39 protein-coding genes and 1 riboswitch are annotated in these 44,891 nt (G+C 33.4%); of the genes, 22 read left to right on the forward strand and 17 right to left on the reverse strand.

The features are described from left to right. Window positions 1-141 precede the first annotated feature (141 nt). Window positions 142-1,086: an amidohydrolase family protein gene (locus tag AST02_RS13050; protein ID WP_069818141.1), complete on the reverse strand. Its 945-nt coding sequence runs from the start codon at window positions 1,084-1,086 to the stop codon at window positions 142-144. A gap of 458 nt (window positions 1,087-1,544) precedes the next feature. On the opposite strand from AST02_RS13050, the gene AST02_RS13055 reads away from it, so the two are divergent. Further along, window positions 1,545-2,483, forward strand: coding sequence for a nucleoside hydrolase (locus AST02_RS13055; RefSeq protein ID WP_069818142.1), 939 nt, complete (start codon window positions 1,545-1,547; stop codon window positions 2,481-2,483). Between the two features lie 208 nt (window positions 2,484-2,691). Beyond that, complete coding sequence (locus tag AST02_RS13060) at window positions 2,692-3,273, forward strand: M23 family metallopeptidase (protein WP_069818143.1); 582 nt, start codon at window positions 2,692-2,694, stop codon at window positions 3,271-3,273. A 408-nt stretch (window positions 3,274-3,681) separates the two neighbouring features. Here AST02_RS13060 and AST02_RS13065 read toward each other — a convergent pair whose 3' ends face one another. Continuing rightward, entirely contained in the window at window positions 3,682-4,335 is a 654-nt protein-coding gene (locus tag AST02_RS13065; protein ID WP_069818144.1) for a DNA-3-methyladenine glycosylase family protein, read from the reverse strand. A 13-nt stretch (window positions 4,336-4,348) separates the two neighbouring features. After that, on the reverse strand, window positions 4,349-4,702 hold the full coding sequence (locus tag AST02_RS13070) for a DUF488 domain-containing protein (protein ID WP_069818145.1): 354 nt from the start codon (window positions 4,700-4,702) through the stop codon (window positions 4,349-4,351). Window positions 4,703-4,841: 139 nt separating this feature from the next. Between AST02_RS13070 and AST02_RS13075 the strand changes: the two genes are divergently transcribed. The 5 genes from AST02_RS13075 to AST02_RS13095 all read left to right on the forward strand — a co-directional run bounded on the left by AST02_RS13075 (window position 4,842) and on the right by AST02_RS13095 (window position 10,298). Further along, entirely contained in the window at window positions 4,842-5,270 is a 429-nt protein-coding gene (locus AST02_RS13075; RefSeq protein ID WP_069818146.1) for a 6-pyruvoyl trahydropterin synthase family protein, read from the forward strand. Between the two features lie 202 nt (window positions 5,271-5,472). Beyond that, window positions 5,473-6,516, forward strand: a complete 1,044-nt coding sequence (locus tag AST02_RS13080; RefSeq protein ID WP_069818147.1) for a PTS transporter subunit IIC — start codon at window positions 5,473-5,475, stop codon at window positions 6,514-6,516. A 528-nt stretch (window positions 6,517-7,044) separates the two neighbouring features. Beyond that, window positions 7,045-7,803, forward strand: coding sequence for a transglycosylase (locus tag AST02_RS13085; RefSeq protein WP_069818148.1), 759 nt, complete (start codon window positions 7,045-7,047; stop codon window positions 7,801-7,803). Between the two features lie 140 nt (window positions 7,804-7,943). Further along, a riboswitch (SAM riboswitch) is annotated at window positions 7,944-8,052 on the forward strand. Window positions 8,053-8,115: 63 nt separating this feature from the next. Beyond that, window positions 8,116-9,273 carry an aminotransferase class I/II-fold pyridoxal phosphate-dependent enzyme gene (locus AST02_RS13090; RefSeq protein ID WP_069818149.1) on the forward strand — a complete coding sequence of 386 codons (1,158 nt, stop codon included), beginning with the start codon at window positions 8,116-8,118 and terminating at the stop codon, window positions 9,271-9,273. A gap of 20 nt (window positions 9,274-9,293) precedes the next feature. Continuing rightward, window positions 9,294-10,298, forward strand: a complete 1,005-nt coding sequence (locus AST02_RS13095) for a D-lactate dehydrogenase (RefSeq protein WP_069818150.1) — start codon at window positions 9,294-9,296, stop codon at window positions 10,296-10,298. Between the two features lie 92 nt (window positions 10,299-10,390). Here AST02_RS13095 and copZ read toward each other — a convergent pair whose 3' ends face one another. The 3 genes from copZ to AST02_RS13110 all read right to left on the reverse strand — a co-directional run bounded on the left by copZ (window position 10,391) and on the right by AST02_RS13110 (window position 14,671). Further along, window positions 10,391-10,597 carry a copper chaperone CopZ gene (copZ, locus tag AST02_RS13100; protein ID WP_069818151.1) on the reverse strand — a complete coding sequence of 69 codons (207 nt, stop codon included), beginning with the start codon at window positions 10,595-10,597 and terminating at the stop codon, window positions 10,391-10,393. A gap of 56 nt (window positions 10,598-10,653) precedes the next feature. After that, on the reverse strand, window positions 10,654-13,038 hold the full coding sequence (locus AST02_RS13105) for a heavy metal translocating P-type ATPase (protein ID WP_069818152.1): 2,385 nt from the start codon (window positions 13,036-13,038) through the stop codon (window positions 10,654-10,656). Between the two features lie 181 nt (window positions 13,039-13,219). Beyond that, complete coding sequence (locus AST02_RS13110) at window positions 13,220-14,671, reverse strand: SulP family inorganic anion transporter (protein ID WP_069818153.1); 1,452 nt, start codon at window positions 14,669-14,671, stop codon at window positions 13,220-13,222. 208 nt (window positions 14,672-14,879) lie between these two features. Between AST02_RS13110 and AST02_RS13115 the strand changes: the two genes are divergently transcribed. The 3 genes from AST02_RS13115 to AST02_RS13125 all read left to right on the forward strand — a co-directional run bounded on the left by AST02_RS13115 (window position 14,880) and on the right by AST02_RS13125 (window position 18,571). Continuing rightward, window positions 14,880-15,641: an ABC transporter ATP-binding protein gene (locus tag AST02_RS13115; RefSeq protein WP_069818154.1), complete on the forward strand. Its 762-nt coding sequence runs from the start codon at window positions 14,880-14,882 to the stop codon at window positions 15,639-15,641. Beyond that, on the forward strand, window positions 15,631-17,520 hold the full coding sequence (locus tag AST02_RS13120; RefSeq protein ID WP_069818155.1) for an FtsX-like permease family protein: 1,890 nt from the start codon (window positions 15,631-15,633) through the stop codon (window positions 17,518-17,520). The genes AST02_RS13115 and AST02_RS13120 overlap by 11 nt, the downstream gene beginning before the upstream one ends. 181 nt (window positions 17,521-17,701) lie before the next feature. After that, window positions 17,702-18,571: an SDR family oxidoreductase gene (locus AST02_RS13125; RefSeq protein WP_069818179.1), complete on the forward strand. Its 870-nt coding sequence runs from the start codon at window positions 17,702-17,704 to the stop codon at window positions 18,569-18,571. A gap of 74 nt (window positions 18,572-18,645) precedes the next feature. Here the strand turns inward: AST02_RS13125 and AST02_RS13130 are convergent, their stop codons facing one another. From AST02_RS13130 to AST02_RS13155, 6 genes are all read right to left on the reverse strand, one after another. Then, a complete protein-coding gene (locus AST02_RS13130) occupies window positions 18,646-19,302 on the reverse strand; it encodes an ATP-binding cassette domain-containing protein (RefSeq protein WP_069818156.1) in 657 nt (218 codons plus the stop codon). A 5-nt stretch (window positions 19,303-19,307) separates the two neighbouring features. Further along, entirely contained in the window at window positions 19,308-19,619 is a 312-nt protein-coding gene (locus AST02_RS13135) for a YxeA family protein (protein ID WP_069818157.1), read from the reverse strand. Next, on the reverse strand, window positions 19,619-21,568 hold the full coding sequence (locus AST02_RS13140) for a DUF1430 domain-containing protein (RefSeq protein WP_069818158.1): 1,950 nt from the start codon (window positions 21,566-21,568) through the stop codon (window positions 19,619-19,621). Before AST02_RS13140 ends, AST02_RS13135 begins: the two co-directional genes overlap by 1 nt. A gap of 57 nt (window positions 21,569-21,625) precedes the next feature. Further along, window positions 21,626-21,907 carry a lactococcin 972 family bacteriocin gene (locus AST02_RS13145; RefSeq protein WP_069818159.1) on the reverse strand — a complete coding sequence of 94 codons (282 nt, stop codon included), beginning with the start codon at window positions 21,905-21,907 and terminating at the stop codon, window positions 21,626-21,628. Between the two features lie 305 nt (window positions 21,908-22,212). Continuing rightward, window positions 22,213-22,419 carry a hypothetical protein gene (locus AST02_RS13150; protein ID WP_069818160.1) on the reverse strand — a complete coding sequence of 69 codons (207 nt, stop codon included), beginning with the start codon at window positions 22,417-22,419 and terminating at the stop codon, window positions 22,213-22,215. Window positions 22,420-22,553: 134 nt separating this feature from the next. Further along, window positions 22,554-23,975, reverse strand: a complete 1,422-nt coding sequence (locus AST02_RS13155; protein WP_069818161.1) for an SLC13 family permease — start codon at window positions 23,973-23,975, stop codon at window positions 22,554-22,556. Between the two features lie 161 nt (window positions 23,976-24,136). Here AST02_RS13155 and AST02_RS13160 point away from each other — a divergent pair, with 161 nt between their 5' ends. The 3 genes from AST02_RS13160 to AST02_RS13170 all read left to right on the forward strand — a co-directional run bounded on the left by AST02_RS13160 (window position 24,137) and on the right by AST02_RS13170 (window position 27,370). After that, the gene (locus AST02_RS13160) at window positions 24,137-25,333 is read left to right on the forward strand and encodes a DUF819 family protein (protein WP_069818162.1); all 1,197 of its coding nucleotides are present in this window, start codon (window positions 24,137-24,139) and stop codon (window positions 25,331-25,333) included. A gap of 64 nt (window positions 25,334-25,397) precedes the next feature. Continuing rightward, window positions 25,398-25,958: a sugar O-acetyltransferase gene (locus AST02_RS13165; protein ID WP_069818163.1), complete on the forward strand. Its 561-nt coding sequence runs from the start codon at window positions 25,398-25,400 to the stop codon at window positions 25,956-25,958. 395 nt (window positions 25,959-26,353) lie between these two features. After that, on the forward strand, window positions 26,354-27,370 hold the full coding sequence (locus tag AST02_RS13170; protein ID WP_069818164.1) for a PTS sugar transporter subunit IIC: 1,017 nt from the start codon (window positions 26,354-26,356) through the stop codon (window positions 27,368-27,370). A 124-nt stretch (window positions 27,371-27,494) separates the two neighbouring features. Here the strand turns inward: AST02_RS13170 and AST02_RS13175 are convergent, their stop codons facing one another. Both AST02_RS13175 and AST02_RS13180 read right to left on the reverse strand, forming a co-directional pair. Then, window positions 27,495-28,280: a putative hydro-lyase gene (locus AST02_RS13175; protein ID WP_069818165.1), complete on the reverse strand. Its 786-nt coding sequence runs from the start codon at window positions 28,278-28,280 to the stop codon at window positions 27,495-27,497. 126 nt (window positions 28,281-28,406) lie between these two features. After that, window positions 28,407-30,113: a BCCT family transporter gene (locus tag AST02_RS13180; RefSeq protein ID WP_069818166.1), complete on the reverse strand. Its 1,707-nt coding sequence runs from the start codon at window positions 30,111-30,113 to the stop codon at window positions 28,407-28,409. Between the two features lie 201 nt (window positions 30,114-30,314). On the opposite strand from AST02_RS13180, the gene AST02_RS13185 reads away from it, so the two are divergent. Then, the gene (locus AST02_RS13185) at window positions 30,315-30,932 is read left to right on the forward strand and encodes a DUF4064 domain-containing protein (RefSeq protein ID WP_069818167.1); all 618 of its coding nucleotides are present in this window, start codon (window positions 30,315-30,317) and stop codon (window positions 30,930-30,932) included. Window positions 30,933-31,115: 183 nt separating this feature from the next. Here the strand turns inward: AST02_RS13185 and AST02_RS13190 are convergent, their stop codons facing one another. Beyond that, window positions 31,116-32,186 carry an acyltransferase family protein gene (locus tag AST02_RS13190; protein ID WP_069818168.1) on the reverse strand — a complete coding sequence of 357 codons (1,071 nt, stop codon included), beginning with the start codon at window positions 32,184-32,186 and terminating at the stop codon, window positions 31,116-31,118. Between the two features lie 338 nt (window positions 32,187-32,524). On the opposite strand from AST02_RS13190, the gene pruA reads away from it, so the two are divergent. Beyond that, the gene (pruA, locus tag AST02_RS13195; protein WP_069818169.1) at window positions 32,525-34,069 is read left to right on the forward strand and encodes an L-glutamate gamma-semialdehyde dehydrogenase; all 1,545 of its coding nucleotides are present in this window, start codon (window positions 32,525-32,527) and stop codon (window positions 34,067-34,069) included. 73 nt (window positions 34,070-34,142) lie between these two features. On the opposite strand, the gene AST02_RS13200 is transcribed toward pruA, so the two are convergent. Then, window positions 34,143-34,694: a TetR/AcrR family transcriptional regulator gene (locus tag AST02_RS13200; RefSeq protein WP_069818170.1), complete on the reverse strand. Its 552-nt coding sequence runs from the start codon at window positions 34,692-34,694 to the stop codon at window positions 34,143-34,145. A 147-nt stretch (window positions 34,695-34,841) separates the two neighbouring features. On the opposite strand from AST02_RS13200, the gene AST02_RS13205 reads away from it, so the two are divergent. From AST02_RS13205 to AST02_RS13225, 5 genes are all read left to right on the forward strand, one after another. Continuing rightward, window positions 34,842-37,370, forward strand: a complete 2,529-nt coding sequence (locus tag AST02_RS13205) for an MMPL family transporter (protein WP_069818171.1) — start codon at window positions 34,842-34,844, stop codon at window positions 37,368-37,370. A 406-nt stretch (window positions 37,371-37,776) separates the two neighbouring features. Then, window positions 37,777-38,952, forward strand: a complete 1,176-nt coding sequence (locus AST02_RS13210) for a M20 family metallopeptidase (protein ID WP_069818172.1) — start codon at window positions 37,777-37,779, stop codon at window positions 38,950-38,952. Window positions 38,953-39,109: 157 nt separating this feature from the next. Further along, window positions 39,110-39,574, forward strand: a complete 465-nt coding sequence (locus AST02_RS13215; RefSeq protein WP_069818173.1) for a hypothetical protein — start codon at window positions 39,110-39,112, stop codon at window positions 39,572-39,574. 45 nt (window positions 39,575-39,619) lie between these two features. Next, window positions 39,620-40,312 (forward strand): alpha/beta hydrolase, encoded by a 693-nt coding sequence (locus AST02_RS13220; RefSeq protein WP_069818174.1) that lies wholly within the window; start codon window positions 39,620-39,622, stop codon window positions 40,310-40,312. Between the two features lie 235 nt (window positions 40,313-40,547). Further along, complete coding sequence (locus AST02_RS13225; RefSeq protein WP_069818175.1) at window positions 40,548-41,933, forward strand: MFS transporter; 1,386 nt, start codon at window positions 40,548-40,550, stop codon at window positions 41,931-41,933. A gap of 70 nt (window positions 41,934-42,003) precedes the next feature. On the opposite strand, the gene AST02_RS13230 is transcribed toward AST02_RS13225, so the two are convergent. After that, on the reverse strand, window positions 42,004-42,303 hold the full coding sequence (locus AST02_RS13230; RefSeq protein ID WP_069818176.1) for a YrhK family protein: 300 nt from the start codon (window positions 42,301-42,303) through the stop codon (window positions 42,004-42,006). Between the two features lie 116 nt (window positions 42,304-42,419). On the opposite strand from AST02_RS13230, the gene AST02_RS13235 reads away from it, so the two are divergent. Together AST02_RS13235 and AST02_RS13240 are read left to right on the forward strand one after the other, a co-directional pair. After that, a complete protein-coding gene (locus AST02_RS13235) occupies window positions 42,420-42,953 on the forward strand; it encodes a methylated-DNA--[protein]-cysteine S-methyltransferase (RefSeq protein WP_069818177.1) in 534 nt (177 codons plus the stop codon). Window positions 42,954-43,092: 139 nt separating this feature from the next. Then, window positions 43,093-44,691: a BCCT family transporter gene (locus AST02_RS13240; RefSeq protein WP_176721559.1), complete on the forward strand. Its 1,599-nt coding sequence runs from the start codon at window positions 43,093-43,095 to the stop codon at window positions 44,689-44,691. Window positions 44,692-44,891 lie beyond the last annotated feature (200 nt).

The following is a 44,891-nucleotide window of genomic DNA, read 5'->3' on the forward strand; positions in this document are numbered from 1 at the left end:
AGCTGACTAGAATTGAAAAAAGCTTGATATAAGCGCATTTTCAATTCAGTCAGCCACTGCCAATATAAAAAACTGAGGCTAAGACATGTGATATGTCCCAGCCTCTTATTTATGGCTAGATAAAGTATATATCTAAATATATTATTTTTTATATTTATTGAGCAAATCTTTCCCATTTTGGTATAACATGGCTTCTAAAGTTGAACTTGAGACAATGTCATTTTCTTCTAGTTGCTCTGAAAGTACATGAACTGCTTTATGTGGCGTGTATGGCGAATCAGAGCCATATATAATTTTGTTTTCATCGGCCCAAGGTAAAAGGTTAGCCAACTGATAAGGAATCACAATACCAGCCAAATCGAAATAAAGGTGTTTCATTACTTGCTCCAAATCATCAGTGTTGTTGCTATGATTAAACGTTTCATTACCTATCTTCACACGTTGCGCTATGATTGGTAATACAGCCCCACCATGAGGGACAATCCATTGAATATGAGGATACTTACTAAAAACGTTTTGCTGACTCATATAAATAATTGTACGGGTCGTATCAAAAATAAATTCCATTAAAGGTGGCAAGATCACATCTTTCATGACCGCTACACTTGGCTTTGGTTCATTTGGATGGATTGCAACAATCGCATGTCTAGCATTTAATTTAGCTAGTACATCGTCAATCACTGGCTCACCTAGATAAATGCCTCTCGCATTTGTAGGTAATGTGAAACCTAAAGCGTTGTGTTTATCTAGTGCATGGTCAATGATTTCAATACTTTCTTCCACAAATGGTAACGGTAATGTTGCGAGAAATCCTAACTTATCAGGATGTTCTGCCACAATTTGAGCGCCATATTGGTTCACTTCTTCTGTGAGTGGCAAGATATCTTCATCAAGTGCAGCACTAATATGTGGGCTAGAAATAGATAACACGCCAAATTCAATATCTAAAGCACGCGTTAGTTCCAGATATGCATCCAATGAAAAAGTGGGCGTGGATATGCCGTCGCCTTTACCTTTAAAACATTCATCTAAATAATCATTGTAACCAGGTGAAATATAATGCGCATGCCAATCTATTTTTTTCATTGATAACACTTCCTTTAATTTTTGTAATTAGCACATGTTCTATAAATTTAATTACAGGTTTTTAGTAACACGTTAGTAAATTCATTAGTTTTTTAAACGTAGCCTAAATGATCAAGTTTATATTTGTATCATTTAAATAAAAATTTTCATAAAAACTTTTCAAATTTTTAATTACTATTGTAATTGTTCCCTGTTTTTTATTATTTTAAATATTTCATATTTGAATTATTAATATGGTTTTTGGTGTGAATATGGGTTAGTTATTGTTATTAATACCATGTTAAAAAGTAGTATGATAGTAATGTAGCAAGATTTCGAAATAAAGAATTGGAAATATCGCAAAGTTTAAGAGGAATATTTTGTTATAGCAAATTTTCAAATGAAATTTTAGTATTAGTTATAATTTTAAGGTTTGAAATGAGCAGCACGTCTAAAATATTTTGATTGGAGTGAAGCATATGAGTAAAAAGATTATTATGGATTGTGATCCAGGACACGATGACGCAATTGCTTTAATTTTAGCTGGTGCAAAAAACAGCTCACTTGATGTCTTAGCAGTAACTACAGTGGCAGGTAATCAATCTGTTGAAAAAAACACAAAGAACGCATTGAATGTGCTCGAAGTTATGGGGAGAGGGGATATCAATGTCTCAGTTGGTGCAACACGTCCGTTAATTAAGCCAGCTTCATTTGCCTCGCAAATTCATGGCAACACTGGTTTGGATGGTCCAAAATTACCTGAAGTGCCGTCCCTTAAACCTACGGCTGATCATGCTGCTGATGTCATTATTAAAACGTTAAAGCAAAGTGAAGCACCAGTTACCATTGTTGCGACAGGCCCATTAACTAACATAGCAACTGCATTAATTAAAGATCCAAGTATCACGCAATATATCGATTCTATAACAATCATGGGAGGCGGTACATTTGGTAATTGGACGCCTAACGCGGAATTTAATATTTGGGTAGATGCTGAAGCGGCTAAACGTGTCTTTGATAGTGGAGTGACGATTAATGTATTTGGACTAGATGTTACACACCAAGTATTGGCAACGGATGAAGTGATTAATCGATTTAAGCGAATCGACAATCAAATTGCTAAATTTGTCGTTGAACTTCTGGAGTTTTTCAAAGCAACTTACAAAACACATTTTAATATGGATGGCGGTCCAATACATGATGCTTGTACTATCTTGTATTTATTACAACCAGATTTGTTTACGATGCAACATACACACATAGATATTGAACATCAAAGTCCGCTTACATATGGGACGATGGCAGTCGATTTAAATGATATTACACATAAAGAAAAAAATGCTTATTTTGCTACTGCAGTGGATGTCGAAAGCGTATGGAAACTGATGGAAAATATGCTTGGAAGTTATAGTTCTTAATGCAATGTATAATTTTAAAATTGAAGAAGTGTAATCTAAAATAAGATTAGATTAGTGAAAAAAGTCATTGTATAAACGATATACGATGACTTTTTAGTTACGTCAAACTAAAGTATGAGCCGTGTCCAAGCTTTATGATTAGCGTATCAAAACTATAAAAAGTATACTAATATATCACAACTTAAATATATTAAAGGTGATTTGAATAGTGAAAAATACGATAAAAACAATTGTCTTACTTATTATTATTATAGTTCCGTTAACACTACTCATTATTAACATAGACGACATTCAAGACAGTATGAATAAAACTTTTACTGAAGAAAGTAGTAACGAGGCTGATGAAGATAGTGACAACTCATTTAGCATGTTATTTGATGGAAGTAGAGAAACAGAAACATTTGGTGAATACGAGAGAAGTAATTTTGATGGCAAACATTACGGTATAGATTATCATTTACCAGAAGATACGCCTATAAAAGCTGCCTCAGATGGTACGGTAACACGTATATTTAATAACGACTTAGGTGGGAAAGTCTTACAAATTTCGGAATCAAATGGTCAGTATCATCAGTGGTATATGCATTTAAATGATTTTAAGGTTGAAGTGGGTGACAAAGTGCAAGCTGGCGATGTCGTTGCACTTTCAGGAAATACTGGTGAACAAACTACAGGCGCTCATCTTCATTTCCAAAGAATGAATGGTGGCGTTGGTAATACGTATGCTGAAGATCCTAAATCATTTGTAGAAAAACTGCCTGATGGCGAAAAAAGTTTATATAAAAAATAATAAAAAGCTTTGGTAATATGTTGCCAAAGCTCAGAACGTAGACAAATCAAATGCTGTAAAGGCATTTGGTTTTTTTTATAGATATTTTTCCTTGAGACAATCTTTGTTCATTAATTTCAATGGCTAATTATGATTGGAAATGTAGGGAATATCTTTTCTCTAATTTAGTTATAAATTCAATTTTATTTTCGTTTGTCTTTACATAATTTCAACCAATGATTGATTATATTATTATTATTATTTTAAAAAGTGGCAGTGATTTGGGCCGACTCCTGCGGGAAAAGCACTATCCGAAGACTACAGGCTGAGGCTGTGCCCGCGGAAAGCGTGCACAAAAAATGCCAACAAAGTCGTAGACTTTGTCGACATTATGAAGCTTTGCAGTTGGCAAAGCTTTCTGTATACATATTAGTCATTGATGTCATGTATGGAATCGTAAGCTAAATAATCTTGATGTATAGCTTCCCATAAATAGAACGCACCAATAGAAGCGCAATGCTCCCAACGTTCCGAACATAAAGAAAGCTGTGCTTTTCGTTGCGCTTTAGTTGTATCGTACAACCATTGCGCTGACCTTTGTAGGCCAACATCATGTACAGGGACAACATCTGGACGCTGTAATGTAAATAATAAAAAAACTTCGGCAGTCCATTGTCCAATACCTTTCACTTCAGTTAACGTACGAATAACTTCATCGTTGCTTAACTTGTGTAAATTTTCTAAATCTAGTTTTCCATGTTGTATATGTGTTACTAAATTATGAATGTAATTAATTTTAGATTTAGATAAACCAAAAGATCTCATTTGCGTATCTTCGATTTCAGACAGTTTATCAACTGTCCATTCATCATTGAGAGCATCCGTTAGCTGCTTGAAAATAGATGCGGCCACTTTTACTGTAATTTGTTGTCCTATTATAGAGCGAATTAAAGATTTTAATGGATCAGGACGAATATTGATTTGGATATTCCCAATTTTTTTAATAAGTAGTGCTAATGTTTCATCTTTTTTTATTAATTGTTGAACACAGTCATCTTGTACATGAATATCCCATGTGGTCATTTCTAACACCACCTTATTTTAACAAGTCTTGAAGTACGACAGCTTGGTTATGCGCTTCATCTTTAGCTGCAAATAATAAAATAATATCTTTTTTAGTATTAGCTATGATTTCTTTAAGTTCGTTAAATGCTGCTTGCTGATCGTCATTTTCACGTAATTCTTTTTCATATTTTTCTTTGAAAGCGGCGTACAATTTAGGATCATGATCGAACCATTTTCTTAAATCAGATGTAGGCGCAAGTTCTTTTAACCAATGATCTAAATTTGCATCTTCCTTAGATACACCTCTTGGCCAAACTCGGTCTACAAGTATACGTACACCATCTTTTTGTTCTTTATCATAAATTCTTTGAATGTGAATAGTCATACCATTCATCCTTTCTATAAATAAAAACTTCTTACAATACTTAATTACCTATAATGAATAGAGAAAAACATAGTTATTTTAATTATAGAAGAATGAGAAAGGGTATATAGATACAAAGCGTAGAATAGGAGTGAGTTTAATGACAAATTTCGATAATGTGCAACCACCTCAACAATTCAAATATCGAGATAACGATGTATGTATAAAAAACTATTATGAATTCACATGTGACAATCGTATTTATTTCACTGAAAAATTCCACAAAGATTTAGAGCATCATTTATATAAATTTAATATTGAAATTTTATCTGCAATTGATGATTACGGTCTAGCAATGGATTTTAATGAAGTTGATAAGTTATATAAAAAAGAAATTGCACCTTATCTAGATGGAAAATTAGTGAATGAAACGTTGCCGGATATGAATACAACTGCTGAAAATATCGCTTTTTGGATTTGGGAACAATTCGATCGTTTATTACCAGAAAATAATAAATTGCAAAAGCTGGAATTTTTTGAAACTGAAACACAAGGTCTTGTTATAACTTCTGAATTAATGGAAAAATAAAAGCTATTATGGAAGAAACTAAAAATCATAAGATGCCAACTAAATATATAATGAATAGTCAACAGATTACTTAATCGTTATCTGTTGGCTTTTTATTTGCTGTTTTACCAGCTTATTTTAAAAAATTAAATACAAAAGTAATATTCTGAAAATTAAGATAATATGATATATTAGTAATTATTACAACTTAGGAGGAACTGCTATGATGAAAATCAGTCCGAAACAATTTATAAATAATGTATTATCAGGTGTAGCAATAGCGATTGTTGCAGGTCTGATTCCAAATGCAATTTTAGGTGAACTATTTAAATTTCTTTCACCAACGCATCCAATATTCGAAACCATGTTACAAGTAGTAGAAAGTATACAATTTACAGTACCACTTCTTGTAGGAGCATTGATTGCAATGCGCTTCAATCTAACGCCGTTAGCTACAGCAGTAGTTGCAAGTTCGGCATTTGTTGGTAGTGGCGTTGCACAATTCAATGATGGTGTATGGACCCTTGTAGGCGTTGGGGATTTAATCAATACAATGATTACTGCAGCAATTGCAGTGTTTTTTATATTAATAGTAGGAGAACGTTTTGGTAGTTTAACGCTAATTATTTTACCAACAATTGTTGGAGTCTTGGCTGCATTTATAGGCGTACTCATACTGCCATACGTACAAATGATTACTACAGGTATAGGTAATCTGGTAAATTCATTTACAGAATTACAACCTATATTAATGTCTATGCTTATTGCACTGGCATTCAGTTTCATAATTATTTCACCGATATCCACCGTGGCTACAGCCCTAGCCATAGGTATAAGTGGTTTAGCAGCTGGTTCTGCTTCGCTTGGTATCGTAGCGTGTGAAGGTGCACTTGTTGCAGGAACAATGAAAATGAATAGACCAGGCGTGCCGATTACAATTTTTCTAGGTGGCGTTAAAATGATGATACCGAATATGGTAAGACATCCTATTATTTTATTACCGATTTTTACAAATGCACTTATCACAGGGTTTGTAGGTGGACTTATTGGTATAGAAGGTACAAAAGAATCTGCCGGATTTGGTATTATCGGACTTGTAGGACCCATTAGTGCCTTTAAATTTATGGAAGACTCGATATTAATGAATTTATTACTTGTATTTATCACATTCTTTGTAGTTCCATTTATTATGGGGTACTTAATTAATCTATTCTATATGAAAGTATTAAAACTATATGATAGTAATATTTATAAATTCTTAGCATAAGATGTTATATATTTTGAATATGAAGAGAGTAATGATTTGTAATAAACTAACATTCAAATTGATTTTTAAAAATGTATTTAGATAATCTAAAAGGCCACATAACAGTGGTCTTTTTTATATTTCGACAAAATTAATTGCAAGTTTCTCCCCAAATTATAATTTTTATGTCGAATTTTAATTTTACAGTTTGATAACAGTAGATGGATTTGTAATATTTCAGACTATATGAAAAACTCGTAAGAAAATTGATATAAAGCGCAATATAATAACATTTAGAGGTATATGAAAAGTATATTTTATTTGTTTAGAGCGTAACAAAACAAAACGATTATATTTCAATGTTACAAAGAGAAGCTTTATCTGTAACGTTTTGTTATCTTAGTGTAATATAATTGACCGAAATTTATGGTATATTATTTGTGGCGAAAAAATAATACATAAAAATTAATTGCTTGAAGCACATAGGATAATTTAATTAACGAAAATATAATTTTACTTAAAAAGATTTAAATGGAGGATTTTTTAATTATGAAGAAGACAATTTTAGCATCATCATTAGCAGTAGCATTAGGTGTAACAGGATACGCAGCAACAGCAGACAACAATCAAGCTCACGCTTCAGAAGAAAACATCGACAAAGCGCATTTAGCTGAATTAGCACAAAGTGGTGCTGCAGAATTAAACGAAAAACCATTACACGCTGGTGCGTACAACTATGATTTCGTATTAGACGGTTATGAATATACTTTCACTTCAGACGGTCAATCATGGTCATGGGATTATGATGTAGCAGGTGCTCAAACTGCATCTTCTAACGTTTCTACAAATACAACTCAAGACGTTAGCACACAAGCAACTACTAACACGAACGAAAAATCAGCAAGCGAAGTAAGTACGCAACAACAATCAAGTAATGTTGACGTAAAACCAGTTGCAGCTCCTAAAGCTTCAACTACTACAAAAGTTGAAACTACACAAACAAGTACAACAACTACAACTTACGAAGCTGCAAAAACTTCAGCTGCTGCAACAGGTGGATCAGTTAAAGCTCAATTCTTAGCTGCTGGTGGTACAGAAGCTATGTGGAATACTATCGTATTACCTGAATCAAGCGGTAACCCAAATGCTGTTAACCCAGCTGGTTACAGTGGTTTAGGTCAAACTAAAGAAGCATGGGGTACTGGTTCAGTATCTACTCAAACTAAAGGTATGTTAAATTACGCTAAAGAACGTTACGGTTCAGTTGATAATGCAATAGCTAAACGTCAACAACAAGGTTGGTGGTAGGATTTATATCGCTAAATCATAAAATTTAGTGATATAAATCAAGAGAGTGACTCACAAGAGTCGCTCTTTTTTTATATACTTTAAAGTTTATTGACAAGAGTGAATATTCTGATAAAATTAAAGCTAATTAAATAAATGAAAACTTATCCAGAGAAGTTGAGGGATTTGGCCCTATGAGACTTCAGCAGCAGACTTATGTCGTAAGTACTGTGCTACTTCCAACAAGTGACATAACTTGATAGATAGGTGACATGTGAAAACTATATGCCACTTCATTGGGTATATAGTTTTTTTATATAGGAGGACTTTTTAATGTCAATTTCAGATAGATTAGCACAAATTCCCGATAGCTACTTTGGTAAAACGATGGGGCAAAAGGTTGAACATGGGCCTTTACCATTAATCAATATGGCAGTCGGTATCCCTGATGGCGAAACGCCAAAAGGTATTATTGATTGTTTCGCTGATGCGATACGTCTTCCTGAGAATCAGAAGTATGTAGCATTTCATGGTAAAGATAGCTTGAAACAAGCAATTGTAGATTTTTATGAAAGACAGTACCAAGTAGAATTAGATAAAGAAGATGAGGTTTGTATTTTATATGGAACGAAGAATGGTTTAGTAGCACTCCCAACATGTATTGTTAATCCGGGAGAAAATGTATTACTACCAGATCCTGGTTATACGGATTATTTGGCAGGTGTGATGTTGGCTGATGCGCAGCCTGAGCGACTGGTGCTTAAAGCGCCGTATTATTTACCTGAATGGGATAAAGTAGATAAAGATGTGTTAGCTAATACACGTCTAGTTTATTTAACATATCCTAATAATCCAACGGGTTCAGTAGCTACAAAGGCTGTATTTGATGAAGCTGTCGCAAAATTTAAAAATACAAAAACTAAAATTGTTCATGATTTTGCATATAGTGCATTTGGTTTTGATGGTAAGAACCCAAGTTTGCTTCAATCTGAAGGTGCGAAAGATTTAGGCGTAGAAATTTTTTCACTATCTAAAGGTTACAACATGTCAGGATTCAGAGTGGGTTTTGCAGTAGGGAATAAAGACATGATTCAATCATTGAAGAAATATCAATCGCATACACACGCTGGTATGTTCGGTGCGTTACAAGATGCAGCTACTTACGCGCTGAATCATTATGATGATTTTTTAGAAGAACAAAACGAAACATTTAAAAGACGTAGAAACCAATTTGAAGCAAAACTCAAAGCAGTAGATATACCTTTTGAACCGATGAAGGGCGGTATTTTCTTATGGTTGAAAACACCATCTGAATACGATGGCGAAGCGTTTGTTGAATATTTATTACAAGAACAATCTATACTTGTTGCACCTGGCATACCTTTTGGTGAACATGGGCGTGACTATGTACGTATTTCATTGGCAGTTGATGATCAAATATTGATGGAAGCAGCAGAACGTATTCAATCGCTTAAATATCTTTATCAATAATAAAATAGGAGTGAATTTAGATGACAAGAATCAAACTTTTTGGCGTGCGTGAAGAAGATATTCCTTACATAGAAGCATGGGCAACAACAAACAAAGTAGAGGTGGATTTAGATAAAGATTTACTTACTTTAGATACAGTAGATCGTGTAGAAGGATTTGATGGTTTATCTTTATCACAGCAAATTTCATTAGATGAAGCAGTATACAAAAAATTACATGATTTTGGTATTAAACAAATTGCGCAACGAAGTGCAGGTTTTGATAGCTATGATTTAGATTTAGCTCAAAAATATAATTTGATTATTTCAAATGTACCCTCATATTCACCACATTCAATTGCAGAATATACAGTGTCTCAAGCACTTAACTTAATTCGTAATTATAATGATATTCAACAAAAAACAGCATCTTATGATTTTAGATGGCAACCTGCGATATTATCACGTTCTATCAGAGATTTAAAAGTCGCCATAATCGGCACAGGACGTATTGGTTCTATTGTAGGTAAAATTTTTGCTCAAGGGTTTGACGCTGAAGTTGTGGCATATGATATTGAACCGAATGAGCAATGCGAAACATATTTAACTTATAAAGATAGTGTGACTGAAGCTGTAAAAGATGCAGACATTGTCACTGTACATATTCCAGCTAGTAAAGAAAATGATTATTTATTTGATGAAGATTTATTTAATATGTTTAAGAAGGGGGCTGTATTTATCAACTGTGCACGTGGCACGATTGTAAAGACAAGTGCACTTATAGCAGCCTTGGATAATGGAAAGTTAAAAGGTGCAGCGCTTGATACTTATGAGGGAGAGAAAGGATTGTTCCCTAGTGATCAAAGAGGCACAGAACTTAAAGATGATATTTTAACTCAATTAATTGAAAGACAAGATGTTATAGTGTCTCCTCATATTGCATTTTATACAGATGCAGCAGTCGAAAATTTAATTGTGGATGCACTAGATGCAACACTAGAAGTATTGAACACGGGTGATACAGGACTGCGTGTCAATACTTTATAAAGTGGTTTTAACATAATATTAAAAGTAATATAAGCAATAAAAAAGTGGGCGCATCAGAGATGAGGCGTCCACTATATTTGTGTACTATTCATTTATTTTACATCATAACCTTGGTCTTCGATTGCTTCTTTCATATGAGACATTTCGACTTTGCTGTCATCATAATCTACTTTAACATTATTTTCTTCAAGGCTAACATCTGCTGTGTTAACACCATCAAGGTTAGTAAGCGCTGACTCTACTGCTTGTTTACAGTGATCACAACTCATGCCTTCTACTTTAATTGTTTCTGCAGTCATACAAATCACCTCCTTAAAATAATGAATGTCTTTATTATGATTATTTTAAAATTGAATTATAATTTCATGCGTTTAAGTCGCAATGCATTAGTGACGACACTCACAGAGCTTAACGCCATTGCAGCACCGGCGACCCATGGTGCGAGTAACCCTAATGCTGCAATCGGTATACCAGCTACATTGTAACCAAATGCCCAAAATAAGTTTTGACGAATATTGCGTATCGTTGCTTTACTGGCTTTCATGGCTTTTGGAATTAATAATAAGTCTCCACCAAGAATTGTAACGTCAGCAGCTTCTATGGCAACTTCTGTACCTGTACCAATTGCAATACCAATGTCTGCTTGTACAAGTGCTGGTGCATCATTGACACCATCACCAACCATGGCTACTGTCTTGCCTTGATCTTGTAGCGCTACAATTTTTGAGGCTTTTTCTTCAGGTAGTACGTCGGCAATTACTGTATCGATGCCTACCTGTTTTGCAATGGCTTGTGCAGTACATTCGTTATCTCCAGTGAGCATCACGACTTCAATATTTAAATCATGAAGTTGTTGAATTGCTTCACTTGTTGAAGCTTTAACAGTGTCTGCAACAGCGATTTTTCCTTTTAATTCGCTATCTATGGCAATCATCATTGCTGTTTTTCCATCTTGTTCAAAACGTGATAATTGTGTTTCTGCACTGTTTATTGCAATATCTTGTTCTATCATGAATTTGCGATTACCAACGTGTAATGATTTACCATCAATTGTTGCTTTTATACCGTGACCTGGTATTGCTTCGAAATGTGCTACTTCTAAAAATGGTATATGGTTCTTTTTAGCGTAATTCACAATAGATTCCGCTAAAGGATGTTCAGAACCTTTTTCTGCACTTGCGAGTAGTTGTAACACGTCATCATCACCATCGAAATCAGTGACTACGGGTTTACCATTTGTAATTGTACCTGTCTTATCTAATACAACAGTATTGACTTGGTGTGTACGTTCAATATGCTCGCCACCTTTAAAAAGAATACCATTCTCCGCAGCTTTTCCAGTACCTACCATAATAGAAGTAGGTGTAGCTAACCCAAGTGCACAAGGGCAGGCGATTACGAGCACTGCGATGGCAGCAACTAATGCAGGTTCGAATTGTCCTGTTTGTACGAGTGTAATCCATATAATAAATGTGAGTAAAGCAATGCCAACTACAATCGGCACAAAATAGCCAGAAATAATGTCAGCAAGGCGTTGAATAGGTGCTTTAGATCCTTGTGCTTCTTCTACAACTTTAATAATTGAAGCGAGCGCTGTATCTTTCCCAACTTTAGTTGCTTCTACTGTAATAGAACCATTTTTATTCATTGTGGAACCGATGACATTATCATTTTGAACTTTCTCAATGGGTATAGATTCACCAGTTAACATAGATTCATCTATAGAAGTGGTTCCTTTAATGACTTTACCGTCTACAGGTATTTTCTCACCAGGTTTAATGACAAGGTAATCACCTTGTACAACTTCACTTAATGGAATCATTAGTTCTTCTTGATTACGTAACACACGTGCTTCTTTTGCTTGAAGGTTGAGCAATTCACTTAAAGCGTTTGTAGTTTGTGTTTTTGCGCGCGTTTCTAAATATTTTCCGAAGAGAATCAATGTAATTAGCACTGCACTCGTTTCAAAATATAAATGCGGTGTATAATTCGCAAAGCTTAACCATTTAATCATTTCATATAAACTATAGAAGTATGCGGCACTTGTACCTAAGGTGACAAGCACATCCATGTTGGCAGAGCCATTGCGTAAATTTTTATAGGCACCTACGTAAAATTGCCAACCGATAATAAATTGGATGGGTGTAGCTAATGCAAATTGAAACCATGGGTTCATAAAAATATGCGGAATTTGCATACCAAAAAGATGCACGAACATTGTAAGCAATAAGGGTGCTGCTAAAATTGCTGAAATAATAAGTTTAGTACGTTTGTGTTGTAACTCTTGTTCTTTTTGCGAACTTTTTTCACTGGCAGCTTGTTTCGGTTTTGCATCATAACCTATTTTTTGAATTTTTTTAATCAAATCATCAATAGAAGTCATTTCTGGATTATAAGCAATCGTTGCATTTTCAGTAGTTAAATTGACATTAGCATGTGCAACGCCAGTGTCACGGTTTAATACTTTTTCAATTCTATTCGAACATGCGGCACAAGTCATGCCGATAACATCGAGTTCCGCTTTTTCGGTTAAGATACCATAACCTGTTTTTTCAATGGAATGCGTAAGATCTTCTATGGTTGTTGATTCAGGATTATAAGCAACCGTTGCTTTTTCAGTTGTAACGTTCACAGTGGCATCTACATCATTTATTTTATTTAAGTTTTTCTCTATACGATTTGCACATGCGGCACAAGTCATACCGGTGATACCTAAAGTCGTTTTTTTCTTTTCGGTCATGAAGACAACCTCCTTTCATATATATAATTAAATATTAGTGACAGAGTCGTTTTTTAAATTGCTATATTTTTAATATACCCCCACTAGGTATAAATGTCAATTTTTGTGTTTAAAAAAAGAGATTGAAATAAGGGCTTAGTTTTAAAAACTTACCGATATTTCAATCTCATAGATTCATATTTTATAAAAGATGTTGTTTGTTTACTTTGCTTAATTCTGAAACAATTTTACGACTGTCTTTGTTGAGGTGTTGTACATAAATTGTATTTTTTTTCTTATGATAGTTTTCTATTAAAGTATCAATCGCATTCACTGCGGAATCATCCCATAAGTGAGCTTGACTAAAATCTAAGTAAATTATTTTATTACGTAATTCTAAATCAAGTTGATTCATCATAGAATCTATAGAGACAAAGAAAATCTGTCCTTTGATTTTGTAGTGAATAGTTTCATCGACTTCTTCATAATCTACAGTAACATTTGAAATTTTTGTAGCAAAACAAAGGGCACTTACAATGACACCAACGATAACACCTAAGGCAAGGTTACTCGTGAATAGCACAATAGCTACAGTAAGTACCATGACTAATGCATCAGTGCGTGGTGCTTTTTTCATAAATTGGAATGAATGCCAATCAAACGTCCCTACGGATACCATAATCATGATACCAGCTAATATAGGCATAGGAATTTGAACGACCCAATCACCAAATACGATAATTAAAACAATCAAAAATACACCAGCTGTAAAAGTAGAAAGGCGCGTTGTTGCACCAGAGCGAACATTAATTACGGATTGACCAATCATAGCACAGCCACCCATTGCACCAAAGAATCCTGTAATGAAGTTGGCAATACCTTGTCCACGTGATTCTCTATTTTTACTACTATACGTATCAGTTGCTTGGTCTACGATACGTGCAGTTAATAAACTTTCCACAAGTCCAACAATTGCCATAGATAACGAATAAGGCAAAATAATTTGTAATGTTTCTAAGTTAAATGGCACATCAGGAATGAAAAATTGTGGCAATGAACGTGTGATTTGTCCTAAATCACCAACAGTTTCGACTTTTGCGCCAGTTGCTAAGTAAACAATAGTAAGCAAAACAATTGCGATAAGTGGCGCGGGAATTTTTTTGAATACTCGTGGCAATAAGTAAATAATGAGTAGTGTAGCAATAACAAATAAATATGTAGGTATCGATATACCAAATATATGTTTAATCTGTGTCATAAAAATAAGAATCGCTAAAGCATTAACGAAGCCAATCATGACAGAGTTTGGGATGAACTTCATTAAACGACCAACTTTTAATACACCAAAAATAATTTGTATAATACCCATTAAGATTGTTGCTGCCAGTAAATATTGAACGCCATGGTCCTTTACTAATGGCACAATGACTAAGGCAACAGACCCTGTAGCTGCTGAAATCATTGCTGGTCTACCGCCAACAAAAGAAATAACAACTGCTATAATAAATGAAGAATATAGACCGACCATAGGATCTACGCCGGCAATGATAGAGAATGAGAGGGCTTCAGGAATGAGTGCGAGCGCCACAAGGATACCAGCTAGGATATTGGTGCCCGGAGCAGTGAGCCATTCTCGTTTAAGTTTATTTAACATCTTCTTGTACTCCTTATTTAAAATTCAATTAGACTATTATATCATATGACAGAAGTGTAGATTTAAAAAATTAGAATCAAAACAATTTCATATAAGTGACAAAGTTGTCATTTTAAAATAGCTTTTTGTTAGTTATAACAAACGAAAAGAAAAAAATAATTAGCTATGATAGTTATATAGAGAAAAAGATGACAAGGAGTGAATAAACATGTCGATATTAAAAGTAGAAGGACTAACAAAAAAGTACGGTAACAGACATCAGCAACAAGAAGTGTTAAAAGGGATAGATTTTTCAATTGAAAAAGGTGAATTTGTTACCATAATGGGGCCTTCAGGCTCTGGTAAAACAACACTTTTAAACGTCCTAAGTTCTATTGATTATATAACGAGTGGCACAGTTGAAATTAATGGCAATAAAATAAATAACATGAGCAACAAAGCGTTAGCAGATTTTCGTAAAAAAGAGATAGGTTTTATTTTCCAAAACTATAGTGTCTTACACACATTAACAGTAAAAGAAAATATCATGCTTCCTTTATCAATTCAAAAAATGTCTAAAGCAGAAAAAGAAAAAAATTATAATGAAGTAACAAAAGCGCTAGGTATTCATGAACTGGGTCATAAATATCCGAATGAAATTTCTGGAGGACAGCAACAGCGTACTGCAGCAGCACGTGCCTCGGTACATAAACCTGCTATTATTTTTGCTGATGAGCCTACAGGCGCATTAGATTCAAAAAGCGCACAAGATCTTCTTAATAGACTTGAAGATTTGAATGAAAGCATAGATGCAACGATTGTAATGGTCACACATGATCCAGTGGCAGCAAGCTATTCTAATCGTGTCATTATGTTGAAAGATGGTAGTGTTCATTCTGAAATATACCAAGGTGATGACTCGAATCAAGCATTTTACAAAAATATCATTCATATGCAAACTGCCTTGGGTGGTGTAGCGAATGAGTTTTAATCAAATCGTAATTAAGAACTTCAGACAAAATATACGGCATTATGCGATGTATATATTTTCGTTGATTGTCAGTATCGTATTATATTTTAGTTTCGTTACATTAAAGTATACAGAGAGTATAAACAATGTAAATTCAATGTCTATTATTAGAAAAGGGTCTGAAGTAGGGTCATATTTCTTATTTGCGATCATACTTATATTTTTAATGTACGCAAATCAATTATTTATAAAACGACGGACACGCGAATTTGCTTTATATCAATTGATAGGTTTAACACGAAGAAATATTATGCGCATATTATTAATTGAACAGGCCGCAATGTTTTTAATAACAGGATTGATGGGCATCATTATTGGTGTCTTTGGTTCGAAGATTCTCTTAATGATTGTACTCAAGGTATTAACTATAGACACGAGTGTATCATTAACGTTCCAATTACCTGCTGTTATACAAACCATTTTATTAATTATCGTGTCTTTCCTATTGATTATGGCACAAAGTTTCATCTTTTTACGTAAGCGCAGTATATTATCAATGATGAATGATAGTACAAAATCTGAAGCAACTCAATCTAAGATGACAGTTATTGAAGTTATCTCGGGTATCTTAGGCATAGCCATGATTGTTTTGGGTTACTACATGTCTACTGAACTGTTTGGCAAATTCGCGGAGCAATTAATGTTCGCACCATTCGCTATTCTGTTTTTAACTATTGTAGGTGCATATCTGTTCTTTAGAAGTTCAGTGTCGTTAATTTTTAAAACAGTAAAACGTTCAAAAAATGGTAACGTGTCTATAACAGATGTTGTATTTACGTCTTCAATTATGCATAGAATGAAGAAAAATGCATTGTCACTCACAATAATAGCGACGATATCTGCTGTTACTGTAACCGTGCTGTGTTTTGGTGCAATCAGTAAGTCAACGATTGACGATACAGTGAAACAATCCTCACCACAAGATTTCAATTTTCTAAAAAATAAACAAGCACAACAATTTGAAGATGAATTAAAACAAAAGGATATAGGTTATAACAAAGTATATAAAGAAGTTACTCAATTAAAAGTAACTAAAGAGAATTTTTATGATTACAGTAGTAATTTTGGTGAAACTGATAAAATGTTTATAACAAGTAATAAATATTTTAATGATAAAGGTATTACGGATCATAAAGCTAAAATGATAAATATGGCTTCATCTGCAGGTATAATGAAATTCAATTTAAATACAAAAATTCAATTTGACACTAAACCAGCGCAAACATTTAAAGTAATTGATGCTAAAAAAGAAGTGGATTTTAAAAATGATGTCAGCTTTGCTTCACCAGTATTACTCATAAGTGAACAGCAATATAATCAATTAAAACCACAGGGCGAAGAAACACGTGCGCAATATGGTTATGATTTGAAGAATCAAAATAATTGGAAAGAAGCTAATAAAATCGCTCATTCCGTTCATTCTGATATCTATCCTCAAAAATTAGTACGTCAAGAATTGAATGACTCTGCAGGTATTTTATTATTTGTCACATCATTCTTAGGATTAGCATTTTTAGTTGCATCAGGTTGTATCATCTATATTAAACAGATGGATGAAACAGAAGATGAGATACCGAGTTTTCGTATATTACGCAAAATTGGATATACGCATAGTGATATGCTCAAAGGGTTAGGACTTAAAGTAATGTTTAATTTTGGACTCCCACTTGTTGTGTCATTATTACATGCATATTTTGCAGCTAAAGCATTTATGTTGATCCTCAGTACTACAAATATGTTACCTGTCTATATTGTTATGGGTGCATATTCAATCGTTTATTGCATATTTGCAGTTATGTCATTTATCCATTCAAGTAGAATCGTTAAACATTCTATCTAAATCCGAATAATAAAATTAATAATTTAAAAGTTTAGTCAACACACTATAACGGAGCAGTTATAGTGTGTTGTTAGTGCATTCGTTTTATATTGTTCAAAACTAATTAAAAATTCAAAATGTTTGTATATGTTCTGAAGTGGTATCTAGCAAGTAATAGGGGTAAAAAATGGAGGTATTACAAATGAACTTAACTGAATTTCATAAACAAATTAAAGGTTATACGCAAGATAGACAGCCAGGAATTGAAAAAGATATGAATCCACAGCCACTTTCAGAAATGAAAGATTACAAGAGTGGTGGTAAATTGAAAGGAAAAGTTGCTTTGATTACCGGTGGAGATTCAGGTATTGGACGTTCAGTGGCAACACTATATGCTAAAGAGGGCGCAGACGTTGCGATTGGATATTATGATGAACATGAAGATGCTGAAGCAGTAGTACATCGTTTGGAAGCTTTAGGTGTAAAAGTAAAAGCCTATGCACATGATTTGAAAGATGTAACATCATCACAAAACTTAATTGAAAAAGTCGTAACTGACTTTGGTGGATTGAATATATTAGTTAATAATGGTGGCGTTCAATTTCCAAAAGACAATTTTGAAGATATCACACCAGAACAGGTAAAAGAAACATTTGAAACAAATATTTTTGGAATGATGTTTTTATCTCAAGCCGCAGTGCCACATTTAAGTGATGGTGACGCGATTGTTAATACTACAAGTGTGACAGCTTATAGAGGTTCGGGGCATCTTATAGATTACTCAGCGACAAAAGGCGCGATTGTTGCATTCACACGCTCGTTGGCAACTACGTTGATTGAAAAAGGCATTCGTGTCAATGCAGTGGCACCTGGCCCGATTTATACACCTTTAATTCCAGCAACATTCACAGAAGACAAAGTTGAAGATCAAGGTTCTGACACACCAATGGGACGTAGAGGGCAACCAGCTGAACTGGCACCATCTTATGTATTTTTAGCAACATACGCAGATAGTTCGTATATTACTGGGCAAGTCATACACGTCAATGGTGGAGATTATATGACGTCATAAATTTATAGATGAGGATTAAGAGAGTAAAACAGCGAGACTCCTATTGAAAAGAGGTCTCGCTGTTTTTGTTTTCCTTAAAATGTATCGAGATTGTTGAATAACGAATCATTTAAATCTTCCATGTTTACGACAACATTGCACTTTTTAGCAACATCAATGTCATGTGTTGCTATTATGATAATTTTATTGTCATTTAAACATGCTAATAACTTATCTAGAATTTTTTCTCCATTTATTCTGTCTAATGATCCTGTTGGTTCATCGGCTAGTATAATATTAGGTTTTTTTAACAACAATCTAATTAAAGCGATGCGTTGTTGTTCTCCACCGCTTAATGTTGATATTTTTCGTTTTAAATCAACATTTACATTTAATTCCTTTAATAATATATTTTTACGTTTTCGTTTTTCTGCTTTCGAATGTTTTTGGAAGGCTAGTCCAATATCTAAATTGTCATCAACTGATAAATTATCTATTAATCCATAGTTTTGAAATAGATAACCTAATTGCGTTTTATAGAAATGGTTATCAGCAATTAATTTTTTTCCATTAAGATATATATGACCTGAATCTATTTTTTCAAATCCAGCAATACTATTTAATAATGTGGATTTACCGGATCCGCTATACCCCATTAAGGCATATGACTTACCATTTTTAAATGAGTAATTTAAATCTTTAAATATAGTATTTTCTTCTTTTGTAATTGTTAATCCTTGTATTTTTATCATTATCATCACCTAATATTTTTGGGAAGCGCTTGTTTCTCAATATAGTGTATTTCTTTCACGTATGTCCCTTTATGAATGATTTCTACAAACTTTTTACTTGGATCATAACCACCGAATGTTAATTTATAGTTCAATTTTTCCCCATTCTTGGAATACGCTGTGACATCGTTATATTGCTGTGTGTGTTGTTTAACTATGGCATACGATTTTTCTTCTTGTAGAAAAGGGTTAAATCTATCAAAGTTATCATTTGTTAGGAATGTAGTAACAGCAAGTATTATGATAACAATAATAACGATAGTTAATTTTTTACTCATTATTCTAACTCCTTTAAATTGATTAGGTTATTTTTTTCTAACTTATTTATATATATACTTTGTATTAATATTTGAATAATTATAATAAAGATAAATAAAAGGAGGATTGTGCTATTATTCATAACTGCTATAGATATAACACCAACTAAAATGACTAAACCATTACTCAATAGTAAGTATTCACTATGATTTTTAATCAAATTGAAACCATGTATTTTTCTTATCATTAAAAATTTCATGTTTTTTTCAAAGTATTGTTGGATATCAAAAAGTATTGTTAATACCAGTGTGATAAAAGATAAAAGTATTGAAATAGATATAATAAGCATTTTTATGTTAAGTGATTTAAAATCCTTTAATACGATGTCTTTGTAATTTGTAATGCCACTTACAACATCTTCTAATCCATATTCCTTCAAATGTTTATTGGTATTTTTAAAATCTTTAAACAAGTAACTACCTTGTGTGACTGATGAATAATAAAAGTTATCTCCTAGGTCTGTTGCATCTATTAATACAACTAGAGGGTTTTTACTAAAGTTATTTTTTAAACTAGATCTGGTATCAAAAGTATATATTTCAAAGTTATCATTTGTTTGTTTCATGTTAATTTCTTTATTTCGATTATTATCCTGTTGGAAGTTAATCCAATCTTTGAAATCTTTTTTAATTTCTTTTTTAAAGTTATGTGCTTTAGTTGGTAATAATAAGTCAATTGTATTTTTAGAATTGGAAAGCTCCAATCGTTTATTAAATGCACTATTATAGAAATCTACGAAATTGCTATTTAAAAAAACGACATTACCATTTTCGGGAGTGTAATTCGTAGGGTGGGGATGATATAAATTATTGTGTCTAATAAGTAATGATTCATGTTTTGCTTCAGTATTTAAGATTAATTTATGAAATTTTTTGGATATATCACTTTCTTCTGAATGAGTGTACTTAAGTGGTGCAACTTCAATAACGTAATAATCATCTAACTTTGTCCAGTACTTTTCAGTGTTTTTAATATTTTTCAATTCATGATATGAACTTAAATTTTGTACTAACAAAATTGCTAATACAATTAGAATAATTATCTTGAACGATACAGTTATCATTCGTAATAATGTATAGGGTTTTTTGCCTTTGATAATTAGTGGTATATCTGTTTTTATAAATAGTGTATAAGAGCAAAGTGAAATTAAAAAAAGTACGCTGAATAAAATGATTATGCCTAAGAAAACACGTACTATAAAAATAAAAGTATTGTCTGAAATGTCCAATGCTAGTGATAAAATTATTATAGAAATTAAAAAGAAACTTAATAAGAAAATGTAGTATAAACATTTCTTACGTATATCTTCAGACATTATTTTTGAAATTGAATAACCATGTAATTTTTTAATACCATATTCTTTAAATTTTATATTGGCTATTTGTAAAAAATAAAAAATATAAAGTATTAATATTGAAACCATAGGGAATAGCAGCCCCTTATCATTTATGACAGATAAAAATAAGACGAATTTATTTAAACTAAGTATTTCTGAATCTACGCCTTTTTCCTGTAGTAGCTGTTTAATATTATGGGAATCAAATGAATCTCCTATTACAAAATAATTCCCTCGGACATCTTTACTAAGAAGGGTATCGTAGTTGATATATTTATACTTAATATGATTTTGGAATTTTGGTTTTTCTTCGTTAAATGAGTATATATATTTGTATGTGTCTTGATTCGTATTTGAGATAGATTTATATATTGTTATATCTTCCTTTTGGGAAATGGATTCAATTGTTTTATAAATTTCTTGCTTATTGTGACTATAATTCCAAGCAGAAATGTTTAATATGGTATGAGTACCAGGTAATAATTCTTCCTCTTCTCTTAATGTGAATATCAGGACTAATATAGTAATGATACAAAGCGTTATAATATCTAAGGTCAATTTTATTATTTTCATACAGTACCTCATCAATTAAGGGAATGAATGCAATTTGTATTCATTTCCTTGCTATTATTAGTAAACGTTGTAATATGTTCTATTTACGAAGAATGATTTTGGAGCAGATGCTCTAGCTTGGATGCCTGCTCTTGTTTTTCCGCTATAGGATTTATATTTACCCACTGCTGTAGAGCCATGTGCTTTATAATTATTACTGTAATATGACCAAACATATTTGCTTCCTACTCCATAATTCCAAATTCCACCTTGTGCATAGATAGTTGCTGCATTTGCTATTGTTCCAGAGCCTAATACTATTGCTAAATACAATAAAATACTTATAATAGTCTTTTTAATTTACATAGCCTATTTTTGTATTAATTTATATTATTATATAATTTTTATCAAAATATGTCATTATGCTTTTTTTACACTTACCCTTTAAAAATTTATATTTTTCCACAAAAAAAGCGCATATCCTTTAAATATTAGGAGATGCGCTTAATTTATTCGTTTCAAGGTCGTCTTGGAAAATCTATTTGTTGAAATTTATGTTAATAAGGTAAAACAATTACACTATCGATACGAAATTGGACAAGATTGACACCCAGCATATCAGATAACGTTTGTTCTGTAATTATCTAGAAGAAAGTTGATAAACTTTAAAAGAAATCAGAAGGGATAAGATCATCTAATTGTAAGTGCTTTAATGAATCGAAATTCACACTTTCTATACTTTGAAGTAATTCACCATTTTTAGCTTGGTTATAATAATTAACTACTTCTGCTTGTACGTCATGGTCTTGGAATGTTTTAACTACGCCTAATATCAGTAATACTGCGATGGCCCCTTTAATGATTGTCTTCATAATAAATGACTCCTTCTATAAGTTTATATACTTATTCTATACCATTTTGTACTTTGTGACATGCGTCCCTAGTATCGAAATTATATCATACCTTAGATGTATCACGACGTTACAAGCTATTAAGTAACGTCTATTTATAAACCAAAAACAATAGGTAACCAGAAATATACGAATAGTGAGATGATAACAATTGCACACATGTTTAAAATAAATCCAGCTTTAACCATATCTTGCATTTCTAATTCATCAGAACTAAATACAGCAGCATTTGGTGGTGTTGAAATTGGCAACATAAATGCGCAGGTTGAGGATACTGCGACAATTCCCATAATAATAAATGGGTCTTGGCTAATTGCTGCGGCTAAACCAATACTGATTGGCATTAACATATTAGAAACAGCTGTATTAGACATCACTTCTGTTAAGAATAAAATAGCCGTCGATAATACGATGACGACAAGGATTAATGGTAGTGGTTCGACGAAACCTAACATACCACCAAACCATTTTGTCAGTCCTGAATCTTCAAATGCAGCAGCTAAGGATAAGCCACCACCGAATAATAACAATATACCCCATGGTAGTTTACTCATGTCATTCCATACGAGTAACGCGCCGTTAGATGACTTAGCAGGAATAAGGAAGAGTAACACAGCACCTAACATTGCTATAACTGTGTCTGATAAGTTTAAGGAAGCAGGCAAGAGACCGCCACCAATCCACAAGATACTAACGAAAAGGAAAACAATACCTGTTAACTTTTCCTCTAAACTCATTGGACCTAAATCATGTAAAGCTTTCTTTGCAAAATCTGAAGATATTTTATCGGAGTCTTCAATTTTAAATAACCATTTTGTCATTAATAAGTATAAAATGATTAACAATATAATTGTTAATGGTAAGGCGAATAACATCCATTGCGCAAAGGACACTTCTCTATTTAAAGTAGAGGAAGCGATGGCTGCGAAAACTGCATTTGGTACTGAACCAATAAGCGTTGCTAAGCCACCGATAGATGCAGAATAAGCGACAGTTAATAATAATGCTTTCCCGAATTTGTGCGCTGATTCTGGTTTGAGGAATTGTGCATCTTTAATTTCTTTTATTAATGCTAAAGCAATTGGCAACATCATGAGTGCAGTTGCTGCATTGGAAATCCACATTGAAATAAATGCAGTTGCAATCATCGTACCTAAAATAATACGATTACTATTTGAACCCATCAAAGAAATGATGGTCATAGCAATTCGTTTATGTAAATTCCATTTTTCAATTGCCAGTGCGATAATAAAGCCGCCCATATACATAAATACGATTGGATCAGCATAAGCACTCGCAGCTACTTGTTCATTTGTACCACCACTCAAAGGTAGTAATATCAGTGGAATGAGTGAGGTAGCAGGTATGGGAATTGCTTCTGTAATCCACCATGTAGCCACAAAAAGTGTGACTGCAAGAACAGCACGTGGTTCATCCGCTAAACCTGTAATACTAGGTATAAAATAAAAAATGATGAAAAGTGATGGTCCTAAGATTAAACCAATTTTTTCTTTCATATGCAAAAATCCCCCCTTGTTATTGTCTACAGTTGCAAGAATATCAATTTAAAAAGAGCAAAACAATGTATTTTTTCAGAAAATTATAAAAATTAATGAAAAATGCTGTTAAAATGTATTTAATATCTTAAAATAAAAATTTATTTCAAGGGGGGAAGTTCATGGTATTAGGTGCACTTATAGCTAAAGATGACACGTGGACGTTATGGGCTATTATTATAGTTTGGGCAACAGTTAGTTTATTCCTAGAACAGCGATACAAGTGGGCAAGTACAATTTCAGGAGCAATTATAGCACTGGTGGGGGCAATGCTCTTATCAAACTTTAAAGTGATACCAACGAGTTCACCAGTGTATGACACGGTATGGGATTTTATCGTGCCACTTTCTATTCCATTATTATTATTCAGTTCAAATATTTTAAAGATATGGAAAGAAAGTAGACGATTATTATTCATTTTCATGATTGCTTCAGTAGGGACAATGATAGGTACAGTGGTCGCATTTCTTACTTTAAATCAATGGATACCTTATCTTTCTAAAATAGGTGCCATGATGACTGGAAGTTACATTGGTGGTGGCGTGAATTTTGCAGCTTTGAGTTCTAAATTTCAAACACCTGGAGACATGGTTTCTTCGACAGTAGTTGCTGATAACAGTGTTATGGCACTGTATTTCATATTACTTATAGCCCTTCCATCAATGCCTTGGATAAAAAAACATTTTACTACTAATTATAAAACTGAAACGACACCTGAGACACATCAGTCATTTTGGCAACCGAAAAAAATTCAATTATTAGATATTGCATTTTCAATGGCAAGTGCGATTGCGCTTGTGGCAGTTAGTTTCAAAATAGCAGAATTGATACAACTATGGGTACCTAAAAGTAATCTCATATTAACAATTATTGTATCTTTCTTTGGTGATTCATATTTATTATTAACAACATTGACATTAATCGTTGTTGCTGTCTGGGGAGATTTCTTTGAGAAGTTAGCAGGTGCATCAGAAATCGGCACTTTCCTTATTTATATATTCTTTGTAGTCATTGGTACACCGGCTTCATTTGCTACAATTATTACAACTGCACCATTGTTGTTTGTTTTTGTCATTATTATTTTGATTTTCAATTTAGGTTTAAGTCTTATTTTAGGTAAGCTCTTTAAATTTAAAATTGAAGAAATATTGTTAGCAAGTAATGCAACTGCGGGAGGACCTACTACTGCAGCAGCATTAGCTATTGGAAAAGGCTGGTCTGGTTTAGTGGGACCGATACTTATTATTGGTACATTGGGTTATGTAATAGGTAATTATGCCGGAACAATAATGTATCAATTACTTATCCAACTAGGATAAATTGTAAAAGGTGCTAGAATACGTAGTTGTATTTGACGAAATTTAGTGAGGGAGGGGTAAATGTATGAGTGAAAAAGAAAAGATGTTAGCAGGTGAATGGTATGACGCTAACTTTGATGAAGCTTTGGATGTTGAAAGAAATAAAGCGAAAGATCTTTGCTTTGAATTAAACCACACAAAGCCGAGCAATTCAGAAAAACGCAATGCAATTTTAACTGACTTACTCAATAACAAGCCAGATAATTTAGAAATATTAAGTCCATTCCAAGTAGATTATGGCTATAATGTTTTTTTAGGAAATAACGTATTTGTAAATCATGACTGTTATTTTATGGATGGCGGAAAGATTTTCATTGGAAATCATGTCTTTATAGGTCCTAAATGCGGACTTTACACGGCTGTTCATCCTCTTCAATATCAACAAAGAAATTCAGGATTAGAGCAAGCATTGCCAATTACTATTGGAAATCATGTGTGGCTAGGGGCCAATGTTGTAGTTTTACCCGGTGTTACGATTGGTGATGGAGCAGTCATTGGGGCAGGTAGCCTTGTGGCGAAAAATATTCCAGCAAATGTAGTAGCAGTCGGGATGCCAGCAAAACCTATCAGTAAAATAGATAATTAATAGATAAAAAGCGATGATAGCATTCATTACGTAATGGATGTTACCACCGCTTTTTTCTTGTACATAGTGTAAATAATCATGAAATATAAAAATAATCTACAATAGTCATTATCATTAAATCGTGTAATATTAAAAAACAAATTAAAACAATGTAGAAAAATATTCCGCGGAGCTTAAATTTAAAATAATAAAATTGTTCGGAATATAATAGTGAAATGTGTTAAGATATAAAAATGTGAGTGAAAAGGTAAGTAGTATAATTGTAGATTAATATATAAGATAGATGAATCTGATTTTTAGAAAGGAATCGATAAATCCGCTTATAGTTAGAATTGAAACAATTATTTCCACAGAAAACATAACTACTTCAAGAAAAGGAAAGAGGCATTTCAAAGATGGATATATTAATTGGAACTTTGTTTTTAGTTGTAGTATTAGCGTTATTTACACTGTTTACATATCGAGCACCTATGGGTATGCGTGCAATGGGTGCTTTAGCAAATGCTGCAATAGCAACATTCTTAGTTGAGGCATTTCATAAATACGTAGGTGGCGACCTATTAGGTATTAAATTTTTAGGTGAACTTGGTGATGCTGCTGGAGGTCTTGGCGGTGTAGCTGCAGCTGGACTTGTAGCATTAGCTATCGGTGTTTCACCTGTATATGCTTTAGTTATAGCTGCGTCATGTGGAGGGCTAGATTTAATACCTGGTTTCGTAGCTGGGTATGTTGTTGGTTATCTAATGAAATATGCGGAAAGAAAAGTACCAGATGGTATAGATTTGATCGTAGGTATTTTAATTATTGCACCATTAGCAAGATTAGTTGCGACGGGTATTACCCCATTAGTAAATAATTCATTGTTAAAAATAGGTGATATCATTCAAAGTTCTACAGAAATCAACCCAATTATTATGGGTATTATTCTTGGTGGTGTTATTACAGTAGTAGGAACAGCACCGTTAAGTTCTATGGCTTTAACGGCATTACTTGGTCTGACTGGTATGCCAATGGCAATTGCTGCTATGGTTTCTTTCTCATCATCATTTATTAACGGCACAATGTTTAATAAATTGAAATTAGGTGATCGTAAATCAAGAATTGCTGTTTGTATTGAACCGCTATCTCAAGCAGATATTGTATCGGCGAATCCCGTTCCAATATATACTGCGAATTTTATAGGTGGTGCATTGGCAGGTGCGGTTATCGCTTCTTCTGGAATGGTAAATGATGCAACTGGTACGGCAACACCACTAGCTGGTTTCTTAGTCATGTTTGGATTTAATGATCCATTGAAAATTTTCATTTATGGCGCAATTATCGCTGTTATTGGTCTAATTGTAGGCTATGTATGTTCTAAAATTTTCAAAAATTATCCAATTGTAACGCAAGAGGATATAGAATCCCGTTAAAACATACGCTGTAATGCGTTGAACTATAAAATATTGATGAATAAAGGACGTTTAGATTTTTCAAATGAAATCTAAACGTCCTTTTATTTTTGAGATAGTTGAAACAGTAATAGCTAACTAGTTATTAATCACTGATTTGACTATTAAGTATATCTGTAATAAACATATGTCCTGGTGCGTGGGTTATCATCAATTCTGGCTTCGCATTTAGAGCGATAGATTGTGGTGTCACACCACATCCCCAAAAGACAGGAACTTCATTTTCTTTTATTGTGGCAGGTTCTCCAAAATCAGGTTTTGTAATATTATCAATACCTATTTTAGACGGGTCGCCAATATGTAGTGGAGTCCCATGCATATTTTTAAAACGCGAAGTAATTTCAGTTGCTTTAATGGCTTGCTGCATTGTCATAGGGCGCATGCTTACGGTGATATTACCTGTGAATTCGCCACTTGGTTCTGCAGGTATATCAGTGATGAACATAGGTACGTTGTGCTCTTCTTCAATATGTCGAATCGGAATGCCGGCTTCTAATAGCGCATGTTCAAAGGTGAAACTACAACCGATTAAAAAGCTAACCATATCATCATTAAATAGATGTGTGACATTTGTTGGTGATTCAACAAGCTCTCCATAACGATAGACGCGATATTCTGCCACTTCTGTGCTAATATCTGCATATTTTCCGTAGAAAGGAAATGTGGTAGAACCTTTTTCTGATACATCTAAAAGTGGACATGTTTTCGGATTTCTAAAACAAAACCTTAAAAAATCATATGCATAGCTTGAAGGTAGAATAACGACATTAGCTTGTACGTAACCTTTAGCCATACCACTTGTAGGATCAGTAAGCTCGCCATTACTAATCATTTCTCTTAATTTATGTGGTTGTATATTATCTAAATTCATAAAACCATCCCCTTAATTTAAGACTTAGCGTTAGTTTAGCAAAAATAAGTCATAACAGTTAAATATATGTATATTCCAAGTTTATAAAAATCCCCTCCATTAGTTAGAGAATGGAGGGGGATTATTTTATTTGTCGTTATTATTTTCGTTTTCTTTATCATTTCTATGTTCTTTGTTTGATTCAGTTTCTTTATCATTACTAATAGTGCTTTGTTTATCATTTGCTGAATCATCTTTTGAATCGCTAGTATCCTCATCTTCACGCTGTTCAAGTGGAATTGAATAATCTTTGTCATCATCTATATGTGTCATTTTAAAATGTTTCGTTGGTTCTCTACGTAGCGCACGCATTAGTGACACAATCATTAAGAGTAAGATAATAGAGAACGGGAGCCCAGTGACGACAGAAGCGGTTTGTAAACTTGTTAATCCACCAGCAATTGTCATAGATACTGAAATTGCCCCGATTAAAACGCCCCAAATTATTTTGTGCTTCGTCTTAGGATTTGCTATGCCACCTGTTGCCATGCCCGAGACAATATGTGTTGTTGAATCAGCACTTGTGACAATAAATATAAATATCAGTGCGATTGCTAAAGCACTCGTAATGTCAGCAAGAGGGAATTTAGACAATAATTCAAACAGGGCTACGGTATAGTCTTGATCTACAACATTAGCAATATTATCATTCTCGTTGAGTGCAATTTTAACTGCAGTGCCCCCAAAACCAGCAATCCAAGTAAATGAAATTAGTGGTGGAATAATGAGTACGCCAACGATAAATTCTCTTATCGTACGTCCGCGTGAAACGCGCGCAACGAATCCACCGATAAATGGCGACCACGAAATCACCCATGCCCAATAGAAGACTGTCCATTGTTGAATCCAGCCATTGTCTCCAGTGTATGGGCTAATACGTAAACTATACTCAATAAAATGGCGCAAATAATCACCAATTGCTAAAGTGTATGATTCGAAAATAAATTTTAAATCACCAAAAATGAACATAAAGATAAGGAGCAAGGCACCTAATCCTATATTTATGTTGCTTAGCCATTTCACGCCTCTATTTAAACCAGTTGCTGCTGAAGTTAAGAAAATAGCTACCATTAATACAGTAATAGTGATTTTAGTAATATTATTATTAGGTACGTTGAAGACGTGTTCTAACCCGCCGCTAATTTGCATAATACCTAATCCTATTGAAGTTGCGATACCCATCACTGTCGCAATAATAGCTAAAATATCGATGATGTTTCTGTAAGGACGCTTATATGCTTCGCCAAATACAGGCTCCATCGCTGTTGAAATGAGTCCGTCACGATTTTTTCTGAATTGGAAATAAGCAACCGTGAGTCCGGCAATTGCGAATATAGACCATTGTGAAATACCCCAATGGAAGAATGTATAACCCATTGCTACTCTTGCAGATTCAGCGGACTCATCTGCGACCGTGCCTGGGAAGGGAGAATGTAAATAATGACTTAATGGTTCAGCCACACCCCAAAAGACAATCCCTACACCTAAGCCTGCTGAAAATAACATCCCAATCCAAGAATGCATAGAGAACTCAGGCTCTTCATCATCTCTACCTAATTTAAAGCGTCCGTAACGCGATACAGCTAGCGCTATTAAAAAGATATCTAAAATAAAAATAATAACTAAGAATAACCATCCGAAAGAATTTGATATGTAGTCATAAACTTGTTGTGCGTATGTTCCAAACCCCTTTGGGAAAATACCAGCAACTAAAGTGATGAGTAAAATGATAGCTACTGAGATAATATAGACCAAATTACGATTTTTTCTTTTTCTTTTATGTTTATTATTCATGGCGTTTTTTAATCATTCCTTTGTTTATTTAGGTAATAATTAGATACCCTTATTATTATCTTGATATTCATTGGGCTAAATTTGTTTGTTTTAAGGTTTAAATACAATAGAATAGATTGAGTAGTCATAAGATTGCATAACGTTATTTGTGTGGGGTATATAATCAATGAAGCAAGAAGTAAATTCCTGAGGAGGAAAATTATGAAAAGAACTGTGGAAAAAATATTAACCTGGGTAGGCATTATCTTACAGTTTATCTTAATATTTTTAATGGCTATCGTAACGCCATTTTTAAATGATGCGAGTGTGAAAGACTCACTCATACAATCAATGAATAATAGTCAAGAATTTAACCAGTTATCAAGTCAAATGACACCGTCACAATTATTAGAGATGGCGAGTAGTTTGTTTATTATAGCTTTAGGAGCGGTTATCGTATGTACAATTATTGCGATTATATTTGCATTATTAATCAATAAAATTCCTAAGGTATCAGGTGTAGTACTGATATTAATTGCAATTGTTACAGTATTTACATTTAATTGGATTACCGCATTATTGTGGTTAGTAGCTGGTATTTTATTATTAGTAAGAAAAGCCGATAAACCAAACTATGAAGGCGTTAATCATTCAAATAACAGAAGCAATACAGACAATCATTATCAAGAGAGAAATGCTGAATTAAAAGATGAATCACCTGAACAACATTCTGATGACAGAGACTTTACAGAGCAAGGGGAACTAGGCGATGATAAAGAAGAAGCATCGACTTCTGGTGAACATACGTATCAACGTCGCCAAGATCGTAAAGATAAATAAAAATGGAACAAAGTCATTTTAAGAAATTAAATGGGAGACTTTCATGGTGAACGTAAGTTGATGAACGGTAACACTATGAATAATAAAATAAAGAAAGAGGACTAGCTGTATTTTACAATTAGCTAGTCCTCTTTTAATTATTGCATTTTTATATATAATTTTTCATTATAATTTGTTAGTTTACTAATCCATTTTGCCGTGTTTATAACTTTCGTATACTTTGTCATAATTGATGTGTCCAATACCACCTACCATAAATTTTCCGAGTTTGAATAAGTTGAATACATATGCTAAACAAACTGATATTGTAACTGTGAGGATGAAAGTGAAAGCAATATTTCTTAATGAACTATCTGCTCTCAATAAACCTAAATCATGGACAAAGAAGTAATGAACTAAATATATACAGAATGAGTAGTTACTTATAAATAATACGAATTTTGGTACATATTTTACATAGGATGAGAATAAGAAAAATAGCAAGATCACCATTGTGACATAAAATGGTATATCAAAGCGTTTAGATTCTACCCAAGTACTAACACCGAATAAATAGTTACTAATTAATATACCCGCTGACAAGATTGTGCCAAAAACAATAAGCCAAGTATATTTTTTAATATTCTTCATGAGAGACTCATAATATATGCCTGTGTAAAAACCAAGTAAGAAATAACTAATCCAACCTAAAAAGAGCATCCAACCTTCTCTTCCCCAAAACAATCCTAAAATTGGATTTTCTGATGGGGGTACAAATTCTCTAAATGCCCAATACAATGTAGCGAATATTGTTGCACCAATAATTACAGGAATAGGTTTCCATTTGATGATGTATTTAGCAAAGAGAATGTGTAGTATATAGAATTGGAAAATAATTACAATAAAGTATGTCACAGCGCCACCGTGAAACATCGTATTTGAAACATGTCCAAAGTAATCTTCTAATGTCTCAGGTTCAAAATAGAAATATGAGATAGCTAGATTAACCACGATATAAGGGATACCTAAATAAATCAATTTGTTTTTAAAGAAACCAGGTTTTGTTTTAACATGATAATTTTTCGCTAATAAAAATTCTGAAATGAATACAAATAACGGCGTACTAAACATTAGCAATAATTGAAATATTCTAATGCCAGTGCCATGTCCCACAAAATCCATTTTGGAAAACGTGGTTGTAATCGAATGAATGAGAACAATACTTAAACAAGCTATGGTACGCATCCAAAAAATAACAGACGTATATGTTTTCATAAATAGCTTAACCTCTCGATTGTTCTTTTATTTTTGAAATAAATATTGATATGATTATATTTAAGTTTAAATAGTAACATACGTAATGAGAATTCAGTGTAAATATTAGAATAAAATTTATTAAATTAACATTTACTATTTATACAATAACAACAATAAATATCAATGCATATAATAGCAAATTATAAGGAATAATGCGAAATAGGTTAGATACGATTTAATTAAAAAAAAGTGATTGTAAGCGATTGCATTTGTGGTGTGATACATATACAATAAAATCAAGAATGGAATAATTCCATTTGTGTTTTCTATTTACAAACTTACATGGGGGTAGAAAAATGGTAGTTAATTATCAGAATGAACCAGGTATCGATTTTACAGACAGTAAAAATGTAGAATCATTTAAAGAGGCTTTAAAGAAAGTTAAAGGTGAATTAAATCAAAAAATCCCTTTAGTAATTAATGGGGAAGAAATATTCACAAAAGATACGTATCAATCTATCAACCCTGCCAATACTACTGAAGTTATTGCAGAAGTTTCAAGAGCAACTCAATCAGATGTAGATAAAGCATTTGAGTCTGCAAATGAAGCTTATAAATCATGGAAGAAATGGTCACACAAAGATCGTGCTGAATTTTTACTTAGAGTATCGGCAATTATTAGACGTCGTAAAGAAGAAATCTCAGCAGTGATGGTTTACGAAGCAGGTAAACCATGGGATGAAGCTGTAGGTGACGCAGCAGAAGGTATTGATTTCATTGAATACTATGCGAGATCAATGATGGAATTAGCGGACGGTAAACCAACATTGGATAGAGAAGGAGAACATAATAAATACTTCTATAAACCAATTGGTACTGGCGTTACAATTCCACCATGGAACTTCCCGTTTGCAATTATGGCTGGTACGACATTAGCGCCAGTAGTTGCAGGAAACACCGTACTTTTAAAACCAGCAGAAGATACACCATTAACTGCATATAAATTAATTGAAATTTTAGAAGAAGCTGGATTACCAAAAGGTGTTGTTAACTTTGTACCAGGCGATCCAAAAGAAATCGGTGACTATCTTGTAGATAGTGTACACACGCATTTTGTAACTTTCACAGGTTCACTTGCTACAGGTACTCGAATTTTTGAAAGAGCTGCAAAAGTACAAAAAGGACAAAAGTTCTTAAAACGTGTTATTGCTGAAATGGGCGGTAAAGATGCAATCGTAGTTGATAAAGATATTGACACTGATTTAGCAGCAGAATCTATTGTAAGTTCTGCATTTGGTTTCTCAGGACAGAAGTGTTCAGCATGTTCTCGTGCAATCGTACACAAAGATGTATATGATGAAGTATTGAAAAAATCAGTTGAATTAACTAAGAATTTAACATTAGGCAATACTGAGAATAACACGAACATGGGACCAGTTATTAATAAAAAACAATTCGACAAAATTAAAAATTATATTGAAATTGGCAGTAAAGAAGGTAAATTAGAGTTCGGTGGTGGTACGGATGGTACTACTGGATACTTTATTGAACCTACAATCATCTCAGACTTAAAATCAAGAGACCAAATCATGCAAGAAGAAATCTTTGGCCCAGTTGTTGGCTTTGTTAAAGGTAATGACTTTGAAGAACTATTAGACATTGCTAACGATACAGATTATGGCTTAACAGGTGCTGTAATTACTAATAATCGTGAAAACTGGATTCATGCAGTTGAAGAATACGATGTAGGTAATTTGTACCTTAACCGTGGATGTACTGCAGCAGTTGTTGGCTATCACCCGTTCGGTGGTTTCAAAATGTCAGGTACTGACGCTAAGACAGGTAGCCCAGACTACCTATTAAACTTCTTAGAACAAAAAGTCGCTTCAGAAATGTTCTAATTAAAATTATAAAATAATTTAAAAGCCTCTCATTGCTTTGCAGTGAGAGGCTTTTTGGTGTGAATTTATTGTTTTACGTCTTTACTTTGATATTAATCATTTTATGAAAGATTTCATCTATTTCGTGTGCGGGACGTTTGATATTGTGGTCGCGCATCCACTCCATAAAACCAAATAAACTTGCGCCATATACATAAAAAATCAGTTCGATTGGAACACTCGGATCTACAGAAATACGTGACATATTATCTTTAATGTCATTTTGTAATACACGGATGAAATAATTTGTAATCGTTCGTTCAAAATCTTTGTCTTCTATTTGCTTTTCTTTAACTTTGTTAAGTTCATCGATATCTGTTATTGTTTTTTCCATAATAGTAAATGGATTGTTAATACGTTCTTTAAAATCAATTGAAAAATAATCTTTCATTAAATAAGTAATTAAATAAATGAGTAAGTCATATTTATCGTAAAAATGTTTATAAAAAGTTGTTCGATGTACCAAAGCTTCATTGCAAATTTGGTTTACAGTAATTGTTGAAAAGGGTTGTTTTTCTAAGAGATCATAAAAGCTCTTAGACAGCGCGCGTTTGGTTTTAATAACACGAAGATCTTTTTCATTCATTCTACACTTCTCCTTTTTTGTAGTTTAAATAGACACATTCGCATAATTAGTTCTTTTTATAATGCGGCTGAGCTTGTAAAATGTTAATATAAATAATCTACACTATATGTATAAACTATAACGTTGATTAAATTAGGAGGCAATAGTTTGGCAAAGTTTTTGTATAAATTAGGTTCGTTTATTGCAAAACATAAATGGTGGAGTGTAGTTGCATGGGTCGTTTTACTCGTAGCAATTATTATACCGCTTACAATAAGTTCACCTAAATTTGATAATGACATCACTATGAATGGTTTAGAGTCACTCGATACTAACAAAAAAATTGAAGATGAATTTAACCAGGATAGTGAAAAAGCTCAAATAAGGATTGTATTTAAAAGCGATTCTGAGAACGGCATAGTTAAGGAAGACATGACTAAAGATATCAAAGACACATTGAATGACATCAAAGACAATGATGATGATATCAAGAATGTTTCAGATCCTTATGATAATAAACAAATAAGTAAAGATAAAACAACTGCTTTTGCAGATGTCAATTATGATGTGTCTGCTACAGCTTTAAAAGCAGATTCTAAAGATAACGTGAAAGATGAAGTTGAAAAATTAGAAGACAAACATAACGTACAAGCTGAATTAATGGGTACAGGCATGGAATCTACTGAAATTGGTGGTGCTTCAGAAGTAATAGGCATTATCGTAGCATTCGTCGTACTATTAATTACTTTTGGCTCATTTATTGCTGCAGGTATGCCAATCATTAGTGCATTACTTGGCTTAGGCACAGGTGTAGGAATTATTTCATTACTTACTTACGCCTTTGATATTCCAAACGTTACATTGACGTTAGCCGTTATGATTGGACTTGCAGTTGGTATAGATTACGCACTGTTTATACTATTTAGATATCGTCAAATAGTGAAGACAGAACCAGATCATATTAAAGCTATCGGTTTAGCTGTAGGTACAGCAGGTAGTGCTGTTATCTTTGCTGGTGTAACTGTAATTATTGCAGTTTGTGGGTTAGCACTCGTTGGCATAGACTTCTTAGCAGTCATGGGTTATGCATCAGCTATTAGCGTATTAGTAGCGGTAATTAGTGCATTAACATTATTACCTGCAATAATCAGTATTTTCCATAAGAGTATTAAGCCTAAACAAAGTAAATCAGAATTTGAAGGCGATGTTGATACAGCTTGGTCAAAATTTGTTGTAGGTAAACCTTTAGCAGCAGTCTTAATTGGTCTTATTATTTTAGTAGTAGCAGCAATTCCAATTAGTGATATGCGCTTAGGCATTCCAGACGATGGTATGAAATCGGAAGATACAACACAGAAAAAAGCATATGATATTATTTCTGACAAATTTGGCGAAGGCTATAATGGTCAAATTGCTATGCTTGTGAATGTTAAAGATAAGAAAGATGATCCTCAAGCATTACAAAAAGATTTACAAGATATGACAAAAGATATTAATGATATGGATAACGTGGATATGGCGACGCCTCCACAACTAAGTGATAGTAAAGATTATGCCTTAGTTGCTGTAATTCCTGAAAAAGGACCTAACGCGCAATCTACCAATGATTTAGTCCATGATTTAAGAGATTATAATGATGATGCAAAAGATAAATATGATTTCAAAACAGAAGTCTCTGGTCAAAGTGTAATCAACATTGATATGTCTCAAAAATTAAATGAAGCAATTCCATTATTTGCGAGTGTCATTGTAGCGTTGGCATTTATTCTATTAATGGTAGTATTCCGCTCAATCATTATTCCATTGAAAGCAGTGCTAGGGTTTGTATTATCATTAGTAGCAACACTTGGCTTTACGACATTAATCATGCAAGAAGGATTTATGTCTGGTCTATTTGGTGTTGACACTACAGGACCATTACTCGCATTCTTACCAGTGATAACAATCGGTTTATTATTTGGTCTCGCAATGGATTATGAAGTGTTCTTAATGTCACGTATTCATGAAGAATACAGTAAGACACGTAACAACGAACATGCTATCAAAGTAGGTATTAAAGAAAGTGGCCCAGTTGTGGTAGCTGCAGCATTGATTATGTTCAGTGTGTTCATCGCATTTGTCTTCCAAGATGACGTGATGATTAAATCAATGGGTATAGCACTCGGTTTCGGTGTGTTATTCGATGCATTTATCGTACGTTTACTATTGATACCTGCACTTACACAGTTGTTTGGTAAAGCATCGTGGTATATGCCAGCATGGTTAAACAGAATTTTACCAAGTGTAGATATTGAAGGTCATGAATTACAAAGTATGATGCCTGCTCAAAAATTCAGCGCATCAAAAGAAAGTTATGATCGTACATTCAACATTCACCAACAATCAACTACAACAACTAAAAATAACAATGAAATTCCAGTTGATAGAAAAACTAAAATGTTATATGACGAGATTGCGCAACAAACGGCGCAGACAGATTTCTTATATCAAGCATTAGAAGACTATCAAGCAGGTAAAAAACAACCGCATTATTACAGCGATAATAATGATGCTAACAATGTAGATAACAGTACAGAACGTCATACAACATCAAGTACAGAAAACAAAGATGAAGACGTTATGTCGCTGTTAGCACAACAAAGTAAAAACATTAACAAGTTGAATGAATTAATCGAGAAAACGATAAATAAAAAATAAGTTTAATTATATTAAGATGCTTAATTATTAAGAGCATCTCTTACTGCCAACAAAATCCCGGATTTTGTTGGCAGTTTTTTTGTCCAAAGATCAATAAAATAGCATAGATTATAGCCGGATTTTTAATTTTTAATTTTTAATGAACCAAACAATGTAACAGCAGCATAAAGGATGGATTACGCTTTGTGTTAGTGCTGAGAAGTAGATTGACGGTATGGAAATAGAATGAAATATATGGATACCAGAAAGGCGATATTTTTATTGTTGATGATTATATTGATTATGCTCCCATCATTTAAAGAAGCATCACATCTACGTCATTTACCAAAGGGTCTAACACATAAATTACACTCAAAAAGTATATAATGTAAATAAGTTAAATATATTTAATGTAGGAGGAATTGTCATGGTGAAACAATTAATAGATATATTGAAAGAGAAAGAAAACCGAATGATTGAGATACGCCGCTATCTTCATCAATATCCTGAGTTATCTTTCCATGAAGAAGAAACGCCTAAGTATATTGAAGATTTTTATAAAGATAAAGATTGTGAAGTAGAAACGAATGTAGGTCCGAATGGTTTGAAGGTGACAATCGATAGTGGGAAACCTGGTAAGACGATAGCAATACGTGCTGATTTTGATGCTCTACCAATTCAAGAGGACACGGGGTTAGCATTTGCTTCAAAAAATGAAGGTGTGATGCATGCTTGTGGTCATGATGCACATACAGCATACATGCTAATTCTTGCTGAAACACTTATCGAACTGAAGGATCAATTTAAGGGTAAAGTTGTTGTTATTCATCAACCTGCTGAAGAAGTGCCTCCAGGCGGTGCACAAGCGATGATTAAAGATGGTGTCTTAGATGGAGTCGACCATGTATTAGGTGTCCATGTGATGAGTCATATGCCATCTGGTAATGTATATTACCGTGAAGACAATGTACAAACAGGTAGAGATTTCTTTAAACTTAAAGTGAATGGGCAGGGAGGACATGGTTCTTCACCACATACGGCAAACGACAGTATAGTAGCTGGAGCATATTTTGTTAATGCTTTACAAACGATTGTTTCGAGACGCTTAAATCCTTTTGAAACAGGCGTCGTAACGATTGGTTCATTTGATGGCAAAGGACAATTTAATGTGATTAAAGATAGTATTGAAGTAGAAGGCGATGTACGTGCCTTGACTGATGATACCAAACATACGATTAAAAAAGAGGTTAAACGTTTAACTGAAGGCTTAGAGGCAATGTTTGGTGTGACATGCGAATTAGAATATAATGATGATTACCCTGCATTATACAATGATCCAGAGTTCACAAAATTTGTTGCAGAATCTATTGAAAACGCTGATACAGATGCGATTAAAGGTATAGAAAGATGTGAAGCACAACCACCATCTGAAGATTTTGCATATTATGCTAAAGCTATACCTAGCACATTTATTTATGCGGGTGCTGCCCCTGATAATGGTGACATTCATCCTCATCACCATCCTAAATTTGATATCAGTGAAAAATCATTACGCGTAGCAGCTGAAGCAGTAGGCGTTACGGTATTCAATTACTTAAAATAAATTATTAAAACATCAAATAAAGGTTGTAGCTTATTATACTGGGCTACAACCTTTATTTTTGTGCGCCTATGATTTTATTCTTATTTTACATGTAGTTTATGTAGTCACATTAAAGTGTATATATAGAATAATAAAAAAATGAAAAAGGATGATTAAAATGAATGCGGATAAAAAATTAAGTGAATTGCTTGAAGATTATAATAAGCCATTAAAAAAATTATTCAAATATGATAAGTCAAAGGCACTTACATTTGATAAAGAAAGTAGAAGTGCAGTCCAAGAACAAAAAGGTATTTTTGTTATCTTTAAAAATAAAAAACCATTATATGTAGGGCAAGCAGGTGGGTTTATGACGGGATATAAACTTACTCAAAAAGATTTAAATGATAAGCTGGCACAATTCAATGTGAAATCAGATGCTGGTACAGCAAAATTTAGAAAAGCCTATGTAGCGCAACAAAATTTAGATGAATCAGAATTAAAAAATATTAAAGCTGAAGAACATAATTTGAAATTCCAATATATTAAAGTTAAAGGTAACCCAGCACTCATTAATATCTTGGAAATACTTGCTTTAGAATATGCGAAAGAAAATGATGTCGAATTATATAATTTTCTATAAAATCACCTGAAGTCAAAGCGGTGAATAGGAAGAGGGTTGATTGCTATGAATATAAGAAATTTCAATATTCGGTTTCAACACCATGATATTAAAGTGAAATTACCTAAAGGATATTTTAAGCGTAACGCTGGTCCATACCCTTTAGTTGTTGTTCAAGATGGCGATGATTTATTTAAAGATATTGAACGAGAAGTCATATTTGTGGGGTTACTGCCGAATGATGATGATACAATTTATGCGTCTTGGCAAGATGTAGTCGAGGATGAAGCATTTTATAAAGCAGCGGATGATTATATCTTATGGATTTCTGATGAATTGTTGCCTTATTTAAAAAAATGTTTCAATATATCTGAACAACGTAGGGATATAAGTATTGCTGGGGCGTCACTAGGTGGATTAGTTGCGCTTTATGCTTTATTCAAGAAACCTGATGCTTTTGGCACATATATACTGCTTTCACCTTCAATATGGTATCCAGGCTTTCTAACATTTATGAAGCAACAACATATTATTAAAGCAGAAGAACATGTTTACTGGTACATTGGCATGCTTGAAGATGAGCAACATCCAGATATCAATACCAATATCTTAGCTCAAACTGAGCAAGGCGTAGACATTTTAAATGAACTCTTAATTTCTGAGCAAATGTCATTTCACTTCGTTACAAGTAATAAAGGGCTACATCAGAAAATGTATTTTAAAAAATACTTTAATAAAGCGGTAAAAAAATTATTTTAGTTAATATACCCACGAAAATATGACAAATTATAGTCATTAGTTATCAGAAAATTCAAAATAACGGCATGTAAATTCTGACCTTTATGTTTAATTAATGATAATATTTAAAGTGTAAGAAATTTTAAAAGAAATCATCGTGCACTAAAATGTGTAATAATCTCATTTGTAAAATACGAATACAAGTGTCTTTTGAAATTCTAACTTTATATTATTAACAAACATAGGGGATGCTTTTATGGTAGAAAAAATGAAACAAATTTCAGGGGGTAAATTGTTGACGGGTATTGTATTATCAATATTAACTTATTGGTTATTTGCCCAATCATTTTTAAATATTGGGCCTCAAATCCAGTCAACTTTTGGAGCTAGTCCAGGTATAGTCAATATTTCTATAAGTTTAACGTCATTTGTTACCGGTGTGTTTATGGTAGTAGCTGGTAATATTTCAGATAAATTTGGTAAGGTAAAGATGACACGTATTGCACTCATACTAAGTATCGTTGGTTCACTTATGCTTATCGTCTCAGGTAACGTTGTATTACTGATTCTAGGTAGAGTTGTGCAAGGTTTATCAGCAGCAATTATCATGCCAGCGACGATTTCCATCGTCAATGACTTTTTTGAAGGGGACGAAAGACAAAAAGCATTGAGTTTTTGGTCAATTGGTGCGTTTGGTGGTACAGGTTTATCATCCTTCTTTGCAGGAGCGATGGCAACGTTTATATCATGGCAATCTATTTTTATTTTGTCGATTATATTATCGCTTGTAGCGATGATGTTATTAAAACATTTACCAGAAAGTGAATTAATTAAAGACAAAACAAATCGTTTTGATTATGTTGGACTGACAATATTTGTGATTATGATCGCGAGTATTAGCTTTGTCATTACGCAAGGGTATAAAATGGGGTGGCTGAGCACACCGACATTAGTATTATTAGCTGTCTTTATCATATGTGTATTTATGTTCTTCAAAGTAGAACGTGGCAAAAAAGTGCCGTTTATCGATTTGGAATTATTTAAAAATAAACCTTATATAGGCGCAGTACTTGCGAACTTCTTACTTAACACAGGCGTTGGTGTCATTGCTTTATTTAATATGTATGCGCAAGGTGGATTGAAATTTAGTGCGTTCCAAGCAGGTTTACTTACTTTACCGTACTTAATTACACTACTTATTGTTGTGCGCTTAGGTGAAAAGAGTATTAAAAGATTTGGTGCGAAACGTGCGTTGGTTATCGGACCAATATTTACAGCAATAGGTATATTATTATTTAGTTTAACGTTCTTTGGTACCTCAGGATATATCGTTGTAGCGTTAATTGCATCAGTCTTTTTTGGTGGGGGTACAGGTCTCTTTGCAACACCTGCATTGAGTACTGCAGTTTCAACTACACCACCAGAAAAAGTGGGCGTTGCTTCCGGTATATTTAAAATGGGCTCAACACTTGGTGGTGCCTTTGGTATTGCGATTATGACTTCTATTTACACAGCGATTATGCAAAGCGGACAAAGCGTACATACAGCGGCAACAACAGGTTTTATCGTTGGTGCTTGTATCGTTGGTTGTGGTGTTCTAGCAAGTGCATTAATCATACCAACACGTAAAATAAATACGTAAATATTAAAATTAAAGACCATTGTAACGTTATCGTTGCAATGGTCTTTGTTATGTTGGATGATAAAATACACTATTCATCATGCATTTCTGATTTTTTATATTTATGTGCCAAATGTAAATCATGCGACAATGCAATAAGCGGTCTAACCGTCATCTGTACACTACCGATTACAAACAGTATTGTACCTAATGTGACAGTAGAATCACTAAAAAATAAAAAACTACCTATTAAGAATATGATGCCAAGAACAACATCGTTTAATTGGTATAGTGCTTTATAAATCATTGTGAGACGTTCAGATCTTTGAGGTGTATTAAAATTTAAATCAGCACTTTTGTTAATAGGATTTTGTTGATTTGATTTTGACATAGAAAGGCCTCCCATACATATCTTGAGTTGTCTTACTCATTCCCTTAATGGTTTACATAAAACCAAGAAAGATTTATGATAAAACAAATTCAGAAGGACAGAAAGAGGGGAGCATCATGCATTATAAAAGATACTATCAAGCACCTATAGGACGCATTGCAATAACATCTGACGGAGAGCATATCACTGGCTTGTGGCTACCCAATCAAACCGATTTCGAATTAAAATATGATGATAAGTTAGTTGAAACAGAACAACCGATCTTTGATAAAGTAGAACGTTGGTTAGACGCGTATTTCTCAGGAAATATTCCGGAAATTGATTTTCCTTTAAAAGCGTCAGGTACGGAATTTCGTGAACAAGTCTGGGCAGCACTTTTAGAAATACCCTATGGCAAGACAGTAACTTATGGAGAAATCGCACAAATAATAGGGAAAAAAAGAGGTAAAACCCAAATGTCGTCACAAGCAGTGGGTGGTGCAGTAGGCAACAATCCAATTTCAATTATCATTCCCTGTCATAGAGTTGTTGGTAAAGATGGTAGCTTAACAGGTTATGGTGGCGGCATTGATACCAAAATCGAGTTACTTAAATTAGAAAAAATGGATATGGATGCATTTTATAGACCGAAATACAGTACGAAGCCTTGAGCCCGTAGTATTGAGAAGTAAATTATTTTTTCAAAAACCACTCTTAAATACGCTTGTAAGTTGTAAAAAATCTCTAACTAAGTTGATAATTTAACTCAGTGTGGTATTCTATTACACGTCTTTGCTAAAAATTTAAGGGATGGTGAGCATTTTGCCAAAAGAGAAAAAACAATTTTCAAGTGTATTTATATATTCAGCTGCCATCATAGGATTACTTGTTTTGGTTGGCGCAATTTTCCCACAACAATTTGGGAGTATTACAGGTAGTGTGTCTACTTGGGTTTCAGATACATTCGGTTGGTATTATATGTTGTTATATACTGTAATATTAGGCTTTTGTGTGTTTCTAGCATTTAGCCCAATCGGTAAATTAAAGCTAGGTAAGCCATCTGACAAACCTGAGTTTCATACGGTGTCATGGTTAGCAATGTTATTTAGTGCAGGTATGGGGATAGGTTTAGTATTCTATGGCGCATCAGAGCCTATTTCGCATTATTTAGCACCGCCAACTGCAGATCCAGAAACGAAAGCTGCAATGGGTGAAGCATTTCAAGGCACGTTAATGGATTACGGTTTTCATCCTTGGGCTGTGTACGGTATTGTTGCGTTAGCACTAGCGTATTCCCAGTTTCGTAAAGGAGAAAATGGTCTAATTTCAAAAACGTTGCGTCCTATCTTAGGAGATAAAGTAGATGGACCTATTGGAACTTTTGTTGATGTATTAGCAGTTTTTGCAACAGTAATTGGTGTTGCGGTTTCGTTAGGTATAGGTGCGATTCAAATTAACGGTGGTCTAAATTATTTATTTGGCATACCAGCTAATTCATTAGTTCAAGGTATTATTATTGCAGTGGTTACTGTCTTGTTTTTATATAGTGCGTGGAGTGGTTTAAGTAAAGGTATCCAATATTTAAGTAATTTAAATATGGTATTAGCAGGCTTACTACTCGTAATCGTTTTTATAGTGGGACCGACACTACTCATTTTAAATATGATGACAAGCAGTACAGGAGACTATTTAAATACCATTGTATTTAACAGTTTTGATGTTGCTCCATTAAACGAACAAAAGGCGACTTGGTTACAATCTTGGACGATATATTATTGGGGTTGGTGGTTGAGTTGGAGTCCATTCGTTGGTATATTTATCGCTCGAATTTCAAAAGGACGTAGTATTAGAGAATTTATTATTGCAGTATTAGGTGTACCTACAGTAATCAGTATTATATGGTTTAGTGCTTTTGGTGTAACAGGTATCACAGTGGGTCAATCAAACTCTAAAATATTTGAGATGCCGCCTGAGACGCAACTATTTGGAATCTTTAATGAATTACCCTTTGGGTTTATCCTTTCAATCATTGCCTTAGCGCTTATTGCATCATTCTTTATTACATCTGCAGATTCAGCAACTTATGTATTAGGTATGCAGACTGCACGTGGCACGTTAAACCCTTCAGGCTTTGTTAAAATTGTCTGGGGCTTAGCATTAGCAGCTATTGCATATGTCTTATTATTAGCTGGTGGGGATACTGGTTTAGACGCCTTACAATCAGCTGCCATTATATCCGCACTGCCGTTTAGTTTTGTAGTGATATTAATGATGATTGCTTTATATAAAGATGCAAACAAAGAACGGAAATATCTAGGTTTGACATTACAGCCCAATAAAGAGCGATACGAAGCATATACTCGTAAAATTGAACAAGAACAACAACAACAAGAACAAGCGGAAAAATAATTACGTTATAACATGATACGTACATAAAACAGAGGAGATACAGTCGTAAATTGACAAATATCTCCTCTGATTTTGTTTATTGAATAAAAAGAAAAGAGGCTGGGACATATCACATGTCTTAGCCTCAGTTTTTTATATTGGCAGTGGCTGACTGAATTGAAAATGCGCTTATATCAAGCTTTTTTCAATTCTAGTCAGCT

The organism is Staphylococcus equorum, from assembly GCF_001747895.1.
In the GTDB taxonomy this organism is placed as follows: Bacteria; Bacillota; Bacilli; order Staphylococcales; family Staphylococcaceae; genus Staphylococcus; species Staphylococcus equorum_A.

Coding starts and splice junctions, on each gene's coding strand:
- AST02_RS13050 (WP_069818141.1), bottom strand. CDS start 1,086: ATGAAAAAAATAGATTGGCATGCGCATTATATTTCACCTGGTTACAAT.
- AST02_RS13055 (WP_069818142.1), top strand. CDS start 1,545: ATGAGTAAAAAGATTATTATGGATTGTGATCCAGGACACGATGACGCA.
- AST02_RS13065 (WP_069818144.1), bottom strand. CDS start 4,335: ATGACCACATGGGATATTCATGTACAAGATGACTGTGTTCAACAATTA.
- AST02_RS13070 (WP_069818145.1), bottom strand. CDS start 4,702: ATGACTATTCACATTCAAAGAATTTATGATAAAGAACAAAAAGATGGT.
- AST02_RS13075 (WP_069818146.1), top strand. CDS start 4,842: ATGACAAATTTCGATAATGTGCAACCACCTCAACAATTCAAATATCGA.
- AST02_RS13080 (WP_069818147.1), top strand. CDS start 5,473: ATGATGAAAATCAGTCCGAAACAATTTATAAATAATGTATTATCAGGT.
- AST02_RS13085 (WP_069818148.1), top strand. CDS start 7,045: ATGAAGAAGACAATTTTAGCATCATCATTAGCAGTAGCATTAGGTGTA.
- AST02_RS13090 (WP_069818149.1), top strand. CDS start 8,116: ATGTCAATTTCAGATAGATTAGCACAAATTCCCGATAGCTACTTTGGT.
- AST02_RS13095 (WP_069818150.1), top strand. CDS start 9,294: ATGACAAGAATCAAACTTTTTGGCGTGCGTGAAGAAGATATTCCTTAC.
- copZ (WP_069818151.1), bottom strand. CDS start 10,597: ATGACTGCAGAAACAATTAAAGTAGAAGGCATGAGTTGTGATCACTGT.
- AST02_RS13105 (WP_069818152.1), bottom strand. CDS start 13,038: ATGACCGAAAAGAAAAAAACGACTTTAGGTATCACCGGTATGACTTGT.
- AST02_RS13110 (WP_069818153.1), bottom strand. CDS start 14,671: ATGTTAAATAAACTTAAACGAGAATGGCTCACTGCTCCGGGCACCAAT.
- AST02_RS13115 (WP_069818154.1), top strand. CDS start 14,880: ATGTCGATATTAAAAGTAGAAGGACTAACAAAAAAGTACGGTAACAGA.
- AST02_RS13120 (WP_069818155.1), top strand. CDS start 15,631: ATGAGTTTTAATCAAATCGTAATTAAGAACTTCAGACAAAATATACGG.
- AST02_RS13125 (WP_069818179.1), top strand. CDS start 17,702: ATGAACTTAACTGAATTTCATAAACAAATTAAAGGTTATACGCAAGAT.
- AST02_RS13130 (WP_069818156.1), bottom strand. CDS start 19,302: ATGATAAAAATACAAGGATTAACAATTACAAAAGAAGAAAATACTATA.
- AST02_RS13135 (WP_069818157.1), bottom strand. CDS start 19,619: ATGAGTAAAAAATTAACTATCGTTATTATTGTTATCATAATACTTGCT.
- AST02_RS13140 (WP_069818158.1), bottom strand. CDS start 21,568: ATGAAAATAATAAAATTGACCTTAGATATTATAACGCTTTGTATCATT.
- AST02_RS13150 (WP_069818160.1), bottom strand. CDS start 22,419: ATGAAGACAATCATTAAAGGGGCCATCGCAGTATTACTGATATTAGGC.
- AST02_RS13155 (WP_069818161.1), bottom strand. CDS start 23,975: ATGAAAGAAAAAATTGGTTTAATCTTAGGACCATCACTTTTCATCATT.
- AST02_RS13160 (WP_069818162.1), top strand. CDS start 24,137: ATGGTATTAGGTGCACTTATAGCTAAAGATGACACGTGGACGTTATGG.
- AST02_RS13165 (WP_069818163.1), top strand. CDS start 25,398: ATGAGTGAAAAAGAAAAGATGTTAGCAGGTGAATGGTATGACGCTAAC.
- AST02_RS13170 (WP_069818164.1), top strand. CDS start 26,354: ATGGATATATTAATTGGAACTTTGTTTTTAGTTGTAGTATTAGCGTTA.
- AST02_RS13175 (WP_069818165.1), bottom strand. CDS start 28,280: ATGAATTTAGATAATATACAACCACATAAATTAAGAGAAATGATTAGT.
- AST02_RS13180 (WP_069818166.1), bottom strand. CDS start 30,113: ATGAATAATAAACATAAAAGAAAAAGAAAAAATCGTAATTTGGTCTAT.
- AST02_RS13185 (WP_069818167.1), top strand. CDS start 30,315: ATGAAAAGAACTGTGGAAAAAATATTAACCTGGGTAGGCATTATCTTA.
- AST02_RS13190 (WP_069818168.1), bottom strand. CDS start 32,186: ATGAAAACATATACGTCTGTTATTTTTTGGATGCGTACCATAGCTTGT.
- pruA (WP_069818169.1), top strand. CDS start 32,525: ATGGTAGTTAATTATCAGAATGAACCAGGTATCGATTTTACAGACAGT.
- AST02_RS13200 (WP_069818170.1), bottom strand. CDS start 34,694: ATGAATGAAAAAGATCTTCGTGTTATTAAAACCAAACGCGCGCTGTCT.
- AST02_RS13210 (WP_069818172.1), top strand. CDS start 37,777: ATGGTGAAACAATTAATAGATATATTGAAAGAGAAAGAAAACCGAATG.
- AST02_RS13215 (WP_069818173.1), top strand. CDS start 39,110: ATGAATGCGGATAAAAAATTAAGTGAATTGCTTGAAGATTATAATAAG.
- AST02_RS13220 (WP_069818174.1), top strand. CDS start 39,620: ATGAATATAAGAAATTTCAATATTCGGTTTCAACACCATGATATTAAA.
- AST02_RS13225 (WP_069818175.1), top strand. CDS start 40,548: ATGGTAGAAAAAATGAAACAAATTTCAGGGGGTAAATTGTTGACGGGT.
- AST02_RS13230 (WP_069818176.1), bottom strand. CDS start 42,303: ATGTCAAAATCAAATCAACAAAATCCTATTAACAAAAGTGCTGATTTA.
- AST02_RS13235 (WP_069818177.1), top strand. CDS start 42,420: ATGCATTATAAAAGATACTATCAAGCACCTATAGGACGCATTGCAATA.
- AST02_RS13240 (WP_176721559.1), top strand. CDS start 43,093: ATGGTGAGCATTTTGCCAAAAGAGAAAAAACAATTTTCAAGTGTATTT.